Annotated in this window: 48 protein-coding genes and 7 pseudogenes (1 of these 55 running past the window's edge); 34 read left to right on the top strand and 21 right to left on the bottom strand. The window is 71.5% G+C overall.

Annotation, left to right across the window (positions count from 1 at the left end; translation table 11 throughout):
• The 3 genes from BJF79_RS22775 to BJF79_RS22765 form a co-directional block, all read right to left on the bottom strand.
• Positions 1-470: the 5' portion of a GvpL/GvpF family gas vesicle protein gene (locus BJF79_RS22775; protein ID WP_075900316.1), read on the bottom strand. Its footprint begins 241 nt before the window's first position; 470 of the gene's 711 nt are visible here — the first part of the coding sequence; it begins with the start codon at positions 468-470; the stop codon falls past the left edge of the window.
• 5 nt (positions 471-475) lie between these two features.
• On the bottom strand, positions 476-922 hold the full coding sequence (locus tag BJF79_RS22770; RefSeq protein ID WP_410050122.1) for a gas vesicle structural protein GvpA: 447 nt from the start codon (positions 920-922) through the stop codon (positions 476-478).
• A gap of 74 nt (positions 923-996) precedes the next feature.
• Positions 997-1,293, bottom strand: a complete 297-nt coding sequence (locus BJF79_RS22765; protein ID WP_075900292.1) for a gas vesicle protein — start codon at positions 1,291-1,293, stop codon at positions 997-999.
• 180 nt (positions 1,294-1,473) lie between these two features.
• On the opposite strand from BJF79_RS22765, the gene BJF79_RS22760 reads away from it, so the two are divergent.
• From BJF79_RS22760 to BJF79_RS51295, 4 genes are read left to right on the top strand one after another with little or no spacing between them, the layout of a single operon-like run.
• On the top strand, positions 1,474-2,067 hold the full coding sequence (locus BJF79_RS22760; protein ID WP_075900290.1) for a TetR/AcrR family transcriptional regulator: 594 nt from the start codon (positions 1,474-1,476) through the stop codon (positions 2,065-2,067).
• The gene (locus BJF79_RS51300) at positions 2,064-2,456 is read left to right on the top strand and encodes a GAP family protein (RefSeq protein ID WP_083733679.1); all 393 of its coding nucleotides are present in this window, start codon (positions 2,064-2,066) and stop codon (positions 2,454-2,456) included. The genes BJF79_RS22760 and BJF79_RS51300 overlap by 4 nt, the downstream gene beginning before the upstream one ends.
• A complete protein-coding gene (locus tag BJF79_RS61155; protein ID WP_262402424.1) occupies positions 2,456-2,590 on the top strand; it encodes a hypothetical protein in 135 nt (44 codons plus the stop codon). Before BJF79_RS51300 ends, BJF79_RS61155 begins: the two co-directional genes overlap by 1 nt.
• Entirely contained in the window at positions 2,590-2,775 is a 186-nt protein-coding gene (locus BJF79_RS51295) for a hypothetical protein (protein ID WP_158079256.1), read from the top strand. Before BJF79_RS61155 ends, BJF79_RS51295 begins: the two co-directional genes overlap by 1 nt.
• Before the next feature lie 22 nt (positions 2,776-2,797).
• On the opposite strand, the gene BJF79_RS22750 is transcribed toward BJF79_RS51295, so the two are convergent.
• On the bottom strand, positions 2,798-3,433 hold the full coding sequence (locus tag BJF79_RS22750; protein WP_075900288.1) for a TetR family transcriptional regulator: 636 nt from the start codon (positions 3,431-3,433) through the stop codon (positions 2,798-2,800).
• Positions 3,434-3,578: 145 nt separating this feature from the next.
• Between BJF79_RS22750 and BJF79_RS22745 the strand changes: the two genes are divergently transcribed.
• The gene (locus tag BJF79_RS22745; RefSeq protein ID WP_075900286.1) at positions 3,579-5,159 is read left to right on the top strand and encodes an MFS transporter; all 1,581 of its coding nucleotides are present in this window, start codon (positions 3,579-3,581) and stop codon (positions 5,157-5,159) included.
• A 54-nt stretch (positions 5,160-5,213) separates the two neighbouring features.
• Here BJF79_RS22745 and BJF79_RS55695 read toward each other — a convergent pair whose 3' ends face one another.
• Positions 5,214-5,741: a hypothetical protein gene (locus tag BJF79_RS55695; RefSeq protein WP_075900284.1), complete on the bottom strand. Its 528-nt coding sequence runs from the start codon at positions 5,739-5,741 to the stop codon at positions 5,214-5,216.
• Between BJF79_RS55695 and BJF79_RS55690 the strand changes: the two genes are divergently transcribed.
• The 5 genes and pseudogenes from BJF79_RS55690 (at position 5,721) to egtD (ending at position 11,024) form a co-directional block, all read left to right on the top strand.
• Positions 5,721-6,425, top strand: a complete 705-nt coding sequence (locus tag BJF79_RS55690) for a hypothetical protein (RefSeq protein WP_075900282.1) — start codon at positions 5,721-5,723, stop codon at positions 6,423-6,425. The genes BJF79_RS55695 and BJF79_RS55690 overlap by 21 nt on opposite strands.
• A 183-nt stretch (positions 6,426-6,608) precedes the next feature.
• Positions 6,609-7,652, top strand: a pseudogene (locus BJF79_RS22730) (glutamate-cysteine ligase family protein); the annotation flags it as partial.
• 319 nt (positions 7,653-7,971) lie between these two features.
• Positions 7,972-9,315 carry an ergothioneine biosynthesis protein EgtB gene (gene egtB / locus BJF79_RS22725; RefSeq protein ID WP_075900279.1) on the top strand — a complete coding sequence of 448 codons (1,344 nt, stop codon included), beginning with the start codon at positions 7,972-7,974 and terminating at the stop codon, positions 9,313-9,315.
• A pseudogene (gene egtC, locus BJF79_RS53605) lies at positions 9,204-9,977 on the top strand (ergothioneine biosynthesis protein EgtC); the annotation flags it as partial. The gene egtB and the pseudogene egtC, both read left to right, overlap by 112 nt.
• Before the next feature lie 96 nt (positions 9,978-10,073).
• Entirely contained in the window at positions 10,074-11,024 is a 951-nt protein-coding gene (gene egtD, locus BJF79_RS53600) for an L-histidine N(alpha)-methyltransferase (protein ID WP_075900314.1), read from the top strand.
• Between the two features lie 7 nt (positions 11,025-11,031).
• Here egtD and BJF79_RS22710 read toward each other — a convergent pair whose 3' ends face one another.
• Positions 11,032-11,802 (bottom strand): SGNH/GDSL hydrolase family protein, encoded by a 771-nt coding sequence (locus BJF79_RS22710; RefSeq protein ID WP_143220096.1) that lies wholly within the window; start codon positions 11,800-11,802, stop codon positions 11,032-11,034.
• 186 nt (positions 11,803-11,988) lie between these two features.
• Between BJF79_RS22710 and BJF79_RS22705 the strand changes: the two genes are divergently transcribed.
• The 13 genes from BJF79_RS22705 (at position 11,989) to BJF79_RS22650 (ending at position 33,928) form a co-directional block, all read left to right on the top strand.
• The gene (locus BJF79_RS22705) at positions 11,989-14,328 is read left to right on the top strand and encodes an acyltransferase family protein (RefSeq protein WP_075900277.1); all 2,340 of its coding nucleotides are present in this window, start codon (positions 11,989-11,991) and stop codon (positions 14,326-14,328) included.
• On the top strand, positions 14,325-14,453 hold the full coding sequence (locus BJF79_RS61150; RefSeq protein WP_262402423.1) for a hypothetical protein: 129 nt from the start codon (positions 14,325-14,327) through the stop codon (positions 14,451-14,453). Before BJF79_RS22705 ends, BJF79_RS61150 begins: the two co-directional genes overlap by 4 nt.
• Before the next feature lie 46 nt (positions 14,454-14,499).
• Complete coding sequence (locus BJF79_RS22700; protein WP_262402422.1) at positions 14,500-15,468, top strand: LacI family DNA-binding transcriptional regulator; 969 nt, start codon at positions 14,500-14,502, stop codon at positions 15,466-15,468.
• Positions 15,469-15,622: 154 nt separating this feature from the next.
• A complete protein-coding gene (locus BJF79_RS51285) occupies positions 15,623-16,780 on the top strand; it encodes an ABC transporter ATP-binding protein (RefSeq protein ID WP_083733675.1) in 1,158 nt (385 codons plus the stop codon).
• Positions 16,780-17,427: an ABC transporter permease gene (locus BJF79_RS22685; RefSeq protein ID WP_075900273.1), complete on the top strand. Its 648-nt coding sequence runs from the start codon at positions 16,780-16,782 to the stop codon at positions 17,425-17,427. The genes BJF79_RS51285 and BJF79_RS22685 overlap by 1 nt, the downstream gene beginning before the upstream one ends.
• Positions 17,424-18,107: an ABC transporter permease gene (locus tag BJF79_RS22680; protein ID WP_075900308.1), complete on the top strand. Its 684-nt coding sequence runs from the start codon at positions 17,424-17,426 to the stop codon at positions 18,105-18,107. Before BJF79_RS22685 ends, BJF79_RS22680 begins: the two co-directional genes overlap by 4 nt.
• Positions 18,108-18,133: 26 nt before the next feature.
• Positions 18,134-19,057 (top strand): ABC transporter substrate-binding protein, encoded by a 924-nt coding sequence (locus BJF79_RS22675; RefSeq protein WP_075900272.1) that lies wholly within the window; start codon positions 18,134-18,136, stop codon positions 19,055-19,057.
• A gap of 117 nt (positions 19,058-19,174) precedes the next feature.
• A complete protein-coding gene (locus BJF79_RS22670) occupies positions 19,175-20,227 on the top strand; it encodes a restriction endonuclease (RefSeq protein WP_075900270.1) in 1,053 nt (350 codons plus the stop codon).
• 203 nt (positions 20,228-20,430) lie between these two features.
• Positions 20,431-24,339 carry a DEAD/DEAH box helicase gene (locus tag BJF79_RS22665; RefSeq protein ID WP_262402421.1) on the top strand — a complete coding sequence of 1,303 codons (3,909 nt, stop codon included), beginning with the start codon at positions 20,431-20,433 and terminating at the stop codon, positions 24,337-24,339.
• A gap of 46 nt (positions 24,340-24,385) precedes the next feature.
• Positions 24,386-25,618 carry a DUF1998 domain-containing protein gene (locus tag BJF79_RS61145; RefSeq protein ID WP_262402420.1) on the top strand — a complete coding sequence of 411 codons (1,233 nt, stop codon included), beginning with the start codon at positions 24,386-24,388 and terminating at the stop codon, positions 25,616-25,618.
• A gap of 37 nt (positions 25,619-25,655) precedes the next feature.
• Entirely contained in the window at positions 25,656-28,562 is a 2,907-nt protein-coding gene (locus BJF79_RS22660; protein ID WP_075900268.1) for a helicase-related protein, read from the top strand.
• Entirely contained in the window at positions 28,559-32,662 is a 4,104-nt protein-coding gene (locus BJF79_RS22655; protein ID WP_075900266.1) for an Eco57I restriction-modification methylase domain-containing protein, read from the top strand. The genes BJF79_RS22660 and BJF79_RS22655 overlap by 4 nt, the downstream gene beginning before the upstream one ends.
• A 156-nt stretch (positions 32,663-32,818) precedes the next feature.
• The gene (locus BJF79_RS22650) at positions 32,819-33,928 is read left to right on the top strand and encodes a hypothetical protein (protein ID WP_075900264.1); all 1,110 of its coding nucleotides are present in this window, start codon (positions 32,819-32,821) and stop codon (positions 33,926-33,928) included.
• Between the two features lie 476 nt (positions 33,929-34,404).
• On the opposite strand, the gene BJF79_RS22645 is transcribed toward BJF79_RS22650, so the two are convergent.
• The 3 genes from BJF79_RS22645 to BJF79_RS22635 all read right to left on the bottom strand — a co-directional run bounded on the left by BJF79_RS22645 (position 34,405) and on the right by BJF79_RS22635 (position 36,174).
• A complete protein-coding gene (locus tag BJF79_RS22645; RefSeq protein ID WP_075900306.1) occupies positions 34,405-34,962 on the bottom strand; it encodes a nitroreductase family protein in 558 nt (185 codons plus the stop codon).
• Positions 34,963-35,099: 137 nt separating this feature from the next.
• Positions 35,100-35,294, bottom strand: coding sequence for a DUF397 domain-containing protein (locus tag BJF79_RS22640; RefSeq protein ID WP_075900262.1), 195 nt, complete (start codon positions 35,292-35,294; stop codon positions 35,100-35,102).
• A 22-nt stretch (positions 35,295-35,316) separates the two neighbouring features.
• On the bottom strand, positions 35,317-36,174 hold the full coding sequence (locus BJF79_RS22635; protein ID WP_083733673.1) for a helix-turn-helix domain-containing protein: 858 nt from the start codon (positions 36,172-36,174) through the stop codon (positions 35,317-35,319).
• Between the two features lie 332 nt (positions 36,175-36,506).
• Here BJF79_RS22635 and BJF79_RS22630 point away from each other — a divergent pair, with 332 nt between their 5' ends.
• A complete protein-coding gene (locus BJF79_RS22630) occupies positions 36,507-36,956 on the top strand; it encodes an ATP-binding protein (protein WP_075900260.1) in 450 nt (149 codons plus the stop codon).
• Positions 36,957-36,975: 19 nt separating this feature from the next.
• Here the strand turns inward: BJF79_RS22630 and BJF79_RS22625 are convergent, their stop codons facing one another.
• Complete coding sequence (locus BJF79_RS22625) at positions 36,976-37,539, bottom strand: TetR/AcrR family transcriptional regulator (protein ID WP_075900258.1); 564 nt, start codon at positions 37,537-37,539, stop codon at positions 36,976-36,978.
• 125 nt (positions 37,540-37,664) lie between these two features.
• On the opposite strand from BJF79_RS22625, the gene BJF79_RS22620 reads away from it, so the two are divergent.
• Entirely contained in the window at positions 37,665-39,131 is a 1,467-nt protein-coding gene (locus tag BJF79_RS22620) for an amidase (protein ID WP_075900256.1), read from the top strand.
• On the opposite strand, the gene BJF79_RS22615 is transcribed toward BJF79_RS22620, so the two are convergent.
• Positions 39,115-39,966 carry a hypothetical protein gene (locus tag BJF79_RS22615; RefSeq protein ID WP_083733671.1) on the bottom strand — a complete coding sequence of 284 codons (852 nt, stop codon included), beginning with the start codon at positions 39,964-39,966 and terminating at the stop codon, positions 39,115-39,117. The genes BJF79_RS22620 and BJF79_RS22615 overlap by 17 nt on opposite strands.
• 87 nt (positions 39,967-40,053) lie before the next feature.
• Between BJF79_RS22615 and BJF79_RS22610 the strand changes: the two genes are divergently transcribed.
• Together BJF79_RS22610 and BJF79_RS22605 are read left to right on the top strand one after the other, a co-directional pair.
• The gene (locus BJF79_RS22610; protein WP_075900254.1) at positions 40,054-40,356 is read left to right on the top strand and encodes a HEAT repeat domain-containing protein; all 303 of its coding nucleotides are present in this window, start codon (positions 40,054-40,056) and stop codon (positions 40,354-40,356) included.
• 7 nt (positions 40,357-40,363) lie between these two features.
• The gene (locus BJF79_RS22605) at positions 40,364-40,654 is read left to right on the top strand and encodes a hypothetical protein (RefSeq protein WP_075900252.1); all 291 of its coding nucleotides are present in this window, start codon (positions 40,364-40,366) and stop codon (positions 40,652-40,654) included.
• A gap of 175 nt (positions 40,655-40,829) precedes the next feature.
• Here BJF79_RS22605 and BJF79_RS22600 read toward each other — a convergent pair whose 3' ends face one another.
• The 5 genes from BJF79_RS22600 to BJF79_RS22580 all read right to left on the bottom strand — a co-directional run bounded on the left by BJF79_RS22600 (position 40,830) and on the right by BJF79_RS22580 (position 44,579).
• Complete coding sequence (locus tag BJF79_RS22600) at positions 40,830-41,900, bottom strand: hypothetical protein (RefSeq protein WP_075900250.1); 1,071 nt, start codon at positions 41,898-41,900, stop codon at positions 40,830-40,832.
• A complete protein-coding gene (locus BJF79_RS22595) occupies positions 41,897-42,460 on the bottom strand; it encodes a sigma-70 family RNA polymerase sigma factor (protein WP_083733669.1) in 564 nt (187 codons plus the stop codon). Before BJF79_RS22595 ends, BJF79_RS22600 begins: the two co-directional genes overlap by 4 nt.
• Before the next feature lie 34 nt (positions 42,461-42,494).
• Positions 42,495-43,073, bottom strand: a complete 579-nt coding sequence (locus tag BJF79_RS22590) for a carboxymuconolactone decarboxylase family protein (protein WP_075900248.1) — start codon at positions 43,071-43,073, stop codon at positions 42,495-42,497.
• Positions 43,066-43,818 (bottom strand): SDR family oxidoreductase, encoded by a 753-nt coding sequence (locus tag BJF79_RS22585; RefSeq protein WP_262402419.1) that lies wholly within the window; start codon positions 43,816-43,818, stop codon positions 43,066-43,068. The genes BJF79_RS22590 and BJF79_RS22585 overlap by 8 nt, the downstream gene beginning before the upstream one ends.
• 131 nt (positions 43,819-43,949) lie before the next feature.
• Positions 43,950-44,579, bottom strand: coding sequence for a TetR/AcrR family transcriptional regulator (locus tag BJF79_RS22580; protein ID WP_075900246.1), 630 nt, complete (start codon positions 44,577-44,579; stop codon positions 43,950-43,952).
• 156 nt (positions 44,580-44,735) lie between these two features.
• On the opposite strand from BJF79_RS22580, the pseudogene tnpA reads away from it, so the two are divergent.
• Positions 44,736-45,158: pseudogene (gene tnpA, locus BJF79_RS22575) on the top strand (IS200/IS605 family transposase).
• A complete protein-coding gene (locus BJF79_RS22570; RefSeq protein WP_075900244.1) occupies positions 45,145-46,335 on the top strand; it encodes an RNA-guided endonuclease InsQ/TnpB family protein in 1,191 nt (396 codons plus the stop codon). Before tnpA ends, BJF79_RS22570 begins: the two are co-directional and overlap by 14 nt.
• A gap of 51 nt (positions 46,336-46,386) precedes the next feature.
• On the opposite strand, the pseudogene BJF79_RS22565 reads toward BJF79_RS22570, so the two are convergent.
• Positions 46,387-47,150, bottom strand: a pseudogene (locus BJF79_RS22565) (IclR family transcriptional regulator).
• An 80-nt stretch (positions 47,151-47,230) separates the two neighbouring features.
• Between BJF79_RS22565 and hutH the strand changes: the two are divergent.
• The 5 genes and pseudogenes from hutH (at position 47,231) to hutI (ending at position 54,163) form a co-directional block, all read left to right on the top strand.
• Positions 47,231-48,779, top strand: a pseudogene (hutH, locus tag BJF79_RS22560) (histidine ammonia-lyase).
• An 11-nt stretch (positions 48,780-48,790) separates the two neighbouring features.
• Complete coding sequence (hutU, locus tag BJF79_RS22555; protein WP_075900240.1) at positions 48,791-50,434, top strand: urocanate hydratase; 1,644 nt, start codon at positions 48,791-48,793, stop codon at positions 50,432-50,434.
• A complete protein-coding gene (locus tag BJF79_RS22550; RefSeq protein ID WP_075900238.1) occupies positions 50,431-51,627 on the top strand; it encodes an allantoate amidohydrolase in 1,197 nt (398 codons plus the stop codon). The genes hutU and BJF79_RS22550 overlap by 4 nt, the downstream gene beginning before the upstream one ends.
• A gap of 9 nt (positions 51,628-51,636) precedes the next feature.
• Positions 51,637-52,991, top strand: a pseudogene (locus BJF79_RS22545) (formimidoylglutamate deiminase).
• On the top strand, positions 52,988-54,163 hold the full coding sequence (hutI, locus tag BJF79_RS22540) for an imidazolonepropionase (protein ID WP_075900236.1): 1,176 nt from the start codon (positions 52,988-52,990) through the stop codon (positions 54,161-54,163). Before BJF79_RS22545 ends, hutI begins: the two are co-directional and overlap by 4 nt.
• Before the next feature lie 121 nt (positions 54,164-54,284).
• Here hutI and BJF79_RS22535 read toward each other — a convergent pair whose 3' ends face one another.
• The 4 genes and pseudogenes from BJF79_RS22535 to BJF79_RS55685 all read right to left on the bottom strand — a co-directional run.
• Positions 54,285-54,767 (bottom strand): flavin reductase family protein, encoded by a 483-nt coding sequence (locus BJF79_RS22535; protein ID WP_075900234.1) that lies wholly within the window; start codon positions 54,765-54,767, stop codon positions 54,285-54,287.
• Position 54,768: 1 nt separating this feature from the next.
• Positions 54,769-56,333 (bottom strand): annotated as a pseudogene (sppA, locus tag BJF79_RS22530) (signal peptide peptidase SppA).
• A 223-nt stretch (positions 56,334-56,556) separates the two neighbouring features.
• A complete protein-coding gene (locus BJF79_RS22525) occupies positions 56,557-57,036 on the bottom strand; it encodes a PaaI family thioesterase (RefSeq protein ID WP_075900232.1) in 480 nt (159 codons plus the stop codon).
• A gap of 92 nt (positions 57,037-57,128) precedes the next feature.
• Positions 57,129-57,671, bottom strand: a 543-nt coding sequence (locus BJF79_RS55685; RefSeq protein ID WP_262402418.1) for a hypothetical protein, incomplete at its 5' end; no start/stop codon positions are given.

Here is a 57,671-nt window from a genome sequence, read left to right as displayed (position 1 = left end):
GAGATCAGCTCGCCGAGCGCCATTCTGTCGCCGTGCGCCGCCGCGTCGTGCCGGGTGGCGTCGTTGAGCCGCCGCGCCTCCGGCGACTCGGTGAGGATCTCCCGCAGCACGTCGTCCTGGTCGCGGCCGCACTTGAGGTGGTACTCGATCCGGCCGGCGAGCCGCTCCAGCGTCCGCGCGTAGTTCTCGGCGTTCTCGTCGAGCGCGGCGACCTCGTCGCCGCTCGGGGCGACGAAGCCGAACCGCATCGGCAGGACGGCGCCGTCCTCCAGCAGCCGGTCCAGGACGGTCTGGTGCGCGAGCACCTCGCGCCGCTTCGGCCGCAGGTCGGCGGGGGCGTCGCTCACCACCGCCTTCAGCGACCGTCCCGCGACGGTCGTCGGCGGGCCCGCCGACTCGCCGACGCCCTTGAGGTCGTCGAGGCGGTGCGGGTGGTCGGCATCGGTGATCGCGTAGACGTACACCGGCATGACCGTCACTCGCCTTCCTTGCGCCGGGTGCCGCGCCGGGCCGTCGAGGAGGACGAGGACGACGAGCGGGTCTTGCGCTCGGCGGGCTCCTCGGCGTCGCCGTCCCGTCCCTTCTGCAGGGAGTCGCTGAACGCCTCGACGGCGCCGGTCAGCGCGCCCTTCGACTTGCCCTTGGCGCCGCTCTCCACCGAGTCGCCGACGATGTCGGTGAGCTGCGTCGGGGCCTTGCGGCCGGACTCCAGGTCGAGCCGGTTGCACGCCTCGGCGAAACGCAGGTAGGTGTCGACGCTGGCCACCACGACCCGGATGTCGATCTTGAGGATCTCGATGCCGACCAGCGAGACGCGCACGAACGCGTCGATGACCAGTCCCTTGTCGAGGATCAGTTCGAGGACGTCGTAGAGGCTGGAGCTGCCGCCGCCGGAAGCGGGGCGCGCCTGCTGCTGTTGCATGACTGTCATCGGGGGGCTCCCTTCCTTCGGCACTGGGCCCGGGGGACGCCGCCGCCCGTACGGGCGGCCGCCCCTCAGGTTCGGTCCAGTTGTCCGCGCGCGTACCGCCGTGTGCGCTCGTACCCCATGAGCTCGCCCTCCTGGTCGAGCGTCACCCGGTAGGTCGCCATGACGCTGGAGGTGTCGGGGATCCGCTCGATCTCCACGACCTCGACGTCGGCGACCCAGCCGCCGCCGTCGCGCGGCTGCAGCGTCGACACCGAGTCGGGCTGCGAGCCGAGCAGCTCGGCGAGCTGCGCGGCGGCGCCGCGGATCGCGTCGCGGGCGGAGAGGCGGGGGGCCGCTCCGGCGTCCTTTCCGTTCTCCGTCATGGGTTCCTCGGGATCGGGGGGCGGGGGTCGAGGGCGGTCGCTTTGCCTGTCGTCGCGTTGTCTGTCAGCGCGGACTCCGCACTTCGTACCCGTCCTGTGGAATCCACACCTCTCAGGCATTTCGGTCTCAGACGGGCCGGGTGATGTGCGGTAAGAAAATATTGCGGTACTATTTTTTCTATGACGCAGCATGCCGACGCGGACACGCGCCGCGCCCAGGTCGCCTCCGCGCTGGTGGCCGTGGTCGCCGAACGCGGGCTGGCGCGGACGACCCTGGCCGACGTCGCACGGACCGCGGGGGTTTCGGTGGGGCTCGTCCAGCGCTATTTCCGCACCAAGGACGAGCTGCTCACGTTCGGGATCGAGTACGTCTACCGGCGCACCGAGGAACGCGTCGAGGCAGTCCCGGTCGAGCCGCCGATCCGCGAGTTCGTCGTCCGGCTGATGGAGACGTCCCTGCCGCTGACCCCCGAACGGCACGCGGAGGCGCGGGTCTGGCTGGCGTTCGTGCAGACCTCGCTCACCGAGCCGGCGATGGCCGCCGTCCACCGGGACGCGACCGGACGGCTGATCGACGGCGTCCGGCAGGCGCTGGAGGGGGCGCGGCGGGCAGGTGAGCTCGGCGCCGGAGTCGACGCGGCGGCCGAGGCGGCCGCCCTGGTCGCGTTCGCGGACGGCCTGTGCCTGCACCACGCGGCGACCGGCGACGGATTCGAGGCGTCCGGCATCGCCGCCGCGCTGCGCCTTTACGTCGACCGGCTGTTCGCCGCGTGAGCGCACCGCTCGCACTGGCGCTGGCCGGTCTCGCGCTCCTGGACAGCACCAGCTTCGGCACCCTGCTGATCCCCATCTGGCTGCTGCTCACCCCGGGACGGGTCCGGACCGGACGCATCGCCGTCTACCTGCTCACGGTCGCCGCGTTCTACTTCTGCGTCGGCGTGCTCCTGGTCGTGGGCGCGGACGCCGCGGCGGCCGCCGTCCGCGACGTGCTCGCCGACGTGCCCGCGCCCGCCCTCAGGTCCCTGCAACTGGCGTTCGGCGTCTTCCTCGTCGCGTGGAGCTACCGCTTGGAGGCCCGTGCCCGTGCGGGCGAGGGCGAGCCCGGGAAGCTGCGGCGCTGGCGGGAGGGCGCGATGGCGGGCGGGCGGCCGCCCGCGGCCTGATGAGTCTCGCGCTGGCGGCCACCGCGCTGGAGGTCGCGACGATGGTGCCCTACCTGGCCGCCGTCGCCCTCATCGCGGGCGCGACCTGCCCCGGCCGGTCACCGGTGCGACCCTGGCGGGTTACTGCCTCGTGATGCTCCTGCCCGCCGTGCTCGCCGCCGCGGCCCGGATCGCCTGGCACGAGCGGGCGGAACCGGTGCTGCGGCGCGTCGACGCCTGGCTCACCCGCAACAGCGCCAAGGCCGTCGGCTGGACGGTCGGGGGCATCGGCGTCAGCGTCGCCGTCAATGCCGTGATCAACCTGCTTATCGTCGCCTGACGCCGGGGCGTCGGCGCCCGCGTCACAGAGCGTTGAGGTCGTTCTCCAGGACGGCGAAGGCGGCGTCGGCGGCCTCGGTGAGGGTCGGGTAGTCCATCCCGGGGATGTGCAGTGCCTCGGCGGCGGTGCGGAAGGCGCCGGTGGCGGCGGCCGCGACGACGTGCGGGCGCAGGTCGGTGGCGGGGTCGAGGCCCATGCGCGCGGCGATGACCTCGGTGAGCAGCATCTGCTTGCGCTGCGCGTGCTCCAGGCTGCCCGCCGAGAGGGCCGGGCTGTCGGCGGTCATCGAGATCAGGCACTCGAAGCGCTCGGGCGTGAAGCCGAGCTCGCCGCTCTCGCAGGCGTGGGCGACCTGGACGACCGTTCGGCGCAGCGCGGTCAGGATCGGTTCGTCCGCGGGGCGTTCGGCCAGGATCGTCATGACGGCGCGGAGCTGCTCGTCCTGGAAGGTGAGCGCGACGTCCTCCTTCGATGCGAAGTAGCGGAAGAACGTGCGGGACGACACGTCGACGGCGTCCGCGATCTCCTCGACGGTCGTCGAGTCGAACCCCTTCTCGGCGAAGAGGGCGAACGCGGCGTCGACGAGGGCCTCGCGGGTGCGCTGCTTCTTGCGCTCCCGGCGGCCCGGCGGCGGGGCGTCGGGGACGGTCGCGGTCATGGGCGAATCTTAACGGCCCGGTGGCGCCAGGGAAAGCGTCATGGGCTAACTGTTGTCGTTTTGTGTCTCCAGTCATTGGCTGACTTCAGCCGGTTGACGACAAGTGTCGCATCATGACACTTTGTCTCCAGGCAATCGGGAGGACATGACGATGACGGAGTTGCTCGAAAGGCCCGTGCGGACGCGGGAACGGGCGGGGCACGGGCATCCGTGGCTCACGCTGCTCGCGGTCGCGCTGGGCGTGATGATGGTCGGGCTCGACGCGACCGTGGTCGCGATCGCCAACCCGGCGATCGCGCGGGAGTTCGGGGCCGACCTGTCCGGCCTGCAGTGGGTCACCAACGCGTACCTGCTGGCCCTGGCCGTGACGCTGATCCCGGCCGGGAAGATCGCCGACCGGTTCGGGCGCCGCCGGACGTTCCTGGCGGGCGTCGTCGGGTTCGCCGTGTCAAGCGTCCTCATCGGGCTGTCCGGCGGGCTCGGCATGGTGATCTTCTGGCGGGTCGTGCAGGGCTTCGCGGGAGCGCTGCTCCAGCCGGCGAGCCTGGCGATCCTGCGCAACACCTTCCCGGCCGAGCGGCTCAACACCGCCATCGGGATCTGGGGCGCGACGGTCGGCGTCTCCATCGCGGGCGGGCCGATCGTGGCCGGGCTGCTGGTGGAGAACGTCAACTGGGAGTCGGTGTTCTTCGTCAACGCGCCGCTCGGGCTGATCGCCCTGGCCGTGGGGCTGTGGGTGATCCGCGAGTCCAAGGACGAGGACGCGGCGGGCTCGTTCGACTTCGCCGGGGTCGCGCTGCTGACGGGCGCGCTGTTCGCGCTCGTGTGGGGACTGATCAAGGCGGGCGAGGACGGCTTCGGGGCCGCCGTGCCGCGCGTGTCGTTCGCGGCCGCCGTGGCGCTGTTCGCGCTGTTCGTCTGGAACGAGCGGCGGGTGGAGCGCCCGCTGCTGCCGCTCGGCCTGTTCAAGTCGGTGTCGCTGTCGGCGGCGACCGGGCTGATCGTCCTCGGCTTCTTCGCGATGTTCGGGACGATCTTCTTCATCACCCTCTACCTGCAGCAGGTCCACGGGATGAGCCCGGTGGACGCGGGCGTCCGGCTGCTGCCGATGACGGGCATGTTCGTCGTGGCGTCGCCGCTCGCGGGGATGCTGAACGGCCGGTTCGGGCCGCGGGTGCCGCTGGCGCTCGGGATGGTGTTCACCGCGACCGCGCTGTTCGGGCTGTCGCGCGTCGCCGTCGACGCGCCCTACTCCGGGCTGTGGCCGTGGTTCGTGCTGATGGGCCTGGCGTTCGGCATGGTGATCGTCGCCGGGACGGAGGCGATCGTGGGCAACGCGCCGCCGCAGCTGGCCGGTGTCGCCGGAGGCCTGCAGCAGACGGCGTCGCAGGTCGGCGGCGTCCTCGGCACGTCGGTGCTCGGGGTGCTGCTGTCCACCCGGGTCGGCGACGTGCTGTTCGGGCGGCTCACGGACGCGGGCGTCCCGGACGCCGCGGCGCGGGGCCTCGCCGGGCAGGAGGGGATCGTGTCGCAGGGCGTCGCGCCGGTGCCGCCGGGCACGCCGGAGCCCGCCGCCGACGCGATCACGACGGGGAGCCACCTGGCGTTCATGGACGGCTTCCAGACGTCGCTGACCGTCGCCGCGTGCGTCGCCGCCGTCGCGGTGGTCGCGGCCCTGTTCGTCGGGCGGGGCTCGTCCCCGGTCGAGGGCGCGGCGGCGGTCTGAGCCGCGTCGTCGGCCCGGGTGCCGTCGGCCCGGGTGTCGTCGGCCCGGGTGTCGTCAGCCCGGGTTCGGCGCGGGGTTCGAGGTGGGGCTGGGCACGCCGGACGGCTCCGGTGTCGCGGACGGCGGCGGCGTGCCCGTCCCGGTGTCCGGGGGAGTGCTCGGGGACGCGCTGTCGTCCGGGGCGGTCGTCTCCGGCGGCGCCGACGGGCTCTCCACGGGCGGCGTGCTCGACGGCGGGTCCGACGGGGACGCCTCGGCGGACTCCCGCTCGCGCTCGTCCGACGGCGACTTCTCCGGTGCGGGCTTCGAGGCGGGCGCGGACGACGGCTCCTTCGCGGAGCCGCCGGACGTCCCGCCGGCGGTCCCGCCGGACGGGCCTGCGGCCGTACCGGACGTCGCGCCGGGCCCGCGGGCCGCCGCGAGTCGCCGTACGGGCTCGTCACCTCGGCGGGCCCGGACTCGGCGTCGGCGGGCTCGTGGCCGGTCCCGTTGGGCGAGACGGACGCGGGCTGCGTGCGCCCCTCGCCGGACGACGGGACGACCGTCGCCGACGATGTCCCGGTGCCGCGCGCGGACGGCCACGACGCGAGCAGCCCGATGACGGCCGCCGCGGAGGCCGCGACGCCCGCGGCGGCGCCGAGCCCCTTGGACCAGGCGCCGCCCAGTCCCTTGCGGCGGCGGGCCTCGGCGGGCCGGTTCTGGCCGATCACCACGAGCGGGATCGGGGCCGTCACCGTCGGGACGTCCCGGGTCGCCTCCTCCTCGCAGTTGGCGATGACCTGGTCGCGGAGCCGGGCGGGCGCGTGCGCGGGGGCGCGGCTCGCGAGCAGCTTGGGCAGCTTGCCCTTCTCGAACGCGCTGATGAGGTCGAGCCGCGGTTCGGTCGTGCCGCGCATGAGGATGTCGAGGACGGCCCGTTCCAGCCGGGCCCGCGCGGTCTCGACGAGCTGCGCGGCGGTGTCGGGGGCGACTCCGAGCAGCCGCGCGATGTCGGGGATCTCCAGCCACTCGCCCGCCCAGAGCACCAGGGCCTCGCGGTGCTCGGAGGGCAGGCCCGCGGCGACCCGCAGCAGCGGGTCCGGGTCGGCGAACATCATGCCGCCGCGCGCGGTGGACGCGACGCGGTCGGCGCAGACCGTCCGGGCGAGGGAGTACAGCCACAGCACGCCGTCGCCGCGCGGGGGCCGGTGGACGGCCGCGGTGAACGTGTCGCCGAGCGCGGCGTCCGCGAGCCGATCGCCGACGAGGGACCAGCAGTACGCGTAGAGACGGTCCGCGTGCGCGTCGTAGAGCGAACCCGGGTCTGCGCGCATGTGACCTCCACGTCGTCCGCCGCTGGGCCGGTGCCCGGCCCTGCAGATCGGTCGAAAGGCGCGCACACCGGTGGTTGACGGGACTCTAGCGCGTCCCGTCAAAAGGTGAGAAGTCCGATAATGGGGGATTCGTGAAATGCCACGGAGGGTGATCGGTACGAGTGCGAACCGTGATGTTCACGGAGATTTAAGGAAGATCATGAAAATCGCCGGATATCTGATGCGGTTCAGCAGGGAAGGATCCGAACCCGTTGCCGGAACAGAGGAGTCGAGGGTGACCCGGCTGACCGTGGACGACGTCTACCAGCACATTCATGGGGTCTGCTTCAAGACCGGCCCGCCCGGGACGGTCGGCGCCGAGACCGAGTGGTTCGTGGTCGACGCCGCCGATCCCGCCGCGCACGTCCCCGCCGGACGGGTCCGCGCCCTGATGGACGCGGACGCCGCCGCGGCCGGGCCGCCCGGCGGGGGGAGCAGCCTCACCTACGAACCCGGCGGCCAGCTCGAACTCAGCTCCGCGCCGTACCCCGGCCTGGCCGCCCTGCACGCCGCGCTCGGCGGCGACATCGCCCGCGTCCGCGCCGTCCTCGGCCGGGCCGGACTGGCCCTCGTCGGGCACGGCGTCGACCCCGTCCGCCGTCCCCGCTTCCAAGCCGAGCATCCCCGCTACCGCTGCATGCGCGACTACTTCGTCTCCGGCGGGTTCCCCGACGCGGGCGAGGCGATGATGTGCTCCACCGCGTCCGTCCAGGTCTGCCTGGACATCGGCGCCGACCGCGCGGACGCCGCCCGGCGCTGGCGCCTCGCGCTCGCGCTCGGCCCCGTGCTCGTCGCCGCGTTCGCGAACTCGCCCGTCCGCGCCGGGCGCCGCACCGGACTGCGGTCGTCCCGGCAGGGCATCTGGACCGAGCTCGACCCCTGCCGCACGCTGCCCGTCCTGCGCGACGGCGACGACGACCCCGCCGAGTCGTGGACGCGGTACGCGCTGGACGCGCGCGTGATGCTCGTCCACACCGCGTCCGGGAAATGGGTGTCCGATCCCGGCATGTCGTTCCTGGAGTGGCTCGGCAAGGGCGAGCCCGGCCCGGACGACCTGGACTACCACCTGTCGACGCTGTTCCCGCCGGTCCGGCCGCGCGGCTGGCTGGAACTGCGAATGATCGACGCGCTGCCCGGACCGTACTGGGCCGTCCCCGTCGCCGTCACCGCGGCGCTGCTGGACGATCCGGCGGCCGCGGCGCTCGCCGAGGCGCGACCGAGCCCGTCGCGGACCGCTGGGCGCAGGCCGCCCGCGACGGGCTCGCCGACCCGCCGCTCGCCGCCGCCGCCCGCGACTGCTTCGCCGCCGCACTCGACGCGCTGCCCCGGCTGGGCGCGTCCGGGCTCGTCCCGCTGGTGGCCGAGTACGCCGGACGGTACGTGGAGCGCGGCCGCTGCCCCGCCGACGACCTGCCCGAAGAGAACGCGGCCGAGAGGGCACCCGAGAAGGAGGACCCGACATGCCCGCTGTGACCGACCACGAGCCGACCCGGGACGAGGACGCGCTCAAGGAGCTGATCGCGGACGAGCTGGGCGCGTCCCGGCACCGCAGCTTCGGCCTCACCACCGACGTGCTCGCCGAGGACGACCTGGTCGTCCAGGTATCGCCGCTGATGTCGCCGCTCGTGTGGGACCTCGCCCACATCGGCAACTACGAGGAGCTGTGGCTGCTGCGCGCCGCGGCGGGCGCCGAGCCGATGCGCCCCGAGATCGACGGGCTGTACGACGCGTTCGAGCATCCGCGCGCCGAGCGTCCGTCACTGCCGCTGCTCCCGCCGGGCGAGGCGCGCGCGTACATCTCCACGGTCCGCGCGAAGGTGCTGGACGCGCTGCCGTCCGTCCCGTTCGACACCCCCGACCCGCTCACCAACGGCGGATTCGTCTACGGGATGGTCGTCCAGCACGAGCACATGCACGACGAGACCATGCTCGCCACGCACCAGCTCCGCAAGGGCGCCCCCGCGCTCCTCGACCCTCCCGGCGCGACCGTCCAGGTGGGCGGCGCCCCGGAGAAAGGCGAGGTGCTGATCGAGGGCGGACCGTTCCAGATGGGCACGTCGGACGAACCGTGGGCCTACGACAACGAACGTCCGGTGCACATCGTGGACGTGCCCTCGTATTACATCGACACGGAACCGGTGTCGAACGCCGACTACACGCAGTTCATCGAAGCGGGCGGATACGACGACCCCCAATGGTGGACCCAAGCCGGATGGGAATGGCGCAACAAGAGCGGGAAACGAGCCCCCGCGTTCTGGGAACGGGAAGGGGGCCAGTGGCTCCGCCGCAGGTTCGGGCACCTCGAACCCGTCCCGCCCGGTGAGCCCGTCCAGCACGTGTGCTGGTACGAGGCGGACGCCTACGCGCGCTGGGCCGGCAAGCGACTCCCGACCGAGGCCGAGTGGGAGAAGGCCGCGCGCTGGGACCCGGCCGTACAGCGGTCCCGGAAGTACCCGTGGGGAGAGGTGTACGAGGAAGGACGCGCCAACCTCGGGCAGCGCGCGCTTCGCCCGTCCCAGGAGGGCTCCTACGCCACGGGCGCGTCCGCGTACGGGGTCCGCCGGATGCTCGGCGACGTGTGGGAGTGGACGTCGTCCGATTTCCACGGCTACCCGGGTTTCCGCTCCTTCCCCTACAGGGAGTACTCCGAAGTCTTTTTCGGACCGGAGTACAAGGTCCTCAGAGGCGGGTCATGGGCGACGCACCCGCAAGCCATACGCGGCTCGTTCCGCAACTGGGACTACCCGATCAGGCGGCAGATCTTCTCCGGGTTCCGCTGCGCGCGCGCCGCCGGAGCCCGCTGATGTGCCGCCACCTCGGCTACCTCGGACCCGCCCGCACCCTGCACTCGCTCGTCTACGACGGCGAGCACTCCCTCGAAACGCAGGCGTACGCGCCCCGCATGACGCAGGGCAACCTCCTCAACGCCGACGGGTACGGCGTCGGCTGGTACGCCGACGACGACCGCACCGGCGGCGCGGCCGTCCGGTTCCGCCGCGCCCAGCCCCTCTGGACGGACGCGTCGTTCCGCGAGATCGCCGCCACCGTCCGAACGACGTGCGCGGTCGCGGCCGTCCGGTCGGCGACCACCGGATTCCCGGTCGACGAGTCGGGCGCCCAGCCGTTCCGCGCCGGGAACCGGCTGTTCAGCCACAACGGCGTCGTGCACGGCTACGCGGAGGTCGAGGCCCGGCTCCGCGAACTCGCGGGCGACGTCGCGCGCGTCCCGGACGCCCGCGCCCCGCTCGACTCCGCCCCGCTGTTCGCCATCGCCGCGCGGCACTGGCGGGACGGCGCGCCCCTCGGCGCGGGCCTCGCCGCGACCATCGCCGCCGTCACCGCCCTCGCCCCCGGCCGCTTCAACCTGCTCGCCGCCGACGGCGCCGCCCTCGCCGCCACCACCTGGGGCGACTCGCTGTTCGTCCGCGAGGACGCCGACACGATCCGCGTCGCGTCCGAACCGCTCGACGACGACCCCGGCTGGAAACGCGTCCCCGACCGCAGCCTCGTCACCGCCGACCGGACGTCCGCGTCCGCATCGAATCCCTTTAAGGAGAACCACGTGGACCGGTTCCTGACCGCCGACGACCTCGCCAAGTCCCTGCGCGCCGACGTCCGGGAGGGCCTCACCGCCACCCCCAAGACGCTCCCGCCCAAGTGGTTCTACGACGAGCGCGGCAGCGAACTCTTCGAGGACATCACCGAACTCGACGAGTACTACCCGACGCGCCGCGAACGGGAGATCCTCACCGCCCGCGCGCCCGACATCGCCGCCGCGACCGGCGCCCGCACGCTCCTCGAACTCGGCGCCGGATCGGGCGAGAAGACCCGCCTCCTCCTCGACGCGCTCGCCGGCACCCTGACCACCTACGTCCCGGTGGACGTCAGCGGCGACTTCCTCGAAGACGCCGCGCGCGGCATCGCCGCCGACCATCCGCGCCTCACCGTCCGTCCGGTCGCCGCCGACTACGAGCAGCACCTGCACCTCCTGCCGTCCGGCGACCGCACCCTCGTCGCGTTCCTCGGCGGCACCATCGGCAACATGCCGCCCGCCGCCCGCATCGGCTTCCTCGGCGGGCTCCGCGCCGCCCTCGGCGACGACGGCTCCATCCTCCTCGGCGCCGACCTCGTCAAGGACCCGGACCGGCTCGTCCGCGCCTACGACGACGCCGCCGGCGTCACCGCCGAGTTCAACAAGAACGTGCTGCGGGTGCTGAACCGCGAACTGGACGCCGACTTCGACCCGTCCGCGTTCGAGCACGTCGCGTACTGGAACCCCGCCGAAGAATGGATCGAGATGCGGCTGCGCTCCCGCCACGACCAGGACGTCCGCATCGGCGGCCTCGACCTCGGCGTGTCGTTCGCGGCGGGGGAGGAGATGCGCACCGAGATCTCCGCGAAGTTCCGCCGCGAACGCCTCGAAAGCGAACTGGGCGCCGCCGGCCTCGCCCTCGCCGAGTTCTGGACCGACCCCGCGGGCGACTTCTCGCTCAGCCTCGCGCGTCCCGCCTGACGTCCGGTTACGGCGCGTCCCGAACCGGCTGCGCGAGCCCGAGGCGCTCGATGTCGGCGACCAGCCGGGTCGCCAGGTAGCGGTGGCCCTCCGGCGTCGGGTGCGTACCGTCGTTCTTGATGTACCGGGCCGCGTTGCCGCCGCCCATCGCCCCGCCGGTCACCCACTTCTCGGCGATCGGGTCGACGAACGGGACGCCGAGCCGCCCCGCGAGCTGCTGCAGCGAGTCGCGGACGCCGAGCACCTGCGGCGTCGGCGTCCCGTTGCCCCACAGCGGCCCCATCAGCACGACGTGCGTGCCCGGCCACCGCTGCGCCACCCGCTCCAGCAGCGTCCGCGCCGCCGCCGCGACCTGCGGCCCCGGCAGCCGCCGGTCGTTGTGGCCGCCGGACACGATCAGCAGGTCCGGCGCGGGCCGCCAGCCCAGCTGCAGCTCGAACATGCCGAGGAAGTCGTCCGAACCGTTGGTCGTCTTCACGAACCCGGTGCCGCCGCGCCCGCCGATGATCACCTGCCAGCCGAGCAGCCGCGCCGTCGCGGACGCGTACGTCTCCTCCGGCGCGACGCCGGACTCCCCGACCGTGTAGCTGTCGCCGAGGAACATCACCACGGACGGCGTCGTCCGCGCGGTCTGCGACGCCGCCGGAGACGACGGGCCGTCGGCCACCGCGGAGCTGTGCACCGGGTTGGCGACCGCCGAACAGCCGGCGGACAGACCCGCCAGCAGTGCCAGGCACAGCGTCAACGCCGCGCCGCGACGGGCGCGGCGTAGGTACATGAAGACCGTCCAAAGAGACTTGGGGGATGCATCCGTATCTTACTGACCCGACCGCCGTTCCGTGATCGGTCCGCGCGCGCCCCCCGCCCGTGTCGTCCATTTCGAGACCCGACCTACACCGGCCGTTCACCCGGCCATCACGTCCGGGCACCCGCCGGGAAACCCGGCCCCGAAAGGGTTCCGCCGGTGACGCGACACGAACCTCCGCCCGCGGCGCCGTCCGCGGCCGTCCGGGCGCACCCCCCGCTCGACCTCCCGCAGCGGACCCCCACGACCGGACGCCCCGGACACGATCGGCTCCGCGAGCTCGACCTGCTGCGCTTCCTCGCGGCGCTGGCGGTGGTGCTGTACCACTTCACCGGCTTCGACGGCGCGGGCCCGTGGCCCGAACCCTCGCTCGACGTCTTCCCCGCCCTCGGCGCCGTCACGAGCCACGGGTACCTCGGCGTCGACCTGTTCTTCGTCATCAGCGGATTCGTGATCCTGCTCAGCGCGTGGGGACGCGGCCCCGGCGAGTTCGGCATCTCCCGCCTCGTCCGGCTCATGCCCGCCTACTGGGTCAGCGTCCTCCTGGGCGCGTTCGTGTACGCGCTGTTCAAGATGGGCCACGGCGTCCCGGGCCTCGTCATCCCGAACCTCACGATGCTCCAGGGAGGACTCGACGTCCGCAACGTGGACGCCGTCTACTGGACGCTCTGGGTCGAGCTCCACTTCTACGTGCTCGTCGCCGTCCTCGCGGGGATCGGCATCACGTACCGCTCCTGCCTCATCTTCATGGCCGCCTGGCTGTTCGGCGGCCTCTACGCCAACCAGGCCGACAACGACCTCCTCCAGGTCATGCTCCTCCCGACGTGGAGCCCGTACTTCATCGGCGGCATGGCCCTCTTCATGATCTACAAGTTCGGCCCCACACTCCTCCTCTGGGGCTACGTCGCCGTCTCCTGGCTCCTGGCGATGCACTGGGGCGCCTGGCGCGCCCGCACGGCATGGGAAGAAGCCAACGAACTCGTCGCCGTCGCGGCCGTCACCGGCATCTTCGCGCTGATGAGCCTCATCGCGCTGGGCAAGCTCCGCTGGATCCGCTGGCGCGGCCTGACCGTCCTCGGCGCCCTCACCTACCCCCTGTACCTCGTCCACTCCCAGCTCGCGCTCCCGCTCATCGACGCCCTCTACCCGGGCGTCGGCCGCTGGGGCACGCTCGTCATCACCATCGCCGCGTCCCTGCTCCTCGCCTACGCCGTCTACCGCCTGGTCGAACGCCCCGCCGCCCCCTGGCTGAAGAAGCACCTCCGCGCGTCCCTGGCCCCGATGCGCACCGCCCCGTCCCCCACCCCCAGTAGGTTGGCGCGCCATGAACCTCTGGGTGGACGCAGCGTCCTGGCCTCAACGGCAGCAACCCTGGCGACCACCCCCCACCTAACCCGCCCCACCCCTAGCCGCCCCGAACAAAGAACCAAAACGAAGCGGACCCCGGGCGGGGGCCCAACCGGTGGCGGGTCGGGGGAGGCCCCACACCCGCGAGGAGGCGGCCGACACCCGGGCGGCCTGAGGAACGAAGGCCGCCCGTTTCTCCCCCAATTCGTACGGCCTGAGGTTGTGTTCGGGCTCGTCGTCGCACTCGTGTACGCGAACCAGGTGTTGTTCACCGTCTACGTGCCGCAAGTCCACGGCGGGGACGTGACGTTCGTGTCCCGGTACCTGCCGGAGGGGTGGTTCGCGCTCGCGGACGGTTCGGCGATGCGGGCGGTCGCCGAGCGGGTTCCGTGGCCCGAGCTGCTGGCGCCGTCCGTCCTCCGGGTGCAGGCGTTCCTCGAACTGCCGCTCGTCCTGTTCGCGTACGTGACGGTCCTACGGTGGCTGGATCGCGGCCTGTACCGGCGTGTGGCCGGTTCGTGGATCGTCTGGGCGGCGTCCCTCTCGTACACGTTCGTGTTCTGCGTCGTGGAGTGGGACCTCCACAACCCGTACACCACCGAAGACATCGTGATCCGGGTGTGTGCGGCGGTGGTCACGCCAGCGGTCGTCCGGTACGTTGCCCGGCGGGACGGGGACGGCCCACGGGTTTCGTCGCTCCCGCAGATGCTCGTCTTCGCCGTTTCCGTCTGGGCCTTGGGCCATCTGGTGTTGACCGTGTACGACACCGCGCTGCTCTACAACCTCGCCCATCTGGGTGGGCGGCTGCCGGGGGCGCTGGTCGCGGTGGTGGTGCTCGTGGCCGCGCGCCTGGTGGCCGGACGGCTGCCCGCCGGGGAACCGGGGCGCGCCTCGGCGACCGTGGCGAGCGCCCTGCGGCACGCGCTCGTCCTGTTCCTCGTCCCGGCGCTGGCCGTCCGGTACGGCCCGAACGTCGGGTCGCCGCCGCTCGCGGCGCGGCCGGGCTGCTGGTGTGCGCCGCCGCGGCGGCCCGCACGCTCCGGGAGAGCCTCGCCGGGGCCGGGCGGAACCGGACGCTCCTGTGGTGCGGGCAGACGTTCGCGGCGCTGCTCGCCGGCGGCGTCGCCGGCTACGCCGCCGTCCGCGCCGTGACCGACGTGTACTACGAGGCGGGCCTGCTCAGGGGCGCCGCCGTGTGCTTCGTCGCGGCCGTCGTGGTGTGCGCCTTGACCGACCGGTTGATCGGAGAAGAACGTTTTGTCACCGGCGCCGCATAGTGTTTGAAGGATGTCGGCGAGGCGGAAGCGCACGACCATCCGGGAAGTGGCCGAGGAGACGGGCCTCTCGCCCGCCGCGGTTTCCTACGCGCTGCGGGGCGTCCAGACGTCCGAGCAGACGCAGGCGCGGGTCCGCGCGGCCGCCGACCGGCTCGGGTACGAGGCGCATCCGATCGCCCGCGCCCTGGCCAGCGGCCGCACCGGGCAGGTCGGGCTGCTGTGCGGCTCGCTGGAGGACTACTGGCAGCAGTCCCTCGCGGTCGGCATCGGCCGCGCGCTGCTCGCCCGCGACCGGTACGCGCTGATCGTCGACGCGGGCGGCGACCCCGACCGGGAGGCGGTCCTGGCCCGGCGGCTGCGCGACCAGCGGGTCGACGGTCTCATCGTGCAGCCGCTCGACCCGTCGGCCGCGCTGTGGGAGGAACTGGCGGGGACGGTCCCGGTCGTGTCGATCGGCGACGCGCTGCACGACGGCGGACGGTCGCACGGGGAGGTGGTGTTCGACAACCGGCGCGGCGTCACGCTCGCGCTGGAGCATCTGCGCGACCTCGGCCACCGGCGCCTCGCGGTGTTCACCGCGACCCGCGCCAGCACCCCGGACCGTCCGGCCGACGTGCACGTCGACGCGGAGGCCGAACGGCTCGGGCTGCGCGTCGACGTCGTCGCGGTGCCGCAGGGCCTCGCCGCCGCGACGGGCGCCGCGCTCCGCGTGCTCGGGGTTTCGGACCGTCCGTCGGCGGTGTTCTGCTTCACCGACTCGATGGCGTACGGCGTCTACGCCGCGACCCGCGAGCTGGGCCTGGACGTGCCGGGGGACGTCGCGGTCTGCGGCTACGACGACCATCCGATGTCGGCGCTGCTCACCCCACCGCTGACCAGCGTCGACTGGAACATCGACGGGATCGTCGACGCGGCCGTCGAGCTGGTCGTGGGCGGTGTCGACGGGACGGGCGACGGCGGCCGCGTCGTCCGTCCGCCGACGCTGCGCGTCCGTACCTCCACGGACGGTGGATGAGGCGACCATCACACCGAACCGGGTCACGGCCCTATGTACAAGGCGTTTCGGTCATATGGGGACGCTGCACGTGCCGTACCCATTGGCTACGGTTGGGCAGATGGCCGAAATCGAACATCGGCGTCTCCGGCGCCCAGCGAGGACGTGATCCCGCTTGATCACCTTTGAGGGCGTCACCAAGCGCTACCCCGACGGCACCGTCGCGCTCGACGACGTCAGCCTCGAATGCCCCACGGGCCGGATCACCGTCTTCGTCGGCACGTCCGGCGGCGGCAAGACCACCGCGCTGCGCACCATCAACCGGATGGTCGACCCCACCGCCGGGCGGGTGCTCATCGACGGACGCGACGTGCGCGACCGCAAGCCCGCCGAGCTGCGGCGCGGCATCGGCTACGTCATCCAGCACGCCGGGCTCTTCCCGCACCGCACCATCGAGGACAACATCGCGACCGTCCCGCGGCTGCTCGGCCGGAAGAAGAAGGAGACGCGCGAGCGGGCCCACGAGCTGATGAAGCTCGTCGGCCTCGAATCGGCGATGGCGAAGCGCTACCCGTTCCAGCTGTCCGGCGGGCAGCAGCAGCGCGTCGGCGTGGCGCGCGCGCTCGCCGCCGACCCCCCGATCATGCTGATGGACGAGCCGTTCAGCGCCGTCGACCCGGTCGTCCGCGCGGAACTGCAGGACGAGTTCCTGCGCCTCCAGGACGAGCTGCACAAGACGATCGTGTTCGTCACCCACGACGTCGACGAGGCCATCAAGCTCGGCGACCGCATCGCGGTGTTCCGCACCGGCGGCGAACTCGTGCAGGTCGACAGCCCGCAGGACCTCCTCGCCCGGCCCGCCGACGACTTCGTCGCCGGATTCATCGGGCACGACCGCGGCATCCGCCGCCTCTCGTTCGTCCCGGCCGCGCAGGCGCCGCTGTCCGAACGCGGCATCCTGCCCGCCGACTCGCCCGTCGAACGCGCCCGCGACGCCGCGGACGGCTGGACGCTCGTCGTCGACGTCGGGGGCCGCCCGCTCGGCTGGGCCGCCGCCGACGCGCTGCCCGCCGGGGGCGCCCTCGCCGACGCGCCGCTCGCCCCGATCGGGCACACGTTCTCCGTCGAGGACGACTCGGTCCGCGCCGCGCTCGACGCCGCGATCCTGTCGCCGTCCGGACGGGCCATCGCCGTGGACGGCGAGGGACGCGTCGTCGGCCTCGCCGACCAGGCCGACCTCAGCGCCGCGATCAGCCGCTCCCTCGCCCGTCCCGCTCCGGAGCCCGCGCCGGTCGCCAAAGTGCCCTCGGCCGAGGACGGTGCGTCCGCCTGATGGAGATCGATTGGGGCTGGATCGGTGAGCACACCTCCGATCTCGCCGAGAACGCCGTGCTCCACCTCCGCCTCGCACTGCTCCCGGTGCTGTTCGGACTGCTGATCTCGCTGCCGCTCGGCGTGCTGTGCCGCCGCTTCGGCTGGCTCTACCCGCCGACGCTGACCCTCGCGAACGTGCTGTACGCGATCCCGTCGCTGGCGCTGTTCATGGTGTTCATCCAGTACACGGGCCTGACCCCGTCCACGGTGATCATCCCGCTGACCCTCTACAGCCTGTCGGTGCTGATCCCGAACGTCGTGGACGGCCTGGGCTCGGTCTCCGAACCCGTGCGGCAGGCGGCGACCGCGATGGGCTTCGGCTCGTTCCGCCGCCTGGTCCGCGTCGAGCTGCCCATCGCGGTGCCCGTCGTCATCGCCGGGACGCGCGTCGCCGCCGTCTCGTCCATCAGCCTCGTCGCCGTCGGGCAGCTCATCGGGCAGGGCGGCCTCGGCTACGACATCGTCCGCGGCTACCAGTTGCAGTTCCCGACGCAGATCCTCGCCGCCTCCGTCCTGATCGTCGTCCTGGCCCTGGTCACCGACGCGATCCTGGTCGCCCTGCAACGCTTCCTGACCCCGTGGGCGCGCGCGCGAGGTGCCTCATGAACGAGCTGTGGAACCAGATCGACCTCTCCTGGACGTGGCTCACCGCGCCCGAGCAGTGGGAAGGCGCCAACGGCATCCCGCACCGCCTCTGGCAGCACCTGATCTACAGCGGCACCTCCCTGTTTTTCGCCGCGCTGATCGGGCTCGCCCTCGGCCTCCTCGTCGGGCACACCGGACGCGGCGGGTTCCTCGCGACCGGCCTCGCCAACGTGGCCCGCGCGATCCCCACGTTCGGGCTCGTCCTGGTCATCGTCGTGATCGACTACAGCATCACGCCGGTCCTGATCGCCCTCGTGGCCCTCGCCGTCCCGCCGATCCTCGTCAACACCTACGAGGGCGTCCGCGGCGTCGACGCCGACGCCCGCGACGCCGCACGCGGCATGGGCATGACCGGCCGGGCCGTCCTGCTGCGGGCCGAACTGCCGATGGCGATGCCGCTGATCCTGCTCGGCCTGCGCACGTCCGCGATCCAGGTCGTCGCCACCGCCACCCTCGCCGCCTACCCCGGCTTCGGGGGCCTCGGCCGCTACATCATCGACGGCCTCGCCCGCAACGACTACCAGCTCGTCGTCGGCGGCACCGTCCTCGTGGTCGCGCTCGCACTGATCGTCCAGGCGGTCTTCGCGGTGCTGCGCCGCCTCCTCGTCTCACCGGGCCTGCTCGGAACGGCCCGCTCCTGACCGTCCCCACGGAAGGACAAACATCCATGAAACTCATCATCCGCGGCGCGGCCGTGGGCCTGGCGGCCGCACTCGCCCTCACCGCCTGCGGCGGCGGGGACGGCTCGAACGACAACCCCCTCGCCGGAGGCGGGGGCGACTCGTCCGCCATCACCGTCGGCAGCGCCAACTTCCCCGAGAGCAGCCTGCTCGGCGAGATCTACGCGCAGGCCCTCGAATCCAAGGGCCTCAAGGTCGAGCGCAAGTTCAACATCGGCGCCCGCGAGGTCTACTACGACCAGGTCGTCAAGGGCGGCATCGACGTGATGCCCGAGTACAACGGCGCCCTTCTGACCACCTCGGTCGACCCGAAGAGCACCGCCGCCACCACCGAGGAGATCAACAAGGAGCTCACCGCGAAGCTCCCGGACGGCGCCGCGATCCTCGACTCGGCCACGGCCGAGGACAAGGACTCCGTCACCGTCACCAAGAAGACCGCCGACGAGCACGGCCTGAAGTCGATCGCCGACCTCGAATCCGTCGCGGGCCAGATGGTGATCGGCGGCCCGTCCGAGTTCAAGACCCGGCAGCAGGGCCTCGTCGGGCTCGAAAGCCAGTACGGCCTGAAGTTCGAGAAGTTCCAGCCGCTCGACGCCGGCGCCCAGGCCACCCTCGTCGAACTCCTCGTCGACGACGAGATCCAGGCCGCCGACCTGTTCACCACCGACCCGATGATCGCCGAACACGGCCTCGTCGTCCTGGACGACCCGAAGCACGTCTTCAGCGCCCAGAACGTCACCCCGCTGATCTACGAGAAGGGCGTGAACGAGGAGGCCCGCACGGCGCTCAACGCCGTCTCCGCCAAGCTCACGACCCAGCACCTCCTCGACATGATGAAGCGCATCGCCGTCGACAAGGACGACCAGGAAAAAGTCGCCGAAGAGTGGCTCAAGCAGAACGCCCTCGCCTGACCGCCACCTCCGAGAGCCCGCCGCCCCCACGGACGGCGGGCTCTCGCCGTTCCCATGTACGTCGCCATGCATGTTTGAAAAGCTGAACCGTCTCTAGCGGCGAGGGCGGAGGGCACTGTGGCAAAAGCGTGGGTGGTGCGTGCGGGACGGTACGGCGAGCGCGATCAGTGGGCGCTCGAGCACGGATGGTCCGGCGGAGGCTGGCACGAACTACCGGATCTGACCGGCTGTACCACCCGCGGGGACGTGGCCAAGGTCGTCACCGAAACTCTCGGCCCAGCCTCCGACGGCCGCCTCAACAACTTCATCGGCCAGTTGTGGGCACTGCGCGGCCGTATCCAGGTCGGCGACCTCCTCATCATGCCGCTCAAGACGACCAAGCAGATCGCGTTCGGACGCGTCACCGGTGGCTACACGTACCGCGCGGACGAGCCGGAGCCGTCGAAGCGCCATGTCCTCAAGGTCGACTGGCAACGCACCGACCTGCCGCGCACCGCCGTCAAGCAGGATCTGCTCTTCAGTCTCGGGAGTTCGCTGACCGTCTTCGCGCCGAGCAAGAACAACGCGGTGGCGCGCCTGGAACGGCTCGCGGCGGCCGGTGTCGATCCCGGTAACGCCGCGCTGATCGGCCCGTCGGCCGGTACTGCGGAAGCGGGTGAGGACACCGACGTCGACCAGCCGGAACTGGCGACCGACATCGAACAGGCGGCGCTCGACCAGATCACCGCACGCATCGCCGAGGAGTTCTCCGGCCACGAACTGGCCACGCTCGTGGCCGCCGTACTCAGCGCGGAGGGCTTTTACTGCGACCAGTCGCCGCCCGGCCCGGATGGCGGCATCGACATCACCGCAGGCCGTGGCCCGCTCGGCCTGGACAGCCCGCGACTGCTCGTCCAGGTCAAGTCCGGCGGCCAGATCGGAGCACCGGTCGTCACCCAACTGCACGGCGTGATGACGACCCACGGCGCCGAACAAGGGCTCCTCGTCACGTGGGACGGGCTGACCAGACCCGCCCGCGAATCCCTGCGGAACCAGGCCCTGCGCGTACGCGTCTGGCAAGCGGCCGACGTCGTCAACGAGGTCCTGCGCACCTACGACCGGCTCCCCGAGGACATCCGCGCCCGGCTCCCGCTGCGCCGCGTCTGGATGCTCAGCGAAGCCCCCTCCTAACCCCGCCTGCAGGAACGACGACGCGACGACCGCGTCCGCCGCCATCCTGTCCGCGATCCAGGCTTGACCAACTGTCAATGAGACTCCAGTCCATTCACATCAGAACCTTGATGATGCTGTAAACCAACATCACTCAAGACGCGTCCGTTAAGTGACGACAGTTGCATACCGCCCGGTTAGAGGGGTCCATGGACGTTTTCGGGGTGCATGATCGGCTTATCGCGGACTACCGGGCGTTCACCTCGGGAGCCGTCAACGTCCTGGACCGGGACATCGCCGACCACGTCCGCAGCGGGCTCGACGCGGGGGAGCAGTGGCCCGATCCGTGGCTGTCCCTCAATCCCGGCTTCGCCGACGGCGGCTCGATCCCCGACCTGGTCAGGTCCGAGGTTCTGCACCCGGAGACCGAGCGGATCTTCCGCTTGAGCAAGCCCGAGGACTCGCTCGCCGGTACCCCCATGAAGCTTCGCCGCCATCAGCGGGACGCTATTGAGGCGGCCCGCACCGGCGACAGTTATGTCCTGACCACCGGAACAGGTTCCGGGAAGTCCCTCGCCTACATCATTCCGATCGTCGACAGGGTGCTCCGGCTCCGCGAGCAGGGAGCACCGGCCGGGGTGAAGGCGATCATCGTCTACCCGATGAACGCGCTGGCCAACAGCCAGCTCGAAGAGCTCGGCAAGTTCCTTCGCAACGGCTACGGCGAGGGCAGCGAGCCCGTCACGTTCGCCCGGTACACCGGCCAGGAGGACGAGACGCGGCGCCGCGCCATCCTGGACGACCCGCCGGACATCCTTCTGACCAACTACGTGATGCTCGAGCTGATGCTTACCCGCCCCCGCGAGCGGCAGCATCTCATCAGCGCCGCCCGCGGCCTGCGCTTCCTGGTCCTGGACGAGCTGCACACCTATCGGGGACGCCAGGGCGCGGACGTCGCCATGTTGGTCCGTCGCGTCCGGGATGCCTGTGAGGCGACCGGCCTGCAGTGCGTCGGGACCTCCGCGACGATGGCCAGTGACGGCAGCAGTGAGGACCAGGCGCGGACGGTCGCGGACGTCGCGAGCAAGATCTTCGACACTCCGATCGCGGCGCACCGGGTCATCGGGGAGACGCTGACGCGCTCCACCGAGGACGGTGACATCGACCCGGTCGAGCTGGCCGTGCAGATCGCGCAGCCGCCCACCGGCGCTTCCTACGACGAACTGACGTGCAACCCGCTCGCCCGCTGGATAGAGACGGCATTCGGCCTGGAGACCGAGAAGGGCACCGGACGGCTCGTCCGGCGTCGCCCCACGACCGTGCAGCGGGCGGCCGCGGAACTGGCGGAGCTGACCGGCATGTCCGAGGGGCGCTGCGCCGAAGCGATCAAGAGCACGCTGAAGGCCGGCTCGGAGGCACCGCATCCTCGCGAGGAGAACCGGTATCTGTTCGCGTTTCGGCTGCACCAGTTCCTCTCCAAGGGCGACACCGTCCACGTCTCGCTCGAACCCGAGGGCGCCCGCCACATCACCCGCGACTACCAGCTTTACGTGCCGGGTGAACCGGACAAGCTGCTGTTGCCCCTCGCGTTCTGCCGCCAGTGCGGCCAGGAGTACCTGTCGGTCGCCCGTGACGAGCACGCGGGCCGCACGATCATCCGCCACCGCCGCGGCGACGAGGACCAGGCCGGGTACCTCTACATCTCCGAGCGCGCCCCCTGGCCGGACACGACGATGCAGGCACTGCAGGAACAGCGGCTTCCCGACGGCTGGCTGACGCTCGACTCGGGCGGCAACCCGGAGGTCATCCCGTCCCGCCGCAAGTACGTCCCACAGGTCCTGCACGTGCTTCCGGACGGCACCGTCCTCGACCGCGATTCAGGCGCGGCGGACGGTGTCCGCGCGGCCTACGTTCCGACCCCGTTCGGGTTCTGCCTCGGCTGCGGCGTCTCCTACGAGCAGGCCCGCGGCAACGACTTCGGCAAGCTGGCGCGGCTCGACCAGGAGGGGCGTAGCTCCGCCGTGTCGGTCATCAGCGGCAGCGTCGTGCACAGCCTCCGGGAGATGCCCGAAGACGAGCTTCCCGAGCGCGCCCGCAAGCTGCTGACGTTCGTCGACAACCGCCAGGACGCCAGTCTTCAGGCCGGCCACTTCAACGACTTCGCCCAGGTCGCCCAGCTGCGCGGCGCCCTCTACCGGGCTGCTGCCGAAGCGGGGGAGGAGGGCTTGCACCACGAGATCGTGGCGCAGGCGGTAGCCGCCGAACTCGGTCTCGACCACGCCGACTACGCGCTCAACCCGGAGGAGCTGTCCACCCAGCGCCGCCGCACCCAGCGCGCGCTGCGCGAGGTCGTCGGCTACCGGCTGTTCGTCGACCTGGAACGCGGCTGGCGCGTCACGATGCCCAACCTCGAGCAAACCGGCCTCATCAAGATCGACTATGCCGACCTGGACGAATTGGCGGCACTCGAGTCCACCTGGGCGAAGACCGCCGGCCCGCTGCGTACCGCCGAGCCGGAGACCCGCGCCGAGCTGATTCGCATCCTGCTGGACGAGATGCGCCGCGTCCTCGCGATCGACACCGAGTGTCTCACCGAGCTCGGCTTCGAGGAGATGAGCAAGCTCTCCCGCCAGCTCAAGGACCCGTGGGCGCTACCCGAACGCGAGAAGATGGTTCTGGTCGGTGCAGCCTACCCGCGTTCCGGCCGCGCGGGCGGCAGCCGCGGTGACCTGAACCTGTCGGGCCGCGGCCGCTTCGGCCGCCACCTCCGCCGCGCGGGACGTTTCCCCGCTTGGACCGACCGGATCGACACCGACGAAGCCCAGCAGATCATCACCGGTCTGCTGAAGGTTCTGCACACCCACGGACTCGTCACCGAGGCTTTCTCCCCCAAGAACGGCGGAGTGCCCGGCTACCGCATCAACGCCGCCGTCATCGTCTGGCGGGCGGGCGACGGCGAGTACGGCGTTGCGGACCCGTTGCGCTGGCAGTTCGGCGGCGGTGACGCCCGCCCGCGCGTCAACCCGTTCTTCCGCGACCTCTATCAGAAGCAGTCGCTCGGCCTTTCCGGCTTGTTCGCCCGCGAGCACACCGCGCAAGTGCCGAGCAACGTCCGGCAGGACCGCGAGCGGGCGTTCCGCACGGCGAAGCTGCCGCTGTTGTACTGCTCGCCCACCATGGAGTTGGGCGTCGACATCGCCGGGCTCAACGCGGTGACGATGCGCAACGTCCCCCCGACCCCCGCGAACTACGCGCAGCGCAGCGGACGCGCCGGACGATCCGGGCAGGCCGCCCTGGTCACCACCTACTGCGCCAGCGGCAACAGCCACGACCGGTACTACTTCCGCCGCTCGGACCAGATGGTCTCCGGCTCCGTGGCTGCGCCGCGCCTCGACCTCGGCAACGAGGACCTCGTCCGCTCCCACGTCCAGGCGCTCTGGCTGGCCGAGACGGAACTGCCGCTCGGACGCGCTATGCCCGAATTGATCGACATCGCGAACCCGGAGCTGCCGCTCCACCGCCTCGTCCAGGAGCAGATCGACGCCGAGCAGGCCCAGAATCGCGCGCTCGCACGAGCCGGACGGGTCCTCGCCGGGCTCCTGGAGGAACTCGACGGCGAGACTTCGTGGTGGGACGACGAATGGCTCGAACGGGTCGTCCGGTCGGCGCCGTCCGAGTTCGACGCGGCCTGCGAACGGTGGCGGACCCTCTACAAGCGGGCCAAGAACGAGCGCGAGGTCCAGCACGACCGCGCCGACGACTACACCCTCACCGGTGACGCCCGGACCCGCGCCAAGCGGCGCCGCGCCGAGGCCGAGACCCAGCTGCGGCTGCTGCGCAACGAACAGGACGGCGGGACGCTGTCGGACTTCAACCCGTACCGTTACCTCGCCTCCGAAGGGTTCCTGCCGGGCTACTCGTTCCCGCGCCTGCCTCTCGCCGCCTACATCCCCGGCCGGGGAGGCAAACTCGCCGACAAGGACGGCGACTACCTGCAGCGCTCCCGCTTCATCGCCATCCGCGAGTTCGGTCCCGGCGCTCTGATCTACCACGAGGTACCAGGTCAAGCGCGTCCAGGTGCCGACCGAGGAGAGCGGGGACGTCGCTACCGGCGAGGCCCGCCGTTGCCGTAACTGCGGTTACCACCACGCGCCGTGCCCCGGCCTCGACAACTGCGAGATGTGCGAGACGCCCCTGCCCATCGCGGTCGGTGGCTGGATGCAACTGCACACCGTCTTCACCGAGCGCCGCGAGCGGATCTCTTCGGACGAGGAGGAACGCCGCCGCGCCGGGTTCGAGCTGGAGACGTCGTACCGGTTCCACGACCACGGCAAGCGCAAGGGACGCCTGGACGCGCGTGCCGCCGACGCGTCCGGCGACCCGATCGCCGATCTCAGCTACGGCGACAGCGCGACCGTCCGCGTCGCGAACCTCGGCTACCGGCGTGGCAAGGAGAAGGAGACCGGTTTCTGGCTCGACACCGTGAACGGCCGCTGGTTGCCGTCGAGGGAAGCCAAGTCGGCCCCGCCCGGCACCGAGCTCACCGACGAGGAGACCGGCCTCGCCGACGGTGAGTCCGAGGACAAGGTTCGCCGCGTCCGCGTCATCCCCTACGTCGAGGACCGCCGCAACATCCTGGTGCTGACGCTCGCCGCGCCCGTGCCGACCGAGACCGCGGTGTCGCTCCAGTACGCGCTGGAGCGCGGGATCGAAGCGGTCTTCCAACTGGAGGACTCCGAACTGGACAGTGAGCCGCTGCCGCCCGACAACGGCCCGGAACGCATGCGGATGCTGTTCGTCGAGAGCGCTGAGGGCGGCGCGGGCGTCCTGCGCCGCCTCCAGGCCGACCACGACTCGCTCGCCCGCGTCGCGCGGGAGGCACTACAGATCGCCCATTTCGACCCGGACACCGGCGACGACCTCGGCGGTCCTCGCCCGGAGAACCGGTGCGAAAAGGGCTGTTACGACTGCCTCCTGTCGTTCGGTAATCAGCTCCAGCACCACCTGATCGATCGGCACGCCGTCCGTGATCTGCTGCTCCGCCTCGCCGGGGGAGAGGTTCGGCGGGATGAGAACGCCGAGGAGCTGATCGAGAAGGCGGACAGTTCCCTCGAAGGCGAGCTGATCGCCTGGTTGCGGGAACGCGGCCACCGGCTGCCCACCGAGCAGCAACTGCTCGTCACCGAGGCGCTCGCCCAGCCCGACTACGTCTACCGACTCCCCGGCAACAACAAGGTCGCCGTGTTCGTGGACGGCCCCGCGCACGACGACTTCCACGTCGCCCGACGTGACGAGGACGCCGGGGAACGCCTACTCGACCGTGGATGGCGCGTCATCCGGTTCCGGCACGACGGCGACTGGCACAAGATCGTCCGCGCGAACCGCAGCGTCTTTGGCCCCGGCGACGAGTAAGCGGTCCCGGCACCCCTGAAAGGAAACCCCCCGAAACATGAGTGTCAACGTGCCCGAGGCCGCCGAATTCGTCCCCGGTGTCCTGGTACGAGCCCGTGGTCGTGAATGGGTTGTGCAGCCCGGTTCGGATGCCGACCTTCTCATCCTGCGTCCCCTTGGTGGCGCCCAGGACGACCTCGTCGGAGTGCTGCCCGCGCTGGAAGACGTCGAACTCGCCAGCTTCCCGCCGCCCACCCCCGACGACCTGGGCGACCAGACGTCCGCGGGACTGCTGCGGTCCGCGCTGCGCATCGGCTTCCGCTCCGGCGCTGGTCCGTTCCGCTCCCTCGCACAGCTCGCGGTCGATCCCCGCTCCTACCAGTTCGTCCCGCTGCTGATGGCGCTGCGGCAGGAGACCGTCCGGCTGCTCATCGCGGACGACGTCGGCATCGGCAAGACCGTCGAATCGGGGCTGATCGCCGCCGAGATGCTCGCGCAGGGCGAAGCATCCGGACTGGCCGTCCTGTGCAGCCCGGCGCTCGCCGAGCAGTGGCAGGAGGAACTGCGCGGCAAGTTCGGCATCGAGGCCGAACTCGTCCTGTCCTCCACCGTGCCCCGCCTCGAACGCTCCCTCGACATCGGCGAGTCGCTGTTCCAGCGACACCCCAACGTCATCGTCTCGACCGACTACATCAAGAACCCGCGGCACCGCGACGAGTTCCTTCGCCACTGCCCGGACCTGGTGATCGTCGACGAGGCCCACACCTGCGTCACCGCCGGCTCCACCGGCAGCCGCGATGGCCGCCAGCTCCGCCACGAATTGGTCGGCAAGATCGCCGCGGACCGCTCCCGGCACCTGCTCCTGGTCACCGCGACCCCGCACAGCGGCAAGGACGAGGCGTTTCGAGACCTGCTCGCCCTCCTCGACCCCGAACTCGCCGACGTCCCCCTCGACACCGACGCCGGACGCAAGAAGCTCGCCCGCCACTTCGTCCAGCGACGCCGCGCCGACGTCCGCAGCTTCATCGGTGAGGAGACCCCGTTCCCCAAGGACCGGGAGAGCAAGGAGCTCACGTACAAGCTGTCCGCCGAGTACCGGAAACTGTTCGAGGCCGTCCTCGACTACGCTCGCGAGCAGGCCCTCGACGAGACCGACGGCGTCGTTCGGCAGCGCGTCCGCTGGTGGTCGGCGCTCGCCCTGCTGCGGTCCCTTGCGTCCTCGCCCCGCGCCGCCGCGCAGACCCTGCGTACCCGCGCCGCGAACCTGGACGCCAAGACCGTCCCCGAGGCGGACGAGCTGGGCCGCATCGCCGTCATGGACCTCACCGACGACGACTCCGCCCAGGCCGTCGACGCCGCACCCGGCGCCGACCTGGAGGACGCCGACGGCGCCGCCCCCCAGCAGCGTCTCCGCCGCCTCGCCAAGCAGGCCGAAGCCCTGGAGGGCAATGCCGACAGCAAGCTCACCGAGCTGACCAAGCTCGTGAAGAACCTGCTGAAGGACGGCTACAACCCGATCGTCTTCTGCCGCTTCATCCCCACCGCCGAATACGTCGCCGAGCATCTTGGCGACGCGCTCGGCAAGAAGACCGAGGTCGCCTCCGTCACCGGCACCCTGTCCCCGGCCCAGCGCATCGCCCGCATCGACCGCATGATCTCTGGTGCCCCCGCCGACGAAGACGCCGAGGAGCAGACCCGCCCGGAACGCCGCGTCCTGGTCGCCACGGACTGCCTGTCCGAAGGCGTCAATCTTCAGGAAGGGTTCGACGCGGTCGTCCACTACGACCTGGCCTGGAACCCCACACGCCATGAGCAGCGCGAAGGTCGGGTGGACCGATACGGGCAGCGCCGCGACACCGTCCGCGCCGTCACCATCTACGGATCCGACAACCAGATCGACGGCATCGTCTGGGACATCCTGATCCGCAAGCACGCCGAGATCCGCAAAGCCACCGGCGTATCCGTCGCCGTCCTGGACGAGTCCGACAGCGTCATGAACGCCGTCCTCGAAGGGCTTCTCCTCCGACGCGAGGACGCCGAGCAGCTCAGCTTCGACTTCGGGTTCGCCTCCAAGCGCGACGACCTGCACGCCGAATGGGTCAGCGCCGCCGAACGTGAGAAGGCGTCCCGCGCCCGGTTCGCGCAGCATGCGATCCACGCGGACGAGGTGGCCCGCGAGGTCACCGAGATCCGCGCCGCGCTCGGCTCCGGCGCCGAGGTCGCCGAGTTCGTCCGGACGGCCGTTGTCCGGCTGCGCGGACAGCTCGCCGATAACCCCGACGGCACCCTCACCGCCGACACCGGCGGACTCCCGAACTCCCTGCTCAGCGGCTTGGAAGCCGTCCTCGGGCCGAAGAACGCCCGTCAGATCACGTTCCACCCGCTGCCCCCGGTCAAGCGGGGCGAGGCCGCGCTCGTCCGCACCGACGCCACCGTGGGGACGCTCGCCCGGTTCGTCCTGGACGCCGCACTGGACCCGAAGCTGGACGGCTGGCAGCGTCCCGCCCGCCGCTGCGGTGTGGTCCGGACGACCTCGGTGCCGACCCGCACGACGCTGTTGCTCGTCCGCCACCGGTTCCACCTCCAGTTGCCGACGCGTGACGGTGGGCGCCGCCGCCAGATCGCCGAGGACGCCCGCGTCCTCGCCTTCCGCGGCAGCCCCGCCAAGGCCGAGTGGCTCAGCGAGGAAGAGGCCCTCGCACTGCTGGACGTCCGCGCGGACGAGAACACTCCCGAGGAGTTCGCGACCGCCACGGCCACGCGCGTCCTGGACGGCCTGGACACCCTCCGCCCCCACCTCGACCAGTACGGCCGCGACCTGGCCGACAACCTCCGCGCCTCGCACGCGCGCGTCCGCGAGGCCGCCGGCGCCGTCCGCCGCGGCCTGCGCGTCGAAGCCGACCGTTCCGCCGACGTCCTCGGCCTGTACGTCTACCTGCCCGTGACCGGAGAGGCCGCCCGATGAGCCGCAGCACCACCACCCTCCCCCTCGGCGTCGCCACCGTCGGCGGCCTCCTGCCCGAAGAGACCCTGCTCCGCATCGCGTCCGGTAACAAAGACCTGCCCGGCGCCAAGCCCGCCGCTTACCACCTGGCCAAGGACGAGACGGTCACCGACGTGGCCGAGCGTTCCTGGACGTACCTGCGGGGCCGGTACGCCGCGTTCAAGGAACAGCTCACCGAGGACGACCCGGCCGTCGGCATCACCCGCGAATACTGGCTCGGACGCCTTTTCCAGGAACTCGGCTTCGGCTATGTTCCCCGCACGCCTTCCGGTGGCCTGACCAGCGACGACGGTGAGAAGCAGTTCGCCATCAGCCACCAGTGGCAGCACGTCCCGGTCCACCAGCTCGGATGGGGCGTGCCCCTCGACCGGCGCAGCAAGGGCATCCCTGGAGCCGCTGACGCGGCCCCGCAGTCGCTCGTCCAGGAGTACCTGAACCGGAGTGCCGCGTCCCTGTGGGGGATCGCCACGAACGGACGGCTGCTGCGCATCCTCCGCGACTCCAGCGCCCTCGCGAGCTCAGCGTACGTCGAGTTCGACCTCGAGGCGATCTTCGAGGGCGAGGCGTTCGACGCGTTCGTCCTGCTGTACCGCGTCGCCCACTCGTCCCGCTTCGAGCTCCATGGCGAGGACGCCGGGCCGGCATCCTGCTGGCTGGAGAAGTGGCGCCAGGAGGCGATCGACTCCGGCGCCCGCGTCCTCGACCAGCTCCGCGTCACGGTCAAGGAGGCGATCGAGACCCTGGGGACAGGGTTCATCCAGCACCCGGACAACGAGAACCTCCGGGCTGCCCTGCGGGACCGCGACAACAAGGCCGTCACCCCGGAGACCCTGCACCGAGCCCTCCTCCGGACGGTCTACCGGCTGCTGTTCCTGTTCGTAGCCGAAGACCGAGACGTCCTGCTCGACCCGTCCGCGCCGCAGCCGGCCCGCGACCGCTACACCGAGTACTTCTCGACGGACAAGCTCCGCCGCATCGCTGCCCGCCGCCACGGCGGCCGCCACGACGACCAGTGGCAGGCGGTGACGCTCGTCCTGGACGGCCTCGGCCAGGAGAGCGGACGCCCCGAGCTCGGCCTCCCCGCCCTCGGCGGCATCTTCGAACTCTCCGGGGCGGACCACGCCCTGCACGGCCTTTCCCTGGTGAACGAGCACCTGCTCACGGCCGTCCGGTCACTGTCCCGCGTGCAGGACCAGAAGGCCCGCCGCGTCCGCCGAGTCGACTTCAAGCACCTGGGCTCGGAGGAACTCGGCTCGGTCTACGAGTCGCTGCTGGAGTACGTCCCGAAGTACGACCCGGCGAAGGGCGCGTTCGAGCTGCGCCAGCTCAGCGGCAACGACCGCAAGACGAGCGGTTCGTACTACACCCCGGCGTCCCTGATCGACACCCTCCTCGACTCCGCGCTGGACCCGGTCATCGACGACGCGGTGAAGAACGGGGGCGACACCCCGGAGGAGCAGGAGAAGGCACTCCTCAAACTCACCGTCTGCGACCCGGCCTGCGGCTCGGGCCACTTCCTGGTCGCCGCCGCCCGCCGGATCGCCAAGCGCCTCGCGTTCGTCCGCACCGGCGACCCTGAACCGTCGATCGAGTCGGTCCGCCATGCCCTGCGCGAGGTAGTGGCCAATTGCATCTACGGCGTGGATCTGAACCCCATGGCTGTCGAGCTGGCCAAGGTCTCCCTCTGGCTGGAGGCTCTGGAGCCTGGCAAGGCGCTCAGCTTCCTCGACGCCCACATCAAGGTCGGCAACGCCCTCCTCGGCACCACCCCGAAGCTCTTGGACGCCGGCTTGCCGGACGACGCCTTCAAAGCGATCGAGGGTGACGACAAGAAGTGGGTCACCGCCCTCAAGAAGCGCAACAAGACCGAGCGCGAGGCGTACGAGAAGCGCCACATCGGAGTGCAGGGCGAGCTTTTCGAGGACGCACGCATGTGTGCCGGAAACGAGGGCCTTGCCCGCCGAGTCACGGCCATCACCAATGCTCAGAGTGACCACCTGACGCAGGTCCACGCCCAGCAGGCGGCCTTCCAGGAGATGCAGAAGTCGTCCGAATACCTGGGCCAGAAGGACCTCTACGACGCCTGGTGCGCGGCCTTCGTCTGGACGAAGACGGAGGGACAGGACGCCATCACGACCCGCACCCTCGAGAAGCTCCACCAGGCTCCGACCGCACTCGCCGAGCGGATGCGCGACGACCTGCGGAAGCTGGCCAAGCAGTACCGCTTCTTCCACTGGCACCTGGAGTTCCCGAGCGTCTTCAACGTGCCCGACGACGAGAACGCCCCCGGCATCGACCCCCGAACCGGTTGGGCCGGCGGCTTCTCCTGCGTCCTCGGCAACCCGCCGTGGGAGCGCATCAAGCTCCAGGAGCAGGAGTTCTTCGCAACCCGTGACGAAGAGATCGCCAAGGCCCCGAACAAGGCCGCCCGGACTAACCTCATCGAGGCGCTGAAGGAAGAGAACCCGGACCTGTACGCCGCTTTCGGCAAGGCCAAGCGCCAGGCTGAATTCGAAAGCCACTTCCTTCGGATGGCCGGACGCTACCCGCTCACCGGCCGGGGCGACATCAACACCTACGCCGTCTTCTCCGAGCACGACCGGACGGTCCTCGGGCCTCGCGGACGCCTGGGCATCATCGTGCCGACCGGCATCGCGACCGACGCCACGACCCAGCACTTCTTCCGCGACGTGGTCGAGTCGCGCTCCCTGGCGTCACTGTACGACTTCGAGAACCGTGCGCTGCTCTTCCGGGACGTGGACAGTCGCTTCAAGTTCGTGCTGCTCACACTCGCGGGCCGGAAGGAACGGGAAGCGAAGGCCGACTTCGCCTTCTTCCTGCACGACCCCGCCGAGTTGGAGACACCGCTCAAGCGCTTCACGCTGACCCCCGAAGAGATCACCCTCATCAACCCGAACACCAGCACCTGCCCGGTCTTCCGCAGTCGCCGCGACGCCGAGATCACGCTCGGCATCTACCGCCGCGTCCCCGTCCTGCTGAAGGAGGGCGACCCCAACGGCAACCCCTGGGGCGTGTCGTTCATGACGATGTTCCACATGTCGAACGACTCGCACCTTTTCAAGACGCGGGAGGAGCTCGAAGAGGACGGTTGGCGTCTGGAGGGCAACGTCTTCACGCGCGGCGAGCAGCGATACTTGCCGCTGTACGAGGCAAAGATGCTGCACCACTACGACCACCGCTGGGCCACCTACGAGGCCGATGGGTCGGTCCGCGACGTCACCCCAGCCGAGAAACAGGACCCGAGTTTCGCCGTTCTTCCGCGCTACTGGGTTCCCGAGCACGACGTCCCCGGAAACAAGCGGGACAAGCAAGGTAAGCCCATCCGGGAGTCAGGAGTTATGTCCCGTCTCTCGGGTAAGGGGTGGAACCGCAGATGGCTTCTGGGGTGGCGCGACATCTGTCGGGCAACTGATGAGCGAACGGCGATTTCCTTCATATTCCCTCTAGCTGGTGTGGGTAACAAAATTCCCATCATGCTATCTGAATGTTCGACTGAAGAATTGGCTGCACTTCAAGCCTGCCTCTCATCTTTCGTGCTGGATTTTTCCAGCAGGCAGAAGATAGGTGGCACGACGATGAACTTTTTCATTTGGCAGCAACTTCCGGTACTGTCGCCTGCCTTCTTGGGGCAAGCGTTTTGGGACAGGGAGTGCGGAGTTTCTCGGTGGGTGTCGCGACGTGTGATGGAGTTGAATCACGCGGCGACGGACATTAGGGGCTTTGCGGGCGAGATCGGTTACGACGGTGCTCCACTCAAGTGGGATGTGGAGCGGCGGCGGTTGCTGCGGGCGGAACTGGACGCCGCGTTCTTCCACCTGTACGGGATCGAGCGGGACGACGTCGACTACATCATGGAGACGTTCCCGATCGTGAAGAAGAAGGACGTCGCGGTGTTCGGGTCGTATCGGACCAAGGAGCTGATCCTTGAGGTCTACGACGCGATGACCCAGGCCATTCGCACCGGGGAGCCGTACAAGACCATCCTCGACCCGCCCCCCGGTCAGGGCCCTCGCCACTCCGCACCCTCGCCGCTCCCCTGAGCGCCCCGCCCCGCCAAGCCGTGTGGTCCGAGGTGCCGTGTGGGCAACAATCTGAAATTCGGTGACAACGCGCCACCATGTTGTTTAACAGTTCGCTCATCGATTGCCCATATTTGGCGACCTTGCAAGTCGCTGAACTATCTTGGAGGATCCGCCGTGACCAAAGAGCTGCCTGGCCCCGTTAACGACGACGATTCCGACCGTGAAGCTGTCGAACAGGAGCGCGCCAGACTGCGAGAGTTCGTTAAAGGGCTGAGCGCGGACGATATTAAATCGGGCGGCTGGTTCACGAAGCTCTGCACCCAAGCGCTGCGGTCGTACACCGAGAATGCCACCTGGGAGTACTTCAAGCAGAAGTACGAGGGTATGCCCGCAGACGGTATCGTCGAGCAGCAGATCAAGCTAGCGGCAAAGTATGCTGCGATTGAAGGTGGGATTAGCTCCAGCGTCTATGCCGGGACGATCGCCGCGACCATCGGCTCGTTGGGCGGCGCCAGCCCTGCCACTGTTCCAGCCGGAGTCGTCACGTTCATGGTCGATCTGACGTACATCTCCCAGTTGCAGATGCGCCTAGCCCACGACATCGCCGTGATTTACCAAATCCCCCTGGATGTGAACGATCCCGAAGACATGTTGAAGCTCATCCGAGTGGCATTCGGAATAAAGGCTGGAGAGGCTGTCCGGAGCGGTGTGACGAAGTTCGTACCCGGTTTGGTTCGGCAAGTACTCAAGAAGTACTATTCCGGTCCGGTTCTTGCCGCCGCGAAAAGCCTATCGTTCGTCGGGAAACACCTTCTTCAACGCAATATCATCAAGTTCGCTATTCCTGGCATCGGGGTACCGCTCACCATCTTGGTTAACCGCTACACGACCGTGATCGCGGGACGCCACGCCCGATCCGTATTCCGTGACGAAGCACGGGTGATCGAACTCGCGGACACTTTGATCCGACGCACCCAGCACCCGCAGCTGCTGCTGTGGGTCGCGTGGCTCGTCATTAACGCGGACGGCAAGATTGCTGACACCGAGCGCCTGCTGTTCCAGCAGCTGACGCGGCTTGCCAGGGAAAGGCATCAGGTCAGCGATGAGCATCTCGCCAACGTCATCGAAATCGACCTGGACGAGGTGTGGCACCGCGTCGACGCCGAGCCTGGGGATCTCAACGACGTTGTCTACGCCGCGGAACAGGTCGCTGCCGTCGATGGGGACCTCAACACGCAAGAGAAGGCAGTCATTGCCAAGCTACGAGATCGCTGCCAACACTGAATCCACTGTGCGTAGGCCCCACGAAGACTGAGGCGTGTCCTACCGACGTCGATCAGGCGCGGGCCTGGACTTTCTTGAGAGTGTCGACGCTCTCGACCTCCTGCGGAACAGCACCTCGACCTTGAGATCCTTTGCTGGGCGAAGGCTTGAACGTCCAAGCGGCAGTGAGCAAACAGGGACAGACCGCCGTTGTCGGACCAGCCATTGTGCACGGCGCCTGCCACGACTTCCACGAACGCCCCCGTCGTCGGCCTCAGGAAAAGTGACGCCTGCGAGGCGGGGCCGGGGTCGCGGTCGTCGATCCCGGCCGTGTTCGTCCGTCAGGAGGGCGGGAGAGCGGACGACCCGCAGGAACGCGGCCGACTCGTGAGGGGTGAAGTCGAGGTTGGGGGCCGCCGCAGCCAAGATGGAACCCTCGGTTCCGGACCGGAGGGCCGCCGACGCGCGGTCGGGGATCAATGATCACGACTCGACTGTTACTCCGCCGGTGACCAGGGAGCGGAGCGCAAGTGCGCGATGCTGCGCCGGCCACGGCCCTCCGGAGGACCGCCGACCGCCTTGCCCACCGCGACCATGGAGACGATCACCCAACCCGGGTTCGGGTCCAGCTCCTTGGTGAGCCCTTCTAGGTCGAAGGCCCGGAATTGGTGTGCGGCCAGCCCCATGGCTTGGGCTTGAACAGTCATGTGGGCGACGGCCTGGCCGAGGTCGTAGTCCGCGAACTCGGAGTAGAGCAACCGGGTGTCGCCGACGTGCCGACGCGTCAGCGTGACGACGAGCAGGCTCGCACCCGTCGCCCAGCGGGCCGAGCTCGGTGCAAGGTGCGAGCGCACCCGGTCGTGTTCCGGCTCACCGGGCCTGCCGACGAAGAAGCCCCACGGCTGGGAGTTCCCCGCCGACGGGGCCCACCGCGCGGCTTCCAGCAGCAGCCCGAGGGCGTGGTCGTCGACGACCGCCGAAGGATCGAAGCGGTAGGGACTGAAGCGCCCGGCGAGCAGCGGGTGTATGCCGCTGGGCTTCTGAGGATGGTGCATGATCCGCTGCAACCGGCGACCGCGAGCGCGTATTTCGGCCGGGGTGAGCGCAGCGCTCTAACAGCCTGCTGGCAGGAAGAGCCCCGCTACGGGGACGGGCCGGGATCGTGGTCGTCGATCCCGGCCGTGTTCGTTCGTCAGGAGGCGGGGGAGCGGACGGCTCGCAGGAACGCGGCCCACTCGTGGGGGGTCAGGTCGAGGACGGGGCCGGTGCCGTGCTGCTTGGTGTCGCGCACGCCGATAGTGCCGTGGGGGGAACGGCCTACCTCGACACAGTCGGTGTCGGGGTTGCTATAGCTGGACTTGAGCCAGCCGTTGTACTGCTGCGTCACGTGTTAGAGCCTGCCTGTTCGCTCAGCCGATCGGCCGTGTCCACGAGAAGCGAGAGGCTTTCGAGTGAGGGGAGAGCGGCCTGTCGGAGACGGTCGTGGAGACGTTCGTAGTGTGCCACCTCCCGCGGCCGGGAGTGAACGAGGTCGTGGCCGCGTTCTCCGCGACCACCGTCGTGGGGTCGGCCGGGTCGTGGAATGTGTAGATGGTGAAGGTCGAGGGTGGGAGTCGGCCCGGTGGCATGGTGGCGTCCACCGGTAGGACTCGGATGGTGAAGCGCGGCTGTCGGATGAGGACGTCCACCGTGTGACGGAGTTGCGCGACCATGACCGAGGCGGGGACGGCCAGTCGTTTCAGGACGAACTCGTCGAGGACGATCTCGCAGGACGGGCCGTCGGGTCGGAAGGCGATGCGCTGTCGTTGCTGCCGTGCCGCCAAGCTGCGCTTGGGCACATAGGTGAGTGTGGCCCCTTCGGCCTTGTCGAGTTCGATGAGAGCTTCGGTGAACTCCGGAGTCTGGACGAGGCCCGGGAGGGACATCTGGTAATAACCCCGGATGGTCGCGGCATCGGATTCGAGGCTCGCGTACATGCGCTGGCGAGCGCCCATGGCGTCGCCATAGGAATCCCACCAGCCGCGCTCGTGTGCTTCCCGGGCGAGGTCGAGCATTTCGGCCCACTTGTCGCCGGTGATCTCGAGGACGTCGAGGATCTTCATGACGTCGGCGACATCGGGGCGGCAGCGGGCGTTCTCCAGCTTGGAGATCGTCGTTCGAGAGCGGAAGATCCGCCGGGACAGCTCGTCGGCGGTCATGCCGTGCTGCTCTCGGAGGGAACGCAGCTCCGACGCGAGACGCTGGCGGCGTACGAAGGGACTGGGCACCGGTGTCCTCCATGATCGGGCCGGTGAGACCGGGGGTGGCGGGTGCCGACCGAGGGGAAATCGGCGTGTCAACTCAGAGTTAACACTTGAACTCGCTACGTGTCCTTGCTCGCGGCGCCTTTGTGTGCTCGATTCGGAAGGCGAGCGTTCGTCTCGTGAACGTGCACGGTGGGAACGTGCTGTTCATGGACAGTGCTCCCTGTGACGTCGTCGGTGGGCGAGCACTCGATCGCCGTTCGGGTCGGCTACCCAGCGGTTCGGCGGGCGGGGGAGTTGAGCGCTCGCTGAGGATGAGGGCGTTCGAGAGAAGGCCGACTTCCGTGAGGTGATCGATGTTGCTCGCCGTTTCCGACGCCACGCAGCCCGGGACGTCCATGTACTGGCGGCGCGGGTTCCCCGGCACGACCGACCAGGCCCGGGTCGTCCGGGCGTTCGCGGCGCACCTGCTCGCCGACTTCCCCGCGCTGGACGACGTCCTCCTCGTCGTGGACGAACTGGCCGTGAACGCCGTCCGGCACACCCGTTCCGGACGGGACGGCGGCCGGTTCACGGTCGAGATCTGCATGGACCTCGCAGGGGTCATCGTCTACGTCGCCGACGAGGGCGGGCCGGGGGTGCCGCGCCTGCGCGACATCACCGACCTCGTGGAGAGCGGCCGGGGGCTGCTGACCGTGGAGGCCCTGGCTTCGTCGTGGTCCTGGTCGGGGGACGTGCGGGGCCGCACCGTCCGCGCCACCTTTCCGCGCGTCGCGGCCGGTTCGGGCCGTCCGGAGGCTGGGTGAACCGCGGGACGGGCGGCCGTTACAGCGAACGGTCCAGGATTCCCTCGACGATTCTCATCAGTCGATCGCTCGTTCGGTCGATGCTGCCGTTCTGTGTGCTGACCTGCGCGCCTTCGAGCAGGAAGGTGATTTCGGCCGCGGCCTGTTCGGGGTCGGGCAGTCCGGCTTCGGTGCACATGGCGACGAGTCTCCGGGTCTGCAGGGCCTTGTGGTTCTCGATCACCTGCCGGGCGGGGTGGGAGCGGTCGGGCAGTTCGGCGATGGAGTTGATGAACGGGCAGCCCCGGTGCGAGATCCCCGGCAGCCCCTCGGCGATGAACCGGGCCAGCCCCAGGATCTGCTCCCGGGGGCGGCCGGGGTGGTCGGCCTCGACCCGGTCGAAGGCCGCCTGGTAGTCGGCGGCGACGATCCGCAGCCACTCCGCGACCAGCGCGTCCTTGGTCTCGAAATGCCGGTAGATCGCCATTTTGGTCGTCTCGGCCCGGTCGGCGATCGCCTGGAGGGTCACCCGCCGGATCCCCTCGCTCCGGAAGAGCTCTTCCGCCGCGTCGAGGATGCGCTCACGGGGCGGCAGTTTCGCCACCCTGGTCGGCCTTCCGGCGGTCGGTTGCGGGATTCTCACGCCCGTTACGGTACCAGTCCGGCTCGTGTGATACCGATGGGTATCGTTAGATGCCGGACGGTATCGTCTCTTGGCTGGGAGTGGCAGTGAACGTTTCCGAGTACGCGAGCTTCGACGCGGTCGGGCTCGCGAAGCTGGTGGCCGACGGTGAAGTGGCCCCTGCGGAACTGGAAGAAGCGGCGCGTGCGGCCGCAGGAACGGTCGATCCGCAGATCAACGCGATCGTGGAGACATGGCCGTCCGAGGGCGGGCCCGGCGGCGGGCCGCTGGCCGGGGTCCCTTTCCTGATCAAGGACATCGCCGTCTCCATGGCCGGGAGGCGGATGGAGATGGGCAGCCGTCTCGCGGCCGGTCTCGTCGCCGGTGCCGATTCCTTCCTGATGCGGCGCTTCCGCCGCGCCGGCCTGGTGACGTTCGGGCGCACCGCGACACCGGAGATGGCCTACAGCATCACGACGGAATCGGCGCTGCACGGTCCGACCCGCAACCCGTGGGACCTGGAGCGGAGCGCGGGCGGGTCGAGCGGGGGCGCGGGCGCGGCCGTCGCCGCCGGGATCGTCCCCGTCGCGCACGCCACCGACGCCGCGGGCTCGCTGCGTATCCCGGCCGCCTGCAACGGGCTCTTCGGGCTGAAGCCCACGCGCGGCCGGGTCTCCATGGGACCCGACGCCGACGAGGTCTTCAGCGGACTGGCCGTGCACGGGAGCGTCAGCCGGACGGTCCGCGACGGTGCGGCGCTGCTCGACCAGATCCGCGGCCCGGAACCGGGCGACCCCTACTTCGCCCAGCAGCCGTCCCGGCCGTACGCGGAAGAGGTCACCCGCCATCCGGGCTCGCTGCGGATCGGCGTCCTGCCCCAGGCGTGGGGCGGACGCCGCACCACCGCGCCGGTGGCCGACGGCCTCTCCCGCACCGTGCGCCTGCTCGAATCCCTCGGCCACCGGGTGGACGAGGTCGAGGTCGACCTCGGGGTCGACTGGGAGGAGTTCGTCCTCGCCACCGCCCGGCTGCTGACGGTGAACCTCGCGGCCATGGTCGACGGGCTGGCCGCCGCCTTCGACCGGCCCGTCGACTCCTCGACCCTCGAACCGGTGACCCTCGCCGGTCACCGTGACGGGCGGCGGGTCGGCGGCGCCCAGTTCGTCGGCGCTCTCGGGGTCCGGAACCGGGTCGCCCGAAGCCTGGCACGGTACTTCGACGCTCACGACCTGCTGCTCACCCCGACCCTGCCGGAGCTCCCCATGCCGTTGGGAGCCCTTGCCGAGGGCGCGGACGCGCTGGACGGCCCTGGCTGGATCGACCGGATCAACGACCGCTCGCCGTTCACCATGGCGTTCAACGTGGCGGGTACGCCCGCCATGTCCGTGCCCGTGACGGCCGATGCCGAGACGGGGCTCCCGATCGGGATGCAGTTCGCCGCCGATTACGGGCGTGAGGACCGCCTCTTCCGCCTCGCCGGTCAACTCGAACACGCGAGCCCGTGGTCGGGCCGAACTCCCACGGTGTGGGCGGGGGACCACAGCCCTTCCCCGGGGGTCACGGCGCAGCGGTGACCGCGCGGTCGCGCTCGTCGAGGCGGTAGTGCAGCTTCAGCACCGGGATCGACCATAGGTTGAGCGTGTGGTCGGTGCGGAGGACGTCTTCGGTGTCCACGTGTACGTGGAAACGTTCGTGCACGGGGATCCGCCGCGTCCACGCGCGGGGGCCGCGCTCGACGACGAGGTGCGCGCCGTCCCGTCCGCCGGGCGAGGTGAGCAGCAGGCCGCCGTCCGCCGTGACCTGCGGGCGGAGCAGGACGACCAGCCGTCCGTTCGGCAGCGGGAACACCACCCGCACGCGGGGCTGCGCATCGCCGGGCAGAACGATCGGCTGGTACCAGCCGCTGAAGACCGTGGTGCCGGTCGCGCGGAGGCGGCGCTGCCAGGACGCGCCGAGCGGCGTGCCGTCCGGGGCGGCCACGGGCGTGACCTCGCTCGTCATGCCGTGCGCCACGTCCATCGGACGGAGCGGCAGGGCGAGCTGCTGGAGCCGTCGGGCGAACAGCGCCGAGATCAGCCACCCGAACGGCCACGCCCACGGCGACCACTGCGACCACAGGTCGACCCGCCATCGGGTGGTGTGCTCGTAGAAGTCCCGGACGTGCGGGTGCAGGTCGTCCGCGTCGAACGCGGGGCCGTCGAGGGCGGTCATCGAGGGGAGCAGGCCCGCGTCGGCCTCGCCGTCGCGCACGCGGGCGCCGAGCCGTCCGGCCTCGCGGTGGAGCCAGGAGCCGCGGCCCCCGTGGGGCCCGGCGAGCCACGTCCGGTCGTGCAGGTCGACCGGACGGCCGGTCGTCCGCACCCAACGCTGCGTCAGCCGGTCGAGCAGTGCCCAGTTCGCGAGTCGCACGGCCCGAGCGTACGGGACGCGTCGGGGCGAGATCGGCAGTAAAGTCCGCGTATGTCGCGGCGGCGTTTCGATCAGGCCATTCAACACATGCGGGAGAAGGACGCGCGGGTCCGGGCGGACGCGTTCGATTTTCTGCGCGAGCACGCGGACGCGTACGTCGAGGAGCTGATCGCGGAGTTCGCGGCGGAGGACGACGACGGCCTGCGCTGTCTGCTGCTGGAACTCGTCGCCGAAGCCAGGTCCGTCCGGGCCTTGGAGTTGTTCCGCGAGCAGTTGGAGAGCATGGACGACTCGCTGCGGTTCTGGGCCGTTCGCGGCCTGGAGATGCTCGACACCCGCGAGGCGTGGCAGGAGTTGGAGCGGGCGCAGGCCGACGGCCTCATCGCCTGAGGTTCCCGTGGACGGCGAGGTCCGGCTGCAGGTTTCGATGCCGGTGGAACGGGATGCGGCGGGCGATTGGCTGGTCATTGTGCGCGTCCTGCAAGGGGACGCGCGACTGGGCGGCCGTCTGCATTCGGTGCGGGATGTGTCCGGCGCGGAACGGCCGGTCGATCTGACGGTGCGGCGCATCTGGTTCTACGGTCGCGAGATCGACCGGCTCGGCCCGGGATCGACGGGGAAACTTCAGATCGGCGGGGACGCCGGCGGAGTCGGCAACGGGTCCGTGCTCGTCGGGCGATGCGTCTAGGTTTAGTCATGCGGCTCGTCGGCGTCACCGGCCGCGCCCACCCGCTCGACGCGGCCGTCGCCTCGTCCGATCTCGACATGCTCTCCGAACGCTCGCTGCTGTTCGTCGCCGCCACCCGCGCCCGTGAGGACCTTTATCTGCCCTGTGACGGCACCCCCGGCCGCTCTGACCCGGCTCAGGGGAGGGACACGAGGTCGCCGTCGAACTTCTCGGTGGTCACCTTCGTTCCGGTGATGACGCTGACCCGGTCGTCGATCAGGACGACGACCCGGTCCCCGGCCGCCTCGAACATGGACGGCGCGTCGGGGGCGCTCGGCGCGAGCGGCACCTGCCGGGTGATCTTCTCGGTGGCCATCGAGTACCAGACGACGCGGTTCCCCCTGCCGTCGCGGACGAGCGCCACGATGTGCGTGCCGTCCCCGACGAACGCGGCGCCGTGCAGTTCCACGTCACCGGATCCGAGGGAGACCGTGCCGAGTTCGCCCGTTCGTGTGTCGAGGGTCCGCAGTTCGCGCTCCAGGTAGTCGCCCATCGTCTCGAAGACCAGGTCGCGGCCGTTCGGTGCCCAGCCCAGCGAGGACGCCAGGGCGCGGGGCGGGAGCTTCGTGACGCGGTGTTCCCCGGTGGCGGTGTCGACGACCGTGATGGTCCCCCCGGCGGAGTCTCCGCAGTCCCGGCCCGCGTAGGCGATCCGGCGCAGCCCCGGCGAGGCGGCGACCTGCCCCTGCCCTTCGCCCATCCGCTGCCGCACGGCCGTGCCGTCCAGTTCGGTCAGCGGTCCGGCCGGTCGTCCGTTGTCCCGCAGCGTGAGGCGGTGGAACCGGACGGTGCAGGCTTCGGGGTCGGCGGTGGTGAGGACGAACGTCCGGTTGTCCCCGGTGTCGGCGACGTCGCGGAAACCCGACGAGCCCTCGGGAACGGGGATCTCCGCGACGACCCGGCCGGTGTCGGCGTCGCGCACCGGCACCGACGGCATGCCCGGGGGCCACGGGCCTTCGAGGACGTAGTCCGCGCCCGCGTAGGAGGCGAGGGAGAAGCGCGGGGACGAACCGTCCCGCGTCCACGGTGCGACGATCAGCAGCGCGACGACGGCCGCCGCCACCAGCACGGCCGACGGCACCGCGAGCAGGGCGCGGCGCCGCCGCGGGGGCGGCGTGCCGGGCAGCGGCCGCAGCGCCTCGGGACGGACGGTCGCGGCGGCGTCGGACAGCGCCGACCGCAGCAGTTCCTCGGACGGGCGTGTCATCGTTCCTCCTCGTAACGGGCGCGGAGCGCGGCCAGGCCCCGGGAGACGGTGGACTTGACGGTGCCGGGCCGCACCCCCATCGCCGCGGCGATCTCCGTCTCGGAGAGGCCGATGTAGTAGCGCAGGACGATCGCCTCCCGCTGCCGGACGGGCAGCCGGGCCAGCGCCCGCAGGACGCGCCGCCGGTCGTCGGCGATCAGCGCGTCGGTCTCCGCCGACCACACCGGCTGCGGGGGCTGGAACAGCCGGTGCGTCAGGGCGCGGCGCCGCAGCAGGGTGCGGCAGGCGTTCAGCACGGCGGTCCGCGCGTAGGCGAGCAGGTCCGGCGGCTCGGCGGGCGTTCCGCCGCGCCGTTCGCGGTGCCGCAGCCGGGCGTAGACGTCCTGCACGACGTCCTCGGCGGTGCCCTGGTCGCCGACGAGCAGCACCGCGAGCCGTACGAGGGACACGTGGTGGGTGCGGAACAGCCCCGCGAGCCCGGCGTCGCCCGCCGGGCCGGGCCCTTCGGGCGTTTCGTCGCCGCTCTCGGCCGTGGGGGAGCCGCGATGATGCAACCTCATACCCGAAGAACCAACGAACCCGGGAAAGGTTGCTTCAGCGCCGCCGGTTTTTCGGACGGACGGCTCGGCGCGGGCGGTCGGGCTGGATGCGAAGCGCGGCGATCACGGTGGCGAGCATGTCGTAGTGGCCCGCGAGCATGCACAGTTCGACGCATTCGGGTTCGGTGAGGTGGGCGCGGAGCGCGGCCCACGTGGCGTCGTCCAGGTCGCGGTGGCGGTGCAGGGCGTCGACGGCGGCGAGGACGGCGCGGTCGCGGCCGGTCCATCCGCCGGCGTCCGGTCCGGCGACGACCCGTTCGACGTCGGCGGCCGAGAGGCCCGCGCGGCGGGCGAGCTTGGAGTGGTGCTCGAACTCGTAGGCGCAGTCGCGCAGGTGGGCGACGCGGAGGATCACCATCTCGCCCTCGCGCCGGGGCAGGCCCCCGGCGGGCATGAGGCGGGCGGCGAAGTGCAGCCAGCCGCGGAACAGCTTCCGGCGGCGGCCGAGGGTGAGGAAGAGGTTGGGCGGCGTGGTGCCCTCGACCAGTGCCGCGCCCCGGCTCACCAGCCAGGCGAGGGGCCCGACCTGGCGCAGGCCGCCGGGGGCGACGCGCGGTGCGGGGGGCTCAGCCATGGCGCGCCGACCGTTGTACGGCCCGGACGAACGCCCAGTTCATCGCGTGCATGGCCGCCTCGTACAGCCGGGGGCACAGCCGCTGGGCGAGGTGGCCGATACGGACGTCGGACGAGGTGAAGATCAGGTACCGGTCGCGTTCGACGCCCCGCAGGACGGCCTGGGCCGCGCGGTCGGGGGAGACCGCGTGCCGGGTGAACAGGCGGATCATGCGGCGTGCAGAGGGTGTGTCGCGGTCGATGCCGACGAGGTCGACGCTGTGCACGAGGGGCGTGTCGATGCCGCCGGGGCAGACGAGGCTCACGGCGATCCGGTGGCGGCGCAGGTCGAAGCGGAGCACCTCGCTGACGCCGCGCAGCCCGAACTTGCTCGCGCTGTAGGCGGCGTGCCAGGGCAGGCCGAACAGTCCCGCGGCCGACGACACGTTGACCACGTGCCCGCCCCGTCCGGCGGTGATCATCGGCGGGACGAACGCCTCGATGACGTGCACGGGCCCCATCAGGTTGATGTCGATCATGCGGCGCCAGTGCCGGTGTTCGAGCCGGTCCACCGATCCCCAGACCGAGACGCCCGCGACGTTCATCACGACGTCGACGCCGCCGGTGGCGTGGACGTGGCGGGCGAGCCGGTCCACGGCGTCGCGGTCGGCGACGTCGGCGGGCTCGGCGAGCCGCACGGTGCCCCCGGCGTCGCGCACCTCGTCGGCGGTGCGCCGCAGGCCCGCGTCGTCCACGTCGGTCAGCACCAGGTCGCGCCGCGCGCGGCGGCGGCCAGCGCGATGCTCCGGCCCAGGCCCCCGGCGGCGCCGGTGATCAGGCACGTCCGGCCGTCCAGCTTCGTCATGGGCGGGACGATAACATTTATAAACAGTGATGGCTATATATCGTCGAAGGACCGGGCCAGCCCGTGCACGAGGGCCCCCAGCGGTTCCCGGAGGGCGGTGAGCGCGGCGAAGTCGTCCTGGACGACCCGGCTGGTGGCCATGGAGACCACGGCGCCGAGCATCGCCTCGCACGCCAGCCGCTGCCGCGGTGTGCGGGCGCCCACGAACTCGGCGATGGCGTCGACGACCGAGCTCTGGAGGGCGATCCGGCGGCGCAGGAACTCGGGTCCGGCGGCGTACGCCTCGACGAGGAAGAGGCGGGCCAGGACGGGCTCGGCGGCGAGCGCGTCGAGGTAGGCGCCCGCGGCCCGCTCGATCGACTCCCAGCGTCCGGTGTCCTCCCGCAGGGCGCCGGTCACCCGCTCCAGCAGGGCTCCGGTGGCGGTGTCGTAGGCGGCGTCGAAGCAGGCGGCCTTGTCGGAGAAGTGCTGGTAGAAGGTCAGCCGCGACACCCCGGCGCGCTTGAGGACGTCCGCCACGGCGACGGCCGGGTAGCCCTTCTCGGCGGCCAGCTCGGCCATCGCGGCGACCAGCCGGGCGCGCTGGGAGGCGGAGACCTGTTCGCGGCTCAGTCCGTGCCGTCCGGGCGGGAGCTTCTTGCGCTCCCCGGCGGGTGAATCCATCAAAGCCTCCCGAGGGGACCGTCGCCTTCGGGCGACGGGTGAATTGGGGTCCCTGCAGGGACTGGCCCGCGCCGGCGGGACAGGGCCGAGCACGAAGTGCGCACTGGCTCCACCTTTCGACACTCGTTAGATGGACGATGTCGGTATAATGATCGTGTGACTCGTCGGGTGCGCGTCTCCGCCGGTGCGGCGTATGACCTCGGGTACCACGTGGTGTGGTGCCCGAAGTAGCGCCGCCCCGTCCTCGGCGGCCGTGTGAAGGACCGCCTGAAGGAGTTGATCCGTGCCAAGGCCGACGAGCACGGGTGGGAGATCGTGGCGCTTGAGGTGATGCCCGACCACGTGCACCTGTTCGTCCGGGCGCACCCGAAGCACTCGCCGTCGTACGTGGCCAACCAGTTCAAGGGCTTCACCTCCCGCCACCTGCGCGCCGAGTTCTCACACCTGCGTTCCCGGCTGCCCACGCTGTGGTCGCGGTCCTACTTCGTGGCCACGGTCGGCGCGGTGTCGGCCGAGACGGTGCAGCGCTATATCGAGACGCAGTACGAGCGGGCGTCCAGGGGCGGTGGCCGTGCGTAGGGCGTACAAGTTCCTGCTGCGCCCCACCAGCAGGCAAGCGGGGGCGCTGGCGGCATGTTTGGAAGACCACCGGCAGTTGTACAACGCCGCGCTGGAGCACCGCCGCACCGCCTACCGCAAGGCAGGCGTCACGGTTCGGTACGGCGACCAGTCCGCCGAGCTGAAACACATCCGCGCCGACGACTCCGACGTGCAGGGACGGTGGTCGTTCTCCTCCCAGCAGGCTACCCTGCGACGGCTCGACAAGGCTTTCCGCGCGTTTTTCGACCGGGTCAAGGCCGGGCGCAAACCGGGCTTCCCGCGTTTCAAGGGCCGGGGCTGGTTCGACACCGTCACCTGGCCCAAGGACGGCGACGGCTGCCGCTGGGACTCCCAGCCCGAGCACCCCACGGCCACCTTCGTGCGGCTCCAGGGCATCGGGCACATTCGGGTGCACCGGCACCGCCCGGTCAAGGGCAGGGTGAAGACAATCGCGGTCAAGCGTGAGGGCCGTCGCTGGTTCGTGGTGCTGTCGTGTGACGAGGTGCCCGCCGAGCCGCTGCCTACCACGGGCGCGGTGGCCGGGGTTGACATGGGCGTGGCCTCTCTGATCACAACCAGCGACGGCGCGCACGTGCCCAACCCGCGCCACCTCGCGGCGGCCGCCGATCGTCTCGCGGATGCGCAGCGCGACCTGGCCCGCAAGAAGCGCGGCTCGGTGCGGCGGTGCAAGGCGGCCGCCCGTGTCGCCGCGCTGCACGCCAAGGTCCGCCGCCAGCGCGCCGACCACGCGCACAAGACCACGAACGCGCTCGTCCGCGACTATGACGTGATCGTGCACGAGAACCTGCTGATCACGAACATGACCCGCTCGGCGTCCGGCACGATCGAGCAGCCGGGCCGGAACGTCACCGCTAAGTCCGGCTTGAACCGAAGCATCCTGGACGCGGGTTGGGGGGTGTTCCTGCGAGTCCTCGCACACAAGGCTGAAAGCGCCGGTCGTGAGCTGATCGCAGTCGACCCTCGCAACACCTCCCGAACATGCGCAGCCTGCGGGCACTGCGCTCCCGGGAACCGCGCCACCCAGGCCGAGTTCCGATGCCGGGCGTGCGGGCACACCGCGCACGCCGACGTCAACGCGGCGATCAACATCTTGAGGGCAGGGCTTGCCCTTCGCGACGCTGCGGAAGCGGCCTAGCGAGAAGCCGCTCCCTTCAGGGAGCGGAGGAGTCACTGCACAGATGCTAAATCAGGGGCGCGGGGGGCGGCCCGCGAGGCGGGCGGTGAGGTGGCGGCGGCGGCGCGGATCCGGGCCGCGAGGGCCGGCCAGGTCTCGGGCGGGTGATCCTCGCGGCGGAACGTGATCGTGATGGCGGCGGTGGGGTGGGCGGTGTGGTCGAAGGCGCACGCGGCGATGCTGGCGAACCCCTCGGTGATGTGGCCGTCCTCGGACGACCAGCCGCGCCGGGCGTCCTCCGCCAGGACGCGGCGGAGTTCGCGCAGGGACGCCGGGCCCCAGCCGGTGCGGTCGACGAACGGACCGGGGAACAGGGCGCGGACCTGGGCGGGCGGCAGGTGCGCGAGGAGGGACCGGCCGCTGGCGGTGAGGTGGGCGGGCATCCGGACGCCCACGTCGGTGACGAGCGTCGCGGGGTGCGGCGGCTGCTCCTTCAGCAGGTAGAGGGTCTCGGCGCCGTGCAGGACGCCCAGTTGGGCGATCTCCCCGGTGCGGTCGACGAGCCGGCGCAGGAGGGGGCGGGCGAGCCGTTCGAGGGGCTCGTGGCGTAGGTAGGCGGAGCCGATCTCGAACGCGGCGACGCCCAGGCCCCAGCGGCGCTCCTCGGGGAGGTAGGCGACGAAGCCGTCCTCGGCCATCGCGGCGAGCAGGTGGTAGGTGGAGGAGCGGGGGAGGCCCAGGGCGCGGGAGACGGACGAGGCGGGCAGCGGGCCCGGCGCGGCGGCGAGCAGGCGCAGGACGGCCAGGGCGCGGCGGGCGGCGGGGACCTGGCTCATGCGCCGAGTGTCTCGTATCTGAGACGGATTGCGGGTGGCCGGGGTCGTTTCCGGGGCCGGTGGGGGCTGCAATGGTGGGTATGGGTTTTGCTGTGGGGGAGAAGGTCGTCGCGGTCGGGCCGGAACCGCTCGCGTTCGAGGACGTCGTGGCGGTCGCCGACGGGGCGCGGGTCGCCCTGACCGACGAGGCGCTGAAGGTCATCGGGGAGGCGCGGGCCCATATCGAGGAGCTGTCCGCGCGGCCCACACCGGTTTACGGGGTTTCGACCGGGTTCGGGGCGCTGGCGACGCGGCACATCGCCCCGGAGCTGCGCGAGCGGTTGCAGCTGAACATCGTCCGGTCGCACGCGGCCGGTTCGGGGCCCGAGGTCGAGCGCGAGGTCGTCCGGGCGCTGATGCTGCTGCGGCTGCGGACCCTCGCCACCGGACGGACGGGCGTGCAGCCGACGACCGCCCGGACCCTCGCCGCGCTGCTCAACGCGGGGATCGCGCCGCAGGTGTTCGAGTACGGGAGCCTCGGCTGCTCGGGGGACCTCGCGCCGCTCGCGCACGTCGCGCTGGCCTGACGAGGGGCGCGTGCGCGACGCGCGGGGCGAGCTCCGGGACGCCGGGGAGGCGCTCGCGGAGGCGGGCATCGCGCCGGTGAAGCTCGCGGCCAAGGAGGGGCTCGCGCTGCTGAACGGCACCGACGGGATGCTCGGGATGCTCGTCCTGGCGATGCACGATCTGCGGCGGCTGCTGACGACCGCCGACCTGGCGGCGGCCATGAGCGTCGAGGCGCTGCTGGGTACGGATCGCGTCTTCGCCGCCGACCTGCAGGAACTCCGGCCGCATCCGGGGCAGGGGACGTCGGCGGCGAACCTGCGGGCGCTGCTGGGGGCGTCGGAGATCATGGAGTCGCACCGCGGGCCCGACTGCACCCGCGTCCAGGACGCCTACTCGCTGCGCTGCTCGCCGCAGGTCAACGGCGCCGCGCGGGACACGCTCGCGCACGCCGAGCTGGTCGCCGGACGGGAGCTGGCGGCGGCCGTCGACAACCCGGTCGTCCTGCCGGACGGGCGCGTGGAGTCCAACGGGAACTTCCACGGCGCGCCGATCGCCTACGTGCTCGACTTCCTCGCGATCCCGGCGGCCGACGTCGCGTCGATGTCGGAACGCCGGACGGACCGGATGCTCGACCGGGCGCGGTCGGCCGGGCTGCCCGCGTTCCTCGCCGACGACCCGGGCGTCGACTCCGGGCACATGATCGCGCAGTACACGCAGGCGTCGATCGTGACGGAGCTGAAGCGGCTCGCGGCCCCGGCGAGCGCCGACTCGATCCCGAGCTCGGCGATGCAGGAGGACCACGTGTCCATGGGGTGGAACGCGGCCCGCAAGCTGCGGCGGGCCGTGGACGGGCTCGCGCGGGTCGTCGCGATCGAGATCCTCACCGCCGCGCGGGCGCTCGACCTGCGGGCGCCGCTGCGGCCCGGCCCGGCGACCGCCGCCGCTGGTCGCGCGGCTGCGCGAGGCCGTGCGCCGCCCGGCCCCGACCGTTACCTGGCCCCCGAGATCGCCGCCGCGACCGACCTGGTGCGGGACGGCTCGCTCGTGGCGGCCGCCGAAACCGTCACCGGCCCCCTTTCCTGAAGGAGTACCCCATGTCCGGACCTCGGACGGTGCGCGCCCCGCGCGGCACCGGGCTGACCGCGCGGGGCTGGCCGCAGGAGGCCGCCCTGCGGATGATCCAGAACAACCTCGACCCCGAAGTCGCCGAGCACCCCGACGAGCTGGTGGTGTACGGGGGGTCCGGGCGTGCCGCACGGAGCTGGGACGCCTTCGACGGGATCGTCCGGTCGCTCACCGGTCTCGCGGGCGACGAGACGCTGCTCGTCCAGTCGGGCAAGCCGGTCGGGATCTTCCGGACGCACGAGTGGGCGCCGCGCGTGCTCATCGCGAACTCCAACCTGGTGCCGCAGTGGGCGACGTGGGAGGAGTTCCGGCGGCTGGAGTCGCTCGGCCTGACGATGTTCGGGCAGATGACCGCCGGGTCATGGATCTACATCGGGACGCAGGGGATCCTGCAGGGGACGTACGAGACGTTCGCGGCCGTCGCGGCGAAGCGGTTCGGCGGGACGCTCGCCGGGACGGTCACGCTCACGGCGGGCCTCGGCGGGATGGGCGGCGCGCAGCCCCTCGCCGTGACGATGAACGGCGGCGTCGCGATCTGCGTCGAGTGCGACCCGTCCCGTATCGAGCGCCGGGTGGAGCACCGGTACTGCGACGTCCGGGCGGACTCGCTCGACGACGCGCTGCGGCTGGCGGCGGAGGCGACGGCGGCGCGGCGGCCGCTGTCGATCGCCGTCCTCGGCAACGCCGCCGACGTCGTGCCCGAGCTGCTGCGGCGGGGCGCGCCGATCGACATCGTGACCGACCAGACCAGCGCGCACGACCCGCTGATGTACCTGCCGTCCGGTGTCGCCTTCGACGACATGGCCGACGAACGCGAGAAGGACCCCGACGGGTTTACCGCCCGCGCGCGCGCCTCGATGGCCGCGCACGTGGAGGCGATGGTCGGGTTCCAGGACGCCGGTGCCGAAGTGTTCGACTACGGCAACTCCATCCGGGGCGAGGCCCAACTGGCGGGGTACGAGCGTGCGTTCGCCTTCCCCGGGTTCGTGCCTGCCTACATCCGGCCCCTGTTCTGCGAGGGCAAAGGCCCGTTCCGGTGGGCGGCGCTGTCAGGCGACCCCCGGGACATCGCCCGAACCGACCGCGCGATCCTGGAACTGTTTCCCGAGAACGAGTCGCTGGCCCGCTGGATCCGGCTGGCGGGGGAGAAGGTCCACTTCCAGGGGTTGCCGTCCCGGATCTGCTGGCTGGGGTACGGCGAACGGGACAAGGCCGGGGAGGTCTTCAACGACCTGGTGGCGCGCGGCGAGATCGCCGCGCCGCTCGTGCTGGGGCGCGACCACCTCGACTGCGGGTCGGTGGCCAGCCCGTACCGGGAGACCGAGGGCATGGCGGACGGCTCGGACGCCATCGCCGACTGGCCGCTGCTCAACGCGATGCTCAACACCGCGTCCGGCGCGACCTGGGTGTCGATCCACCACGGCGGGGGCGTCGGCATCGGCCGGTCGATCCACGCGGGACAGGTCTGCGTGGCGGACGGCACGCCGCTCGCCGCCGAGAAACTGCGGCGCGTGCTGACGAACGACCCGGGGACCGGCGTCATGCGGCACGTCGACGCCGGGTACGACCGGGCCGCCGAAGTCGCGGCGGAACGCGGCGTCCGGATCCCATGAGCTTCGAGGAGATGTGGGCGGACCTGCTGCCGCTCGGACGGGACGGGACGGGCGGCTACCACCGGTTCGCGTGGACGCCGCCCGAGCTGGAGTGCCGCGCCTGGTTCGCCGACGAGGCGCGGCGGCGGGACCTCGACGTCGAGCACGACGCCAACGGGAACATGATCGCGTGGTGGCGGCCGGCCGACGGTGTGGGCGGCGACGCCGTCCTGACCGGCAGCCACCTGGACTCGGTCCCCGGCGGCGGCGCGTTCGACGGCCCGCTCGGCGTCGTCTCGGCGTTCGCGGCGATCGACCTGCTGCGGAAACGCGGCGTCCGGCTCCGGCGGCCCATCGGGGTCGCGGCGTTCGCGGAGGAGGAGGGCGCCCGGTTCGGCGTCGCCTGCCTCGGCTCCCGGCTGCTCACCGGGGCGATCGACCCCGCACGGGCGCGCGCGCTGACCGACGCGGACGGACGGACGTTCGCGGACGTCCTGCACCATGCGGGCCTCGACCCCGAGGCGATCGGCCCCGACGACGGTCTCCTCGACCGCGTCGGCTGCTTCGTCGAACTGCACGTCGAACAGGGACGGGCGCTCACCGGACCCGTCGGGGTCGCGGGCTCGATCGTCCCGCACGGGCGCTGGCGGTTCGGCTTCGCGGGCGAGGGCAACCACGCGGGCACCACCGGCCTCGACGATCGCCGCGACCCCATGCTCCCGTTCGCGGGCATGGTCCTCGCCGCCCGCGAGGCCGCCGGACGGAACGGGACGGTCGCGACGGTCGGCAAGGTCCGCGTGGTCCCGGGCGGGGTGAACGCGATCGCGTCGTCGGTCACCGGATGGCTGGACGCGCGCGGGCCCGACGACGCGTCCGTCCGCCGCACGGTCGCCGAGGTGGACGCGGCGGCCCGCGCCGCCGCCCGTCCGCACGGGGTGGCGGTCGACGTCGCGGAGGAGTCGTACACCGGAGTCGTCGAGTTCGACCTCGCGCTCCGCGACCGGCTCGCGGCGACGCTGGGCGGCGTGCCCGTGCTCCCGACGGGAGCCGGGCACGACGCGGGGATCCTGTCGGCGCGGGTGCCGACCGCGATGCTGTTCGTCCGGAATCCGACCGGGGTGTCGCACGCGCCCGCCGAGCACGCCGAGATCCCCGACTGCCTCGCGGGCGTCGAGGCCCTCGCGGCGGTGCTGGGCGACCTGGCGGCCGGGTAGGGGACCGGTATGCAGTGGCATGCGCAGTTCGCCTGGCTCGGTGACGGTACGGCGGCCGACGTGCTCGTCGAGGCCGACGGCGAACGGATCACCCGCGTCGAACGCGGCGTCCCGGCCCCGCCGGGCGCCGTCCGCCTCCCGGGGCTCACGCTCCCCGGCCTCGCCGACGCCCACTCCCACGCCTTCCACCGCGCCCTCCGCTCCCGCGCCCAACGCGGGCGCGGGACGTTCTGGACGTGGCGCGAGCAGATGTACGCGGTCGCCGACCGGCTCGACCCCGCCTCGTACCGGGCCCTCGCCGCCGCCGTGTTCGCCGAGATGGCACTCGCGGGGATCAGCTGCGTCGGCGAGTTCCACTACCTGCACCATCGCCCCGGCGGCGACCCCTACGACGAGCCGAACGCGATGGGCGAGGCGCTCATCGACGCCGCCGCCGACGCCGGGATCCGCATCACCCTGCTGGACGCCTGCTACCTCACCGGCGGCATCGGACGGCCGCTCGCCGGCACCCAGCTCCGGTTCGGCGACGGCACCGCCGGGAACTGGGCCCGCCGCGTCGACGCCCTGCACGAGCGGACGGACAAGGCGGGCGTCGCGCACGCGCGCGTCGGCGCCGCGATCCACTCCGTCCGCGCCGTCCCGCGCGAGCAGCTCGCCGCCGTCGCGTCCTGGGCGAAGGAGCGCCGCGCGCCGCTGCACGTCCACCTGTCGGAGCAGCCGGAGGAGAACGACGCGTGCCGGGAGGCGTACGGGACGACGCCGACGCGGCTGCTCGCCGAGGCGCGGCGCGCTCGGCGCGTTCGCGACCGCCGTGCACGCGACCCACCTGACCGGCGACGACATCGGCCTGCTCGGCGCCACCACGACCGGCGTGTGCATGTGCCCGACGACCGAGCGCGACCTCGCCGACGGCATCGGCCCCGCCCGCGACCTGGCCGACGCGCGCCCCGGTCTGCCTCGGCTCCGACCAGCACGCCGTCGTCGACCTGTTCGAGGAGGCCCGCGCCGTCGAGCTGGACGAGCGGCTCCGCACCCGGCGGCGCGGCCACTGGACGGCCGGGGAACTGCTCACCGCCGCGACGCGGCACGGGCACTACGGGCTCGGCTGGCCGGAGGCGGGCCGCCTGGAACCCGGCGCGTACGCCGACCTGGTGACGGTCGACCTCGGTTCGGTCCGGACGGCCGGGGCCGGGGCCGCGCACGCCGCCGAGGCCACCGTGTTCGCCGCGACCGCCGCGGACGTCCGGCACGTCGTCGCGTCCGGCCGCGAGATCGTCCGCGACGGCCGCCACCTGCTGATCGACGACGTGCCGGGCGCGCTGGCCGCCGCGATCGACGCCGTCACCCGGGAGGAAGACCCGTGAGCACCCTGATCACCGGCATCGGCGAACTCGTCACGAACGACCCCGCGACCGGCGAGGGCCCGCTCGGGATCGTCCGGGACGCCGCGCTCGTCATCGACGGCGGCACCGTCGCGTGGACGGGCCCCGCCGCCGCGGCACCGGACGCCGACGAGCGGTTCGACGCCGCCGGACGGGCCGTCCTGCCCGGGTTCGTCGACTCGCACGCCCACCTGGTGTTCGCGGGGGAGCGCGCCGAGGAGTTCGCCGCCCGGATGAGCGGCGAACCGTACGCGGCGGGCGGCATCCGCACCACGGTCGCCCGCACGCGCGCCGCGTCCGACGACGAACTGCGCGCGACCGTCCGGCGGCTCGTGCACGAGATGGCCCGGCAGGGGACGACGACCGTCGAGTGCAAGTCGGGGTACGGGCTGACGGTCGAGCAGGAGGAACGGGCGGTGCGGATCGCCGCCGAGTACGCCGACGAGGTCACCTACCTGGGCGCGCACATCGTCCCGGACGGCCGGGACGCCGCCGGATACACGCGCCTCGCCGCGACCGAGATGCTCGCCGCGTGCGCGCCGCACGCCCGCTGGGCGGACGTGTTCTGCGAGCGCGGCGCGTTCGACGCCGACCAGGCCCGCGAGATCCTCCGAGCCGCGATCGGGGCGGGGCTCTCGCCCCGGCTGCACGCGAACCAGCTGACCGAGGGCCCGGGCGTCCGCCTCGCGGTCGAACTCGACGCCGCGTCCGCCGACCACTGCACGTTCCTGTCGGACGCCGACGTGGACGCGCTCGCCTCGTCCCGCACCGTCGCGACCCTGCTGCCGGGCGTGGAGTTCTCCACCCGGCAGCCCTACCCGGACGCGCGCCGCCTCCTGGACGCGGGCGCCACGGTCGCGCTCGCGTCCGACTGCAACCCGGGCTCCTGCTACAGCTCCAGCATGGCGTTCTGCGTCGCGGTCGCCGTCCGCGACATGCGGATGACCCCGGCCGAAGCCGTCTGGTCGGCGACCGCCGGGGGCGCGCGGGCGCTCCGCCGAACCGACGTCGGACGCCTCGCCCCCGGCGCGCGCGCGGACGTCCACGTACTGGACGCCCCGTCGTACATCCACCTCGCCTACCGCCCCGGCGTCCCCCTCACCAGCGCCGTATGGAAAAAGGGCCGCAGAGTCACGGCTGATAGCGCCGGTTGAATCGGGCCGAGGGCATCACGGCAGGCGGGGCCGCCCCCGCGCACCCCGCCGAGTACGGGCGGGTGTCGGCCGTCCTGCCGTCCGGGGGCGTTCCGGTCGAAGAGGATCGGGGACCGGCGGATCAGGACAGGTAGCGCCGGTTCACCCGGATCAGGGGCTTTCGCTCGCGGGTGATGTAGTCGGCGGCGAGGATCTCCGCGATGAAGAGGGTGTGGTCGCCCGCCTCGATCGTCTGCCGGGTCTCGCACTCCAGCGCCGCGAGGCCGTTCTCGGGGATCAGCGCGTCCGACACCGGGCCGCGGTGGTGCGGCTCGCTCGCCAGCAGGATGCGGGCGCCCGGACGGCCCGCGGCCGCGAACCGTCCGGCGAGGGCGCGCTGCCCGGACGACAGGACGGTCGCGGCCCACCGGTCGCGGCGGCCCAGCACCTCCGCCAGGTACGACGACGAGGACAGCCCGGCCAGCACCATCGGCGGGTCCAGCGACACCGACATGAACGACGTCACGGTGGTGCCGTGGTCGTCGCGGCCGTCGCGGACGGTCAGCACCACCACGCCGGTGGCGAACCCCGCGACGGCCTCGACGAAGTCCGTGCCGGCCGCCACGTCAGCGGATCTCCCACGTGCCGGGGAGGGTGAGCGGACCGGCGGACGGCAGCCCGAGCCGGGCCGCGAGGCCGCCGAGCGACCCCCAGCCGTCGAACCGGGCGGACGCGGCGGTGCGGTCCTCGCTCGACTCCGGCGGGCGCAGCCGCTCCAGCGGCGACGCGTGCGGGTACGACCGGATCGGCGCGTCCGCGGGCAGCCCGCCCTTCTTGCGCGCCAGTTCGAGGGCCGCCTCCAGGCCGCCGAGCTCGTCCACGAGGCCGCGCTCGCGGGCGTCCGCGCCCGTCCACACCCGGCCCCGGGCCAGCTCGTGGACGCGCTCGCGGGTCAGCCCGCGGCCCTGCGCGACCTTCGCGGTGAAGTCGTCGTAGATGCGGTCGAGGGACGCGTTGATCCGCTCCCACTCGGACTCGCTGAACTCCTTGGTGGAGCTGAACATCCGGGCGTGGTCGCCGTCGGCGACCGACCCCATCCCGATGCCGATCCGGTCGAGCAGGTCGCTGACGACGGCCTTGCCGACCACGACGCCGATCGAGCCGGTGATCGTCCCGGGCTGGGCGAGGATCACGTCGCGCCCATCGCGACGTAGTAGCCGCCGGACGCCGCCACGTCCCCCATCGAGACGATCACGGGCTTGCCGGCGCGGCGGGCCAGCGCGACCTCCCGCCAGATGGAGTCCGACGCCACCGCCGAACCGCCCGGGCTGTTCACCCGGAACACGATCGCCTTGACGTGCTCGTCCTTGACGGCGGCGCGGAACGCGGCCCCGACCGTGTCCGAGCCCATCGCCGGGCCCGAACTCGGCAGCGGCCCGCCGCGCCCGCTGCGGCCGAGCCGGATCGGGCCCTGCCCGTTGATCAGCGCGACGACGTCCTGGCGGCCCGGCTGCGGCAGCTTCTTCGCGAGGCCCTGCGTCCGGTTGTAGCGGGCGACGTACTTGAGCTGGGCCTCGTCGCCGAACCGCTCGCGCAGCGCCGCGTACACCTCGTCGCGGTAGCCGAGCCGGTCGACCAGGCCCTCCTCCAGGGCCTCGTCGGCCAGCAGCGGGCCGCGGTCGACCAGCTCCCGCACCTTGTCCACCGGCAGGTTCCGCGACGCGGCGATCCCGGCCGCGAGCTGCTCACCGGCCGAGGCCACCAGCCGCCGCGACGACTCCTCGTGCTCGGGCGTGTACGCCTTCTCCATGAACGTGTTCGCCATGGTCTTGTACTCGTGCCGCGCCGCGAACACGGGCCGGACGCCCGCCTTCTCCAGGGCCCCCGCGAAGAACGGCTCCTCCATCGCCACGCCCGTCAGGCCGACGTCGCCCGTCGGCTGCAGGTACACCTCGTCGAACACCGTGGCCAGGTAGAACGGGACGTTGCCGCGCCCGCCCTCGCCGAACGTCTCCGCCCACGCGACCGTGTGCTTGCCCGCGTCCCGCAGCGCCTGCACCGATTCGCGCAGCTCCTGCGCGAGCGCCAGCCCGACCCCGCCGGTGATCTTCACGACGAGGGCGCGGACGCGCGCGTCCGAGCGGGCGCGGCGCAGGCCGTCCAGGACGTCCCGCAAGTGCGTGCGGCGCATCGACATGAGCGCCGAGATCGGGTCGGCGGGCGCGGTCTCCACGATGCCCTCGGTGAGGTCCAGTTCGAGGATCAGCGGGGCCGTCCGCCGGTCGCGTGCCTGCTTGATGACGTTGACGACTGTGCCGGGATCCACCATGGGGCCAGCCTATGCGCTGGCCCCGCCCGCCCGATGGTCCCCGGGTACCGCCCGCCGGGTCGCGGGATCCTCCCGGCGGACGAGGTCAGCGGGCGAAGGCGCGGTTGGGGAGCACGCTCGCGGACGCCTGCGCCACCGGGCGTCCGGACGCGTCGGAGATCAGCGCGTTCGCGACCATCCGGGTGCTGCCCGGGTGCACGCAGGTGCCGGTGACCGTGTAGGTGTCGCCCGCGTTCACGCCGCGCAGGTAGTCGACGTTCAGGTTGAGGGTGAGCATCGGCATGAAGTGCTCGCAGGTGCTGGACCCCGCGAGGCACACCGCGTTGTCCATGATCATGGCGATGTAGCCGCCGTGCACGGTCCCGCCGGGGTTGCACAGGTGCTCGCCGGGCGTCCAGGAGATGTCGACGCGGCCCGGCTCGGCGCCGGTGATGACCTGGCCGATGTGCGCGTTGACGTCGGAGATCTCGGGGAACCGCCCGTCGGCGAGCGCCCGGATCAGCTCGGCGCCCGACAACGTGTTCCACATGTCGGCATGCTCCTGCGGCCCCGCCTCGACGCTCAACTCTGCTCCTTGATCAACTGGACATTCGCCCCCGAATCGTATTCGGCGGGATGGAACGCGGCACTGTGCCGTTCATCACGGGCCCGCCCGCGTCAGGCGGCGCGCAGGACGCCCTCGGTGTCGCCGGTGCCCGCGCCGGAGGCGCGGTACTCCAGGCCGCCGGACACGCGTTCGAGCGTGAGCGTGCCCGCCATGCAGACCCCGGTGACCCCGGTGGCGTCCTCGATCTGCTCGCGGAACTCGGCCCGCGAGGCGCCCGCGTCGGTGAGGGAGAGCGACATCCGGCAGCCCCAGCCGGTGTAGTCGGCGGTGCCCTCGCCGTCGTCGTCCAGCTCGATCGTGACGGTGGTGGTCGCGTCGCCGATGGTGATGCCGCCCCGCTGGGTGACCGTCCCGGTCCAGGTGCCGGGGAACCCCGCGGGCAGCGGGCCGTCGGACGTCTCGGACGGCGTCGGCGACGGCCGGTCCGGCGACGGGCCGGTCGAGGACGGGCCGTCGACGGCGGCTGCGCGTCCGGGACGGGGGCGCGCGGCGGGCGGGGCGTCGGCGCGCGTCGTCGTCGAGCGCGTTCGTGACCAGCCATCGCCGCCGGTCAGCAGCACGATCGCGGCGGCCACGGCGGCGGGACGGCGACG

It is taken from the genome of Actinomadura sp. CNU-125 (assembly GCF_001942465.1).
Taxonomy (GTDB): Bacteria; Actinomycetota; Actinomycetes; order Streptosporangiales; family Streptosporangiaceae; genus Spirillospora.
Note: the sequence above shows the minus strand (reverse complement) of the source record. Positions and strands in the feature narration are given on the sequence as shown.

Excerpts from the sequence above, each read along its gene's own strand:
- BJF79_RS61145 (WP_262402420.1), top strand. The coding sequence starts at position 24,386 with ATGTGCGAGACGCCCCTGCCCATCGCGGTCGGTGGCTGGATGCAACTG.
- BJF79_RS22645 (WP_075900306.1), bottom strand. The coding sequence starts at position 34,962 with ATGCACCATCCTCAGAAGCCCAGCGGCATACACCCGCTGCTCGCCGGG.
- BJF79_RS22685 (WP_075900273.1), top strand. The coding sequence starts at position 16,780 with ATGGAGATCGATTGGGGCTGGATCGGTGAGCACACCTCCGATCTCGCC.
- BJF79_RS22580 (WP_075900246.1), bottom strand. The coding sequence starts at position 44,579 with ATGGATTCACCCGCCGGGGAGCGCAAGAAGCTCCCGCCCGGACGGCAC.
- BJF79_RS22710 (WP_143220096.1), bottom strand. The coding sequence starts at position 11,802 with ATGTACCTACGCCGCGCCCGTCGCGGCGCGGCGTTGACGCTGTGCCTG.
- BJF79_RS22610 (WP_075900254.1), top strand. The coding sequence starts at position 40,054 with ATGCGGGAGAAGGACGCGCGGGTCCGGGCGGACGCGTTCGATTTTCTG.
- BJF79_RS22590 (WP_075900248.1), bottom strand. The coding sequence starts at position 43,073 with ATGGCTGAGCCCCCCGCACCGCGCGTCGCCCCCGGCGGCCTGCGCCAG.
- BJF79_RS22750 (WP_075900288.1), bottom strand. The coding sequence starts at position 3,433 with ATGACCGCGACCGTCCCCGACGCCCCGCCGCCGGGCCGCCGGGAGCGC.
- BJF79_RS22600 (WP_075900250.1), bottom strand. The coding sequence starts at position 41,900 with ATGACACGCCCGTCCGAGGAACTGCTGCGGTCGGCGCTGTCCGACGCC.
- egtB (WP_075900279.1), top strand. The coding sequence starts at position 7,972 with ATGCCCGCTGTGACCGACCACGAGCCGACCCGGGACGAGGACGCGCTC.
- BJF79_RS22550 (WP_075900238.1), top strand. The coding sequence starts at position 50,431 with ATGAGCTTCGAGGAGATGTGGGCGGACCTGCTGCCGCTCGGACGGGAC.
- hutU (WP_075900240.1), top strand. The coding sequence starts at position 48,791 with ATGTCCGGACCTCGGACGGTGCGCGCCCCGCGCGGCACCGGGCTGACC.
- BJF79_RS61155 (WP_262402424.1), top strand. The coding sequence starts at position 2,456 with ATGAGTCTCGCGCTGGCGGCCACCGCGCTGGAGGTCGCGACGATGGTG.
- BJF79_RS22765 (WP_075900292.1), bottom strand. The coding sequence starts at position 1,293 with ATGACGGAGAACGGAAAGGACGCCGGAGCGGCCCCCCGCCTCTCCGCC.
- BJF79_RS22630 (WP_075900260.1), top strand. The coding sequence starts at position 36,507 with ATGTTGCTCGCCGTTTCCGACGCCACGCAGCCCGGGACGTCCATGTAC.
- BJF79_RS22770 (WP_410050122.1), bottom strand. The coding sequence starts at position 922 with ATGCAACAGCAGCAGGCGCGCCCCGCTTCCGGCGGCGGCAGCTCCAGC.
- BJF79_RS22760 (WP_075900290.1), top strand. The coding sequence starts at position 1,474 with ATGACGCAGCATGCCGACGCGGACACGCGCCGCGCCCAGGTCGCCTCC.
- BJF79_RS22680 (WP_075900308.1), top strand. The coding sequence starts at position 17,424 with ATGAACGAGCTGTGGAACCAGATCGACCTCTCCTGGACGTGGCTCACC.
- BJF79_RS22595 (WP_083733669.1), bottom strand. The coding sequence starts at position 42,460 with ATGAGGTTGCATCATCGCGGCTCCCCCACGGCCGAGAGCGGCGACGAA.
- BJF79_RS22660 (WP_075900268.1), top strand. The coding sequence starts at position 25,656 with ATGAGTGTCAACGTGCCCGAGGCCGCCGAATTCGTCCCCGGTGTCCTG.
- BJF79_RS51295 (WP_158079256.1), top strand. The coding sequence starts at position 2,590 with ATGCTCCTGCCCGCCGTGCTCGCCGCCGCGGCCCGGATCGCCTGGCAC.
- BJF79_RS22655 (WP_075900266.1), top strand. The coding sequence starts at position 28,559 with ATGAGCCGCAGCACCACCACCCTCCCCCTCGGCGTCGCCACCGTCGGC.
- BJF79_RS22745 (WP_075900286.1), top strand. The coding sequence starts at position 3,579 with ATGACGATGACGGAGTTGCTCGAAAGGCCCGTGCGGACGCGGGAACGG.
- BJF79_RS22675 (WP_075900272.1), top strand. The coding sequence starts at position 18,134 with ATGAAACTCATCATCCGCGGCGCGGCCGTGGGCCTGGCGGCCGCACTC.